This is a genomic window from Cobetia amphilecti (assembly GCF_032923285.1).
In the GTDB taxonomy this organism is placed as follows: Bacteria; Pseudomonadota; Gammaproteobacteria; order Pseudomonadales; family Halomonadaceae; genus Cobetia; species Cobetia amphilecti.
On sequence record NZ_CP136695.1, the window covers coordinates 57,672 to 115,342 of the forward strand.

General features: G+C 61.9%; 47 protein-coding genes, 1 tRNA gene and 3 rRNA genes (2 of these 51 cut by a window edge). 11 read left to right on the top strand and 40 right to left on the bottom strand.

Translation table 11 applies throughout. The features are described from left to right. A protein-coding gene (locus tag R1T44_RS00270) for a Tim44 domain-containing protein (protein WP_043336569.1) crosses the window boundary here: on the top strand, window positions 1-302 show its 3' end. The gene continues 598 nt to the left of window position 1, outside the view; the window shows 302 of its 900 coding nt (coding positions 599-900); its start codon lies beyond the left edge, outside the window; the stop codon is at window positions 300-302. 780 nt (window positions 303-1,082) lie between these two features. Here R1T44_RS00270 and rrf read toward each other — a convergent pair. The 5 genes from rrf to ilvC form a co-directional block, all read right to left on the bottom strand. Then, window positions 1,083-1,198 (bottom strand): 5S ribosomal RNA (gene rrf, locus R1T44_RS00275). 137 nt (window positions 1,199-1,335) lie between these two features. After that, window positions 1,336-4,222 (bottom strand): 23S ribosomal RNA (locus R1T44_RS00280). Window positions 4,223-4,465: 243 nt separating this feature from the next. Next, a 16S ribosomal RNA gene (locus tag R1T44_RS00285) occupies window positions 4,466-6,006 on the bottom strand. Together the 16S, 23S and 5S rRNA genes form the textbook arrangement of a ribosomal RNA operon. Window positions 6,007-6,653: 647 nt before the next feature. Next, a complete protein-coding gene (gene pssA / locus R1T44_RS00290; protein WP_043337235.1) occupies window positions 6,654-7,505 on the bottom strand; it encodes a CDP-diacylglycerol--serine O-phosphatidyltransferase in 852 nt (283 codons plus the stop codon). A gap of 209 nt (window positions 7,506-7,714) precedes the next feature. Next, a complete protein-coding gene (gene ilvC / locus R1T44_RS00295; RefSeq protein ID WP_043337232.1) occupies window positions 7,715-8,731 on the bottom strand; it encodes a ketol-acid reductoisomerase in 1,017 nt (338 codons plus the stop codon). A 320-nt stretch (window positions 8,732-9,051) separates the two neighbouring features. Here ilvC and ilvY point away from each other — a divergent pair, with 320 nt between their 5' ends. Beyond that, window positions 9,052-9,981: an HTH-type transcriptional activator IlvY gene (gene ilvY, locus R1T44_RS00300; RefSeq protein ID WP_317292355.1), complete on the top strand. Its 930-nt coding sequence runs from the start codon at window positions 9,052-9,054 to the stop codon at window positions 9,979-9,981. 91 nt (window positions 9,982-10,072) lie between these two features. Here ilvY and ilvN read toward each other — a convergent pair whose 3' ends face one another. From ilvN to rluD, 5 genes are all read right to left on the bottom strand, one after another. Continuing rightward, a complete protein-coding gene (gene ilvN / locus R1T44_RS00305) occupies window positions 10,073-10,564 on the bottom strand; it encodes an acetolactate synthase small subunit (RefSeq protein ID WP_317292356.1) in 492 nt (163 codons plus the stop codon). Then, entirely contained in the window at window positions 10,564-12,288 is a 1,725-nt protein-coding gene (locus R1T44_RS00310) for an acetolactate synthase 3 large subunit (protein ID WP_043337225.1), read from the bottom strand. Before R1T44_RS00310 ends, ilvN begins: the two co-directional genes overlap by 1 nt. Before the next feature lie 578 nt (window positions 12,289-12,866). Beyond that, window positions 12,867-15,515 (bottom strand): ATP-dependent chaperone ClpB, encoded by a 2,649-nt coding sequence (gene clpB, locus R1T44_RS00315; RefSeq protein WP_317292357.1) that lies wholly within the window; start codon window positions 15,513-15,515, stop codon window positions 12,867-12,869. Between the two features lie 294 nt (window positions 15,516-15,809). Beyond that, complete coding sequence (gene pgeF, locus R1T44_RS00320) at window positions 15,810-16,586, bottom strand: peptidoglycan editing factor PgeF (RefSeq protein WP_043337183.1); 777 nt, start codon at window positions 16,584-16,586, stop codon at window positions 15,810-15,812. A gap of 39 nt (window positions 16,587-16,625) precedes the next feature. Beyond that, entirely contained in the window at window positions 16,626-17,579 is a 954-nt protein-coding gene (gene rluD, locus R1T44_RS00325) for a 23S rRNA pseudouridine(1911/1915/1917) synthase RluD (protein WP_054556942.1), read from the bottom strand. Between the two features lie 94 nt (window positions 17,580-17,673). Between rluD and R1T44_RS00330 the strand changes: the two genes are divergently transcribed. After that, window positions 17,674-18,477 carry an outer membrane protein assembly factor BamD gene (locus R1T44_RS00330; protein ID WP_054556941.1) on the top strand — a complete coding sequence of 268 codons (804 nt, stop codon included), beginning with the start codon at window positions 17,674-17,676 and terminating at the stop codon, window positions 18,475-18,477. 126 nt (window positions 18,478-18,603) lie between these two features. Here R1T44_RS00330 and R1T44_RS00335 read toward each other — a convergent pair whose 3' ends face one another. Then, window positions 18,604-20,238, bottom strand: a complete 1,635-nt coding sequence (locus tag R1T44_RS00335) for an NAD+ synthase (RefSeq protein WP_043337176.1) — start codon at window positions 20,236-20,238, stop codon at window positions 18,604-18,606. A 180-nt stretch (window positions 20,239-20,418) separates the two neighbouring features. On the opposite strand from R1T44_RS00335, the gene R1T44_RS00340 reads away from it, so the two are divergent. Further along, window positions 20,419-20,682, top strand: a complete 264-nt coding sequence (locus R1T44_RS00340; RefSeq protein ID WP_043337174.1) for a PP0621 family protein — start codon at window positions 20,419-20,421, stop codon at window positions 20,680-20,682. Between the two features lie 49 nt (window positions 20,683-20,731). On the opposite strand, the gene thiO is transcribed toward R1T44_RS00340, so the two are convergent. The 27 genes from thiO to rplU form a co-directional block, all read right to left on the bottom strand. After that, complete coding sequence (gene thiO / locus R1T44_RS00345; RefSeq protein WP_317292358.1) at window positions 20,732-21,877, bottom strand: glycine oxidase ThiO; 1,146 nt, start codon at window positions 21,875-21,877, stop codon at window positions 20,732-20,734. A 132-nt stretch (window positions 21,878-22,009) separates the two neighbouring features. Then, a complete protein-coding gene (locus R1T44_RS00350; protein ID WP_153636655.1) occupies window positions 22,010-22,465 on the bottom strand; it encodes a type IV pilin protein in 456 nt (151 codons plus the stop codon). A gap of 183 nt (window positions 22,466-22,648) precedes the next feature. Further along, window positions 22,649-24,823 (bottom strand): pilus assembly protein, encoded by a 2,175-nt coding sequence (locus R1T44_RS00355; RefSeq protein ID WP_317292359.1) that lies wholly within the window; start codon window positions 24,821-24,823, stop codon window positions 22,649-22,651. Further along, on the bottom strand, window positions 24,823-24,963 hold the full coding sequence (locus R1T44_RS00360; protein WP_317292360.1) for a hypothetical protein: 141 nt from the start codon (window positions 24,961-24,963) through the stop codon (window positions 24,823-24,825). The genes R1T44_RS00355 and R1T44_RS00360 overlap by 1 nt, the downstream gene beginning before the upstream one ends. 1,121 nt (window positions 24,964-26,084) lie before the next feature. Further along, window positions 26,085-26,624: a pilus assembly PilX family protein gene (locus R1T44_RS00365; RefSeq protein ID WP_225347385.1), complete on the bottom strand. Its 540-nt coding sequence runs from the start codon at window positions 26,622-26,624 to the stop codon at window positions 26,085-26,087. After that, a complete protein-coding gene (locus tag R1T44_RS00370; RefSeq protein ID WP_317292361.1) occupies window positions 26,621-27,622 on the bottom strand; it encodes a PilW family protein in 1,002 nt (333 codons plus the stop codon). The genes R1T44_RS00365 and R1T44_RS00370 overlap by 4 nt, the downstream gene beginning before the upstream one ends. Continuing rightward, a complete protein-coding gene (locus tag R1T44_RS00375; RefSeq protein ID WP_317292362.1) occupies window positions 27,622-28,104 on the bottom strand; it encodes a hypothetical protein in 483 nt (160 codons plus the stop codon). The genes R1T44_RS00370 and R1T44_RS00375 overlap by 1 nt, the downstream gene beginning before the upstream one ends. 7 nt (window positions 28,105-28,111) lie before the next feature. Continuing rightward, window positions 28,112-28,657: a GspH/FimT family pseudopilin gene (locus tag R1T44_RS00380; protein ID WP_317292363.1), complete on the bottom strand. Its 546-nt coding sequence runs from the start codon at window positions 28,655-28,657 to the stop codon at window positions 28,112-28,114. 244 nt (window positions 28,658-28,901) lie between these two features. Continuing rightward, window positions 28,902-29,330 (bottom strand): type IV pilin protein, encoded by a 429-nt coding sequence (locus tag R1T44_RS00385; protein WP_054556933.1) that lies wholly within the window; start codon window positions 29,328-29,330, stop codon window positions 28,902-28,904. A gap of 55 nt (window positions 29,331-29,385) precedes the next feature. Beyond that, complete coding sequence (locus tag R1T44_RS00390) at window positions 29,386-29,724, bottom strand: hypothetical protein (RefSeq protein ID WP_216060011.1); 339 nt, start codon at window positions 29,722-29,724, stop codon at window positions 29,386-29,388. A gap of 10 nt (window positions 29,725-29,734) precedes the next feature. Next, window positions 29,735-33,382 carry a pilus assembly protein gene (locus R1T44_RS00395; RefSeq protein ID WP_317292365.1) on the bottom strand — a complete coding sequence of 1,216 codons (3,648 nt, stop codon included), beginning with the start codon at window positions 33,380-33,382 and terminating at the stop codon, window positions 29,735-29,737. Window positions 33,383-33,395: 13 nt separating this feature from the next. Further along, window positions 33,396-33,974, bottom strand: coding sequence for a pilus assembly PilX family protein (locus tag R1T44_RS00400; RefSeq protein WP_131432819.1), 579 nt, complete (start codon window positions 33,972-33,974; stop codon window positions 33,396-33,398). Then, entirely contained in the window at window positions 33,974-34,963 is a 990-nt protein-coding gene (locus tag R1T44_RS00405; protein WP_317292366.1) for a prepilin-type N-terminal cleavage/methylation domain-containing protein, read from the bottom strand. The genes R1T44_RS00400 and R1T44_RS00405 overlap by 1 nt, the downstream gene beginning before the upstream one ends. Beyond that, a complete protein-coding gene (gene pilV, locus R1T44_RS00410; RefSeq protein WP_317292367.1) occupies window positions 34,960-35,526 on the bottom strand; it encodes a type IV pilus modification protein PilV in 567 nt (188 codons plus the stop codon). The genes R1T44_RS00405 and pilV overlap by 4 nt, the downstream gene beginning before the upstream one ends. Then, window positions 35,523-36,023, bottom strand: a complete 501-nt coding sequence (locus tag R1T44_RS00415) for a GspH/FimT family pseudopilin (protein ID WP_052384821.1) — start codon at window positions 36,021-36,023, stop codon at window positions 35,523-35,525. Before R1T44_RS00415 ends, pilV begins: the two co-directional genes overlap by 4 nt. A 74-nt stretch (window positions 36,024-36,097) precedes the next feature. Next, window positions 36,098-36,586 carry a type IV pilin protein gene (locus R1T44_RS00420; RefSeq protein ID WP_317292368.1) on the bottom strand — a complete coding sequence of 163 codons (489 nt, stop codon included), beginning with the start codon at window positions 36,584-36,586 and terminating at the stop codon, window positions 36,098-36,100. Window positions 36,587-36,807: 221 nt separating this feature from the next. After that, the gene (gene ispH, locus R1T44_RS00425; RefSeq protein WP_052384823.1) at window positions 36,808-37,776 is read right to left on the bottom strand and encodes a 4-hydroxy-3-methylbut-2-enyl diphosphate reductase; all 969 of its coding nucleotides are present in this window, start codon (window positions 37,774-37,776) and stop codon (window positions 36,808-36,810) included. Window positions 37,777-37,835: 59 nt separating this feature from the next. After that, window positions 37,836-38,279, bottom strand: coding sequence for an FKBP-type peptidyl-prolyl cis-trans isomerase (fkpB, locus tag R1T44_RS00430; RefSeq protein WP_317292369.1), 444 nt, complete (start codon window positions 38,277-38,279; stop codon window positions 37,836-37,838). A gap of 20 nt (window positions 38,280-38,299) precedes the next feature. Then, the gene (gene lspA, locus R1T44_RS00435; RefSeq protein ID WP_054556926.1) at window positions 38,300-38,827 is read right to left on the bottom strand and encodes a signal peptidase II; all 528 of its coding nucleotides are present in this window, start codon (window positions 38,825-38,827) and stop codon (window positions 38,300-38,302) included. Window positions 38,828-38,945: 118 nt separating this feature from the next. Continuing rightward, the gene (gene ileS, locus R1T44_RS00440; protein ID WP_317292370.1) at window positions 38,946-41,777 is read right to left on the bottom strand and encodes an isoleucine--tRNA ligase; all 2,832 of its coding nucleotides are present in this window, start codon (window positions 41,775-41,777) and stop codon (window positions 38,946-38,948) included. An 11-nt stretch (window positions 41,778-41,788) separates the two neighbouring features. After that, entirely contained in the window at window positions 41,789-42,922 is a 1,134-nt protein-coding gene (gene ribF, locus R1T44_RS00445) for a bifunctional riboflavin kinase/FAD synthetase (RefSeq protein ID WP_317292371.1), read from the bottom strand. Between the two features lie 134 nt (window positions 42,923-43,056). Next, complete coding sequence (gene murJ / locus R1T44_RS00450; RefSeq protein WP_240916802.1) at window positions 43,057-44,553, bottom strand: murein biosynthesis integral membrane protein MurJ; 1,497 nt, start codon at window positions 44,551-44,553, stop codon at window positions 43,057-43,059. Window positions 44,554-44,832: 279 nt separating this feature from the next. Beyond that, window positions 44,833-45,099 carry a 30S ribosomal protein S20 gene (gene rpsT, locus R1T44_RS00455; RefSeq protein ID WP_043335965.1) on the bottom strand — a complete coding sequence of 89 codons (267 nt, stop codon included), beginning with the start codon at window positions 45,097-45,099 and terminating at the stop codon, window positions 44,833-44,835. A gap of 289 nt (window positions 45,100-45,388) precedes the next feature. Next, window positions 45,389-46,570: a glutamate 5-kinase gene (proB, locus tag R1T44_RS00460; protein ID WP_107335842.1), complete on the bottom strand. Its 1,182-nt coding sequence runs from the start codon at window positions 46,568-46,570 to the stop codon at window positions 45,389-45,391. Between the two features lie 203 nt (window positions 46,571-46,773). Next, the gene (gene cgtA / locus R1T44_RS00465; protein ID WP_043335967.1) at window positions 46,774-47,970 is read right to left on the bottom strand and encodes an Obg family GTPase CgtA; all 1,197 of its coding nucleotides are present in this window, start codon (window positions 47,968-47,970) and stop codon (window positions 46,774-46,776) included. A 125-nt stretch (window positions 47,971-48,095) separates the two neighbouring features. Further along, on the bottom strand, window positions 48,096-48,353 hold the full coding sequence (gene rpmA, locus R1T44_RS00470; RefSeq protein ID WP_043335969.1) for a 50S ribosomal protein L27: 258 nt from the start codon (window positions 48,351-48,353) through the stop codon (window positions 48,096-48,098). 33 nt (window positions 48,354-48,386) lie between these two features. After that, entirely contained in the window at window positions 48,387-48,698 is a 312-nt protein-coding gene (gene rplU, locus R1T44_RS00475) for a 50S ribosomal protein L21 (protein ID WP_043335971.1), read from the bottom strand. Window positions 48,699-48,981: 283 nt separating this feature from the next. On the opposite strand from rplU, the gene ispB reads away from it, so the two are divergent. The 3 genes from ispB (at window position 48,982) to R1T44_RS00490 (ending at window position 50,645) form a co-directional block, all read left to right on the top strand. Further along, window positions 48,982-49,971 carry an octaprenyl diphosphate synthase gene (gene ispB, locus R1T44_RS00480; RefSeq protein WP_107335841.1) on the top strand — a complete coding sequence of 330 codons (990 nt, stop codon included), beginning with the start codon at window positions 48,982-48,984 and terminating at the stop codon, window positions 49,969-49,971. Window positions 49,972-50,213: 242 nt separating this feature from the next. Continuing rightward, a tRNA-Pro gene (locus R1T44_RS00485) sits at window positions 50,214-50,290 on the top strand. 124 nt (window positions 50,291-50,414) lie between these two features. Then, the gene (locus tag R1T44_RS00490; RefSeq protein ID WP_317292372.1) at window positions 50,415-50,645 is read left to right on the top strand and encodes a hypothetical protein; all 231 of its coding nucleotides are present in this window, start codon (window positions 50,415-50,417) and stop codon (window positions 50,643-50,645) included. A gap of 35 nt (window positions 50,646-50,680) precedes the next feature. Here the strand turns inward: R1T44_RS00490 and R1T44_RS00495 are convergent, their stop codons facing one another. Beyond that, window positions 50,681-50,941 (bottom strand): hypothetical protein, encoded by a 261-nt coding sequence (locus R1T44_RS00495; RefSeq protein ID WP_043335981.1) that lies wholly within the window; start codon window positions 50,939-50,941, stop codon window positions 50,681-50,683. Between the two features lie 218 nt (window positions 50,942-51,159). On the opposite strand from R1T44_RS00495, the gene R1T44_RS00500 reads away from it, so the two are divergent. The 3 genes from R1T44_RS00500 to R1T44_RS00510 all read left to right on the top strand — a co-directional run bounded on the left by R1T44_RS00500 (window position 51,160) and on the right by R1T44_RS00510 (window position 56,092). Further along, complete coding sequence (locus R1T44_RS00500; RefSeq protein WP_317292373.1) at window positions 51,160-52,017, top strand: TlpA disulfide reductase family protein; 858 nt, start codon at window positions 51,160-51,162, stop codon at window positions 52,015-52,017. Between the two features lie 138 nt (window positions 52,018-52,155). Beyond that, on the top strand, window positions 52,156-55,098 hold the full coding sequence (gene rapA / locus R1T44_RS00505; protein WP_317292374.1) for an RNA polymerase-associated protein RapA: 2,943 nt from the start codon (window positions 52,156-52,158) through the stop codon (window positions 55,096-55,098). Between the two features lie 232 nt (window positions 55,099-55,330). Beyond that, window positions 55,331-56,092, top strand: a complete 762-nt coding sequence (locus R1T44_RS00510; RefSeq protein ID WP_317292375.1) for an RluA family pseudouridine synthase — start codon at window positions 55,331-55,333, stop codon at window positions 56,090-56,092. A 20-nt stretch (window positions 56,093-56,112) separates the two neighbouring features. On the opposite strand, the gene R1T44_RS00515 is transcribed toward R1T44_RS00510, so the two are convergent. Continuing rightward, the gene (locus R1T44_RS00515; protein ID WP_317292376.1) at window positions 56,113-57,048 is read right to left on the bottom strand and encodes a TIGR01777 family oxidoreductase; all 936 of its coding nucleotides are present in this window, start codon (window positions 57,046-57,048) and stop codon (window positions 56,113-56,115) included. Between the two features lie 163 nt (window positions 57,049-57,211). Here R1T44_RS00515 and R1T44_RS00520 point away from each other — a divergent pair, with 163 nt between their 5' ends. Beyond that, window positions 57,212-57,671 carry the beginning of an NAD(P)/FAD-dependent oxidoreductase gene (locus tag R1T44_RS00520; RefSeq protein ID WP_317292377.1) on the top strand. It continues 740 nt past the right edge of the window, so 460 of the gene's 1,200 nt are visible here — the first part of the coding sequence; its start codon is at window positions 57,212-57,214; its stop codon lies off the right edge, out of view.

The window sequence follows — 57,671 nt, forward strand, 5'->3', positions numbered from 1 at the left end:
AGCGCGCCTGGGACAACAACGACCTGCCGCGCATTCAGGAGTACGTCACGCCAGAGCTCTACAATCTGCTGCGTGAAGAGCGCGCTCAGCAACCGGCCAACAACCGTACCGAAATCGTGCGTCTGTTTGCTGAACTGGGCAGCGTGCAGGAGATTGGCAAGCAGGCGGAAGCGACGGTCCTGTTCCATGGCGTGCTGGATGAAAATGGCGAGCAGAACGAGTTCAACGAGACCTGGCACCTGGTCCGTGAACTGCGTGATGGCGCCGACTGGCACATCCAGGGCATCGAGCAGAACAGCTAAGGCGCTCCTCTCACTGACGTGACCTTCACTCCGTGAGGGCCACATCAGATGCCAAAGCGGCCGGATGATCACTCATCCGGCCGCTTTTTTGTGTCTCGCTGCAGATGATCTACCAGGGCTTTGCAACAGCTCGCCGAAGACCACAAAGGCATCGCCCGAATGACAGGCATAAAAAAACCGGTCACTGGGGAAGTGACCGGCGGATAGGCTGCTCGACTGCAAGGCAGGAGCGCCAGATCGCAAAAAGTCTGCTGATGGGATAGCACAGACAAGTTTCTAAGCAAGGGAACGTCGAAACTCACATACTCAGAGTCGCCGATTGAGCTTTAGTTCAGACTGATCGTAAAAAACATGAGCAACCCTGAGGTGCAGAACCCGCGACGCCTGATCAGCTCCCACCATCAGCCGGCTGTACCCAAGGTTTCAGCAAGGCTTGCCTAGTCCTGGAAACTCCTCCTGCTCGACAAGCCCTTGTGGATAATTCAGGTGCCAGCTCCCAGATTCCGGTTGTCCACAGGCGGATCTCTGCGCGCTTCCCTTCCTCAGCAGGGCACCTTGCCCCCCTATGCACTGCCACAGACAGCACCGCCCCTGCAGCAAGGCGACAGGGGCGGTGCGGGACAAGTGCCTGACGAGCTTTTCATGACTGTCGTGGGGCGGCCATCCGCGACTCTTGCAGGGAGAAACTGTTCTAGCCGCATTCTTTCCTGAGCAGCACTTTTCCTGCGCACAAAGAGAACCGCCCCTGCAGCAAGGCTGCAGGGGCGGTTCGGGATAAGTGCCTGACGATGACCTACTCTCACATGGAGAAACTCCACACTACCATCGGCGCTAAGCGGTTTCACTTCCGAGTTCGGCATGGGATCGGGTGGTTCACGCTCGCTATGGTCGTCAGGCGAAACGGTGGCATCTTGCGATGCCTGAGTCTCGAGGCTTGTGGCCTCGTGACTCGCAATATGAATCATGCTGACCGATATGTCTCGATCCTGTCGCAATCCCGGCGGTTTGCCTGCGCAAACCCCTTGGGTGTTATATGGTCAAGCCTCACGGGCAATTAGTACTGGTTAGCTCAACACATTGCTGTGCTTCCACACCCAGCCTATCAACCTTGTAGTCTTCAAGGGCCCTTCAGGAGGCGCAAGGCCTCAGGGAAGTCTCATCTTGAAGGGGGCTTCCCGCTTAGATGCTTTCAGCGGTTATCCCGTCCGAACGTAGCTACCGGGCAATGCCATTGGCATGACAACCCGAACACCAGAGGTTCGTCCACTCCGGTCCTCTCGTACTAGGAGCAGCTCTTCTCAAACTTCCGACGCCCACGGCAGATAGGGACCGAACTGTCTCACGACGTTCTAAACCCAGCTCGCGTACCACTTTAAATGGCGAACAGCCATACCCTTGGGACCGACTTCAGCCCCAGGATGTGATGAGCCGACATCGAGGTGCCAAACACCGCCGTCGATGTGAACTCTTGGGCGGTATCAGCCTGTTATCCCCGGAGTACCTTTTATCCGTTGAGCGATGGCCCTTCCATACAGAACCACCGGATCACTAGAACCTACTTTCGTACCTGCTCGACGTGTCTGTCTCGCAGTCAAGCACCCTTATGCTCTTGCACTCAATGCACGATTTCCAACCGTGCTGAGGGTACCTTCGTGCTCCTCCGTTACTCTTTAGGAGGAGACCGCCCCAGTCAAACTACCCACCATACACTGTCCTCGATCCGGATAACGGACCTGAGTTAGAACGCCAATGATGTCAGGCTGGTATTTCAAGGTTGGCTCCACCGCATCTGGCGACGTGGTTTCAAAGCCTCCCAGCTATCCTACACAGACAACATCAGCATCCAGTGTAAAGCTATAGTAAAGGTTCACGGGGTCTTTCCGTCTAGCCGCGGGTACACAGCATCTTCACTGCGATTTCAATTTCACTGAGTCTCGGGTGGAGACAGCGTGGCCATCATTACGCCATTCGTGCAGGTCGGAACTTACCCGACAAGGAATTTCGCTACCTTAGGACCGTTATAGTTACGGCCGCCGTTTACCGGGGCTTCGATCAAGAGCTTCGCGTGAGCTAACCCCATCAATTAACCTTCCGGCACCGGGCAGGCGTCACACCCTATACGTCCGCTTGCGCGTTTGCAGAGTGCTGTGTTTTTAATAAACAGTTGCAGCCACCTGGTATCTTCGACCGGTAAGAGCTTACGGAGCAAGTCCTTCACTCGAACCGGTGCACCTTCTCCCGAAGTTACGGTGCCATTTTGCCTAGTTCCTTCACCCGAGTTCTCTCAAGCGCCTTGGTATTCTCTACCTGACCACCTGTGTCGGTTTGGGGTACGGTCGCATGTGATCTGAAGCTTAGAGGCTTTTCCTGGAAGCGTGGCATCGATGACTTCCTGACCGTGGTCAGTTCGTCTCGCATCTCGACCTCAGAGGAACCGGATTTGCCTGATTCCTCGGCCTACATGCTTTCACCAGGACAACCAACGCCTGGCTCACCTAGCCTTCTTCGTCCCCCCATCGCAACCACATCCGGTACGGGAATATTAACCCGTTTCCCATCGACTACGCGTTTCCGCCTCGCCTTAGGGGCCGACTCACTCTGCTCCGATTAACGTAGAACAGAAAACCTTGGTCTTCCGGCGGGGGAGTTTTTCACTCCCCTTATCGTTACTCATGTCAGCATTCGCACTCGTGATACCTCCAGCAGACTTCTCAATCCACCTTCATTGGCTTACACGACGCTCCTCTACCGCTCATCCATAAGGATGAACCCGTAGCTTCGGTACCTGATTTAGCCCCGTTATATCTTCCGCGCAGGCCGACTCGACTAGTGAGCTATTACGCTTTCTTTAAAGGATGGCTGCTTCTAAGCCAACCTCCTAGCTGTCTGAGCCTTCCCACATCGTTTCCCACTTAATCAGGATTTTGGGACCTTAGCTGACGGTCTGGGTTGTTTCCCTTTTCACAACGGACGTTAGCACCCGCTGTGTGTCTCCCACGCTGCACTCACTGGTATTCGGAGTTTGCCTCGGGTTGGTAAGTCGGGATGACCCCCTAGCCGAAACAGTGCTCTACCCCCAGCGGTGATACGTGAGGCGCTACCTAAATAGCTTTCGAGGAGAACCAGCTATCTCCGGGCTTGATTAGCCTTTCACTCCGATCCACAGCTCATCCCAGCATTTTTCAACATACTTGGGTTCGGGCCTCCAATTGATGTTACTCAATCTTCACCCTGGCCATGGATAGATCGCCCGGTTTCGGGTCTATACCCTGCGACTGGTCGCCCAGTTAAGACTCGGTTTCCCTACGCCTCCCCTATACGGTTAAGCTCGCCACAGAATATAAGTCGCTGACCCATTATACAAAAGGTACGCGGTCACACCACGAAGGTGCTCCCACTGCTTGTACGCATACGGTTTCAGGATCTATTTCACTCCCCTCGCCGGGGTTCTTTTCGCCTTTCCCTCACGGTACTGGTTCACTATCGGTCAGCCAGGAGTATTTAGCCTTGGAGGATGGTCCCCCCATGTTCAGTCAAGGTTTCTCGTGCCCCGACCTACTCGATTTCACGTGACTCAGACTTCGACTACGGGACTATCACCCTGTATCGTCAAGCTTCCCAGCTTGTTCGTCTGTCAGTTGTCACGCTTAAGGGCTGGTCCCCGTTCGCTCGCCGCTACTTGGGGAATCTCGGTTGATTTCTTTTCCTCCGGGTACTTAGATGTTTCAGTTCCCCGGGTTTGCCTCTATAGGTTATGTATTGGCCTATAGATACTCACCTGATGGTGAGTGGGTTTCCCCATTCGGAAATCGTTGGGTCGCAGGGTATTTGCCACCTCGCCAACGCTTATCGCAGGCTATCACGTCCTTCATCGCCTCTGGCTGCCAAGGCATCCACCGTATGCGCTTAATCGCTTGACCATATAACCCCAAGGGGTCTGTCAAGGATTACGAATCTGTCGGACCTCTCCGACATATCGTTTTGATAGACATGCGCTTGGCGCACACATCTATCGTCAGCATGATTCACATTGTTAAAGAGCGGCTGTTCAGAGAACAGTGAGAAGCGCGCTCTGATGAGCACGCTTGCCACTGCCGGCTAAGCCAGCAATAAGATCAGGTAATTCGTTGTGAGCACTTGCCGCGAGCGATAGACAGTGTCGATAAGGAGGTGATCCAGCCCCAGGTTCCCCTAGGGCTACCTTGTTACGACTTCACCCCAGTCATGAACCACACCGTGGTGATCGCCCTCCCGAAGGTTAGGCTAACCACTTCTGGTGCAGTCCACTCCCATGGTGTGACGGGCGGTGTGTACAAGGCCCGGGAACGTATTCACCGTGGCATTCTGATCCACGATTACTAGCGATTCCGACTTCATGGAGTCGAGTTGCAGACTCCAATCCGGACTGAGGCAAGCTTTATGGGATTGGCTCCACTTCGCAGTATTGCAACCCTTTGTACTTGCCATTGTAGCACGTGTGTAGCCCTACCCGTAAGGGCCATGATGACTTGACGTCGTCCCCACCTTCCTCCGGTTTGTCACCGGCAGTCTCCTTAGAGTTCCCGACATTACTCGCTGGCAAATAAGGATAGGGGTTGCGCTCGTTACGGGACTTAACCCAACATTTCACAACACGAGCTGACGACAGCCATGCAGCACCTGTCTCAGAGTTCCCGAAGGCACCAATCCATCTCTGGAAAGTCCTCTGGATGTCAAGGGTAGGTAAGGTTCTTCGCGTTGCATCGAATTAAACCACATGCTCCACCGCTTGTGCGGGCCCCCGTCAATTCATTTGAGTTTTAACCTTGCGGCCGTACTCCCCAGGCGGTCAACTTATTGCGTTAGCTGCGCCACTAAGTCCTCAAGGGACCCAACGGCTAGTTGACATCGTTTACGGCGTGGACTACCAGGGTATCTAATCCTGTTTGCTACCCACGCTTTCGCACCTCAGTGTCAGTGTCAGTCCAGAAGGCCGCCTTCGCCACTGGTATTCCTCCCGATCTCTACGCATTTCACCGCTACACCGGGAATTCTACCTTCCTCTCCTGCACTCTAGCCAAGCAGTTCCAGATGCCGTTCCCAGGTTGAGCCCGGGGCTTTCACACCTGGCTGACTTAGCCACCTACGCGCGCTTTACGCCCAGTAATTCCGATTAACGCTTGCACCCTCCGTATTACCGCGGCTGCTGGCACGGAGTTAGCCGGTGCTTCTTCTGCGAGTGATGTCTTTCCTCGGGAGTATTAGTCCCAAGGCGTTCTTCCTCGCTGAAAGTGCTTTACAACCCGAAGGCCTTCTTCACACACGCGGCATGGCTGGATCAGGCTTTCGCCCATTGTCCAATATTCCCCACTGCTGCCTCCCGTAGGAGTCTGGGCCGTGTCTCAGTCCCAGTGTGGCTGATCATCCTCTCAGACCAGCTACGGATCGTCGCCTTGGTGAGCCATTACCTCACCAACAAGCTAATCCGACATGGGCTCATCCGATAGCGCAAGGTCCGAAGATCCCCTGCTTTCTCCCGTAGGACGTATGCGGTATTAGCCTGAGTTTCCCCAGGTTGTCCCCCACTATCGGGCAGATTCCCATGCATTACTCACCCGTCCGCCGCTCGACGCCTCCTAGCAAGCTAGGATCGTTTCCGCTCGACTTGCATGTGTTAAGCCTGCCGCCAGCGTTCAATCTGAGCCATGATCAAACTCTTCAGTTGAAAGCTTGATAGTCTGTTAAGCAGACCAAACTTGGTTCAGAGTCAAACTTCTCGTGAGAGGCTTGCTCCGATATTTGGTGACCTTGTCACCACTCATCGGCAAGCGCTCACACGAATTACCTGATCAAATTTTTAAAGAGCGTCGCCGTTAAGCGAGGAGGCATATTCTACCCGGAACGCTTGAGAAGTCAAGCACTTGATGATGAGTCAGTCGACTGCCTCTAAGCATCATCAAGCGGTGAGGAGCATTGCTCGATCACCTGTTCCGTAAGGAGTGCGGCGTATTCTAGCGAATCGCCCGGGATTGTCAATCGATGACTTCGAAGCGGACTTCAAAAACCTCAAGCAAAACAATCACCTGCAAACCTCTTTCACCGCTGGTAACGCCATGCGTCCCCGGCAGCGGATGCGTACTTTACGCACGAACCGCCGTGAGGGCAAGGGCTTTTTCAAGAGATTGTCATTCTCGGGACATACGGGTGACATCTCTGCTCTGCCTTTCTCTTCTCTCCTCATTCTGCCTCTCTGTTCTTCTTGTCCTCGTCGCGCCGTTGCTTGCTGACATCTTCCCCTGGCCAGAAACACATTCGGCCCCGCCAGGTATGGCGGGGCCGAATATCGATCATCACACTGCTGGCAGCTGACGCTTACTTGTTGCCGCGCAGCTTGCGCCCCAGCGCCATGATCGGGCCACTGGCGACATAGCAACCGAACAGGCCCAGCAGCATCACGGACGGCTCCAGCGAGATGACCACGAAGGCCAGCACGATGGCGAGCAGCGCCACGAAGGGCACCGGCCCCTTGAGGTCGATTTCCTTGAAGCTGTAATAGCGGATGTTCGACACCATCAGGATACCGGCAGCCGCGACCACGAAGACCATCAGCGACTTGAAGGCGAAGGTCTCGGCGTCGAAGTTGTGCATGGTCCATACGCAGCCGGCCACGAGTGCCGCCGCTGCCGGGCTCGGCAGACCGATGAACCACTTCTTGTCGGTGGAGCCGATCTGGACATTGAAGCGCGCCAGACGCAGCGCAGCGCCTGCCACGTAGACGAAGGCGGCGATCCAGCCGATCTTGCCGACATCCTGCAGAATCCAGCTGAAGGTGACCAGCGCCGGCGCCACGCCGAAGGACAGCATGTCCGCGAGGCTGTCGTACTCGGCACCGAAGGCGCTCTGGGTGTTGGTCAGGCGCGCCACACGACCGTCCAGGCCGTCGAGCACCATCGAGACGAAGATGGCGATGGAGGCGTTGGCAAACTCCCCGTTCAGCGCACACACCACAGCGAAGAAGCCGGAGAACAGCGCGGAGGTGGTGAACAGGTTGGGCAGCAGATAGATACCACGCCGACGAACGGGCTTGCCGTCCTCGATGGCTTCTTCCACGACTTCGCTGTCGTCGGTGAACTCCTCCACTACCTTGTCCAGCACTGAACTGCTGCGGCGTGTCTGTGCTTCGGGGGCTTCTTCTGCGCCGGGATGTCGATTTTCGTCTGTCATGGGATTCCTTGCATCATGCCTCGTCGTGGCAGGGTAACCACATTCTACACCTGCCAGTGAGCGCGAATAGTGGTGACACCCTAGCGGCCTCACCGTCGACTGTCACTTCCCTCTCCCATTCGATAGCGCTTATAGAGCAACAACGCAAGCGGGGCGCCCTCCTGATGGAGAGCGCCCCGCTCATTTCACGCCGGATCCAATAGCCAGGATCAGTTACGTGACTTGTCGACCAGCTGGTTGGCAGTGATCCACGGCATCATGCCGCGCAGCTTCTCACCAGTCTGCTCGATCGGATGCTCGGCGTTCTGGCGACGACGGGCCGTCATGGACGGGTAGTTGGTGTTGCCTTCCTGGATGAACATCTTGGCGTATTCACCGCTCTGGATGCGCTTGAGTGCATTGCGCATGGCGACACGGGACTGCTCGTTGATGACTTCGGTGCCGGTCACGTACTCGCCATACTCCGCATTGTTGGAGATGGAGTAGTTCATGTTGGCGATGCCACCTTCGTACATCAGGTCGACGATCAGCTTGAGCTCGTGCAGACACTCGAAGTAGGCCATTTCCGGTGCGTAGCCCGCTTCGGTCAGGGTCTCGAAGCCCATCTTGACCAGCTCGACCGCGCCACCACACAGGACAGCCTGCTCACCGAACAGATCGGTTTCGGTCTCGTCCTTGAAGGTGGTCTCGATGATGCCGGTACGGCCGCCGCCGACGCCTGCCGCGTAGGACAGTGCGATGTCCTTGGCCTGGCCAGTCGCATCCTGGTGGATGGCGATCAGGTCCGGGATACCGCCGCCCTTCACGAACTCGGAACGCACGGTGTGACCCGGTGCCTTCGGCGCGATCATGATGACGTCGAGGTCAGCACGCGGCACGACCTGGTTGTAGTGGACGTTGAAGCCGTGAGCGAAGGCCAGGGTCGCGCCCTGCTTCAGGTTCGGTTCCACCTGGTTCTCGTAGATGGCCTTCTGGTTCTCGTCCGGCGCCAGGATCATGACCAGGTCGGCAGCCTTGACCGCTTCCTCGACTTCAGCAACCTTCAGGCCAGCCGCTTCGGCCTTGGCCCAGCTGGAGGAAGAGCGACGCAGGGCTACGGTGACGTCGACGCCGGATTCCTTCAGGTTGTTCGCGTGGGCGTGGCCCTGGGAACCGTAACCGAGGATGACCACTTTCTTTCCCTGGATGAGGGAGAGGTCACAATCCTTGTCGTAATAGAGTTTCATCGTCATTGCTCCTGGCGGCTCACCCCGTCAGCGGGATGGCGTGAGATCTTGAAAGAGTGTCTGTTGTTCTTGCGACCCTTCCCGCGAGGGAAAGGCGTATGACAGTGTCCAGCGCCGACGGCCATCTGTCTCGGCCGCTCTGCGTCCTGGGGAGGTCGTGCGCCTTGGATCAAGGTCTGCCGTCCTCCTCCTGCGCGGCGATGAGTCCACCTTACCTGCACCTCGACATTGCGTAAAATGCTATATTTGCACCATCATATGCCATATTACGCAACGCGGGGCATTTCCCCCATCAGCACTCACCGACAGCGGACTCCGGCATGGACAATCGTCAACTCAAGCAATTCCTGACCCTCGCCGAAACGCTGCATTTCGGGCGCGCCAGCACTGCCTGCCACCTGAGCGCCTCTGCCCTGTCACGCGCCATCCGGGCCATGGAGGAGGAGCTGGGCGTCAGCCTGTTCGAACGCGACAACCGCAGCGTCGCGCTGACACCGGCGGGTGAACGCTTCCGTCGTCATGCTCGCGAACTCCTGAGTCAGTGGGATGACATTCGCCAGTCACTGCTGGAAGACAGCGATGAACTGCGCGGCGAGCTCTCCCTGTATTGCTCGGTGACCGCCAGCTACAGCTTTCTCTACGAGATTCTGGCCACCTTCCGTGTCCGCCATCCGCATGTAGAGCTCAAGCTGCATACCGGTGACCCCGCCGTGGCATTGGAGCGCGTCCTGATGGGCCACGAGGACCTGGCGATCGCCGCGCGCCCCGACGTGCTGCCTTCCCGACTCGCCTTCACCGACTTCGCCGAGTCGCCGCTGCGCTTCATTGCCCCGCGTCGTGATGGCCCCGGCCAGCAACTGGAAGGCATCGGCGAGGCGGACGATTCGGCGGCGGGCGACGACCACATCGACTGGACGCGCGTGCCGATGATCCTGTCGGAGACCGGCCTGGCGCGCGAGCGCTTCGATGCCTGGTGCCATACACGCGGCATCAAGCCTCGCCTGTATGCCCAGGTCGCCGGCAACGAGGCCATCGTCAGCATGGTCGGACTGGGCTTCGGGATCGGCGTGGTGCCACAGATCGTGCTCGACAATTCGCCGCTGGCCGACCAGGTGCGCATCCTTGATGTCGATCCGCCGCTGACCCCCTACAAGGTCGGCCTGTGCGTACAGGAAAAACGCCTGCGTCACCCGCTGGTGCGCGCGTTGTGGGAGCAACTACCCGGCTCGCCGCAGCGCCCCGCTGACTGATACCTGGTAGCGAGCCAACGAAAATGGCACAGCAACGAAAACGGCGCCCCGAGGGGCGCCGTTCTTGTCTTGCGATTCCACCACCACCGTCTTACAGGCTCAATACCTTCTCACCGCGGGCAATGCCGGAGACACCGGTACGTGCCACTTCCAGCACGCCCACCGGCTGCATCGCCGCCAGGAAGGCATCCAGCTTGCCACCGTCGCCGGTGATCTGGATGGTGTAGAGGCTCGGCGTGATGTCGACGATCTGGGCACGGAAGATGTCCGCCGTGCGCTTGATCTCGTCACGCTGGGCGCCCAGCGCCTTGACCTTGACCATCATCAGCTCGCGCTCGATGTGGCTGCCCTCGGTGAGATCCACCAACTTGACCACATCCACCAGCTTGTTGAGGTGTTTGGTGATCTGCTCGATGACGCGATCTTCACCGACCGTGGTGACGGTCAGACGGGACAGGGTCGCGTCTTCGGTCGGGGCCACGTTGAGGGTCTCGATGTTGAAGTTGCGCTGTGAAAACAGGCCGACGACCCGTGACAGCGCGCCCGGTTCGTTTTCCATCAGAATGGAGATGATATGGCGCATCAGGTCCGCTCCGTCTTCGTAAGCAGCATGTCACGCATGGAGCCGAGAGGCACCTGCATCGGGTAGACGTGTTCACGCGGGTCGACATAGATGTCGAGGAACACCAGCTCGTCCTTGTTGCGGAAGGCTTCTTCCAGCGCAGGCTCGAGCTCCTCCACCGTGTGCACCTTGATGGCACGGAAGCCATAGGCACCCGCCAGCTGCACGAAGTCAGGCAGCGACTCCATATAGGAATGCGAGTGACGGGACTTGTAGTTCAGGTCCTGCCACTGACGCACCATGCCCAGCGACTGGTTGTTGAGGTTGATGATCTTGACCCCGATCCCGTACTGCTTACAGGTCGAGAACTCCTGCATCATCATCTGGAAGCTGCCTTCACCGGTGAACAGCACCACATCGTCTTCCGGGTAGGACATCTTGATGCCCATGGCCGCCGGGAAACCGAAGCCCATGGTGCCCAGGCCGCCGGAGGTGATCCAGCGGTTGGGGCGCTGGAACTTGTAGTACTGGGCGGCGAACATCTGGTGCTGACCGACATCGGTGGCAACGAAGGCTTCACCACGCGTCGCACGGTGCACGGCTTCCACCACCTGCTGCGGCTTGAGCGGCTCACCCGGGGCGGACGGCTCATACAGCTTGCCTTCACGCTCGGCACGCCAACCATCGATCTGGGACCACCAGGCCTCCAGTGCATCGGGGTTGGCCAGTTCACGGCCCTGCACCAGGCTGATCATCTCGTTGATCACGGCATCGGCTGGACCGACGATCGGCACATCGGCGCGCACGGTCTTGGAAACCGAGCTCGGGTCGATGTCGACGTGGATGATCTTGGCCGTCGGGCAGAACTTCGAGGTGTTGTTGGTCACGCGGTCATCGAAGCGCGCACCGATGCAGATGATCAGATCGGTGTGGTGCATGGCATTGTTCGACTCGTAGGAGCCGTGCATGCCGGGCCAGCCCAGACATTGCCGATCGCCCTGCGGGTAGGCACCGATGCCCATCAGCGAGGTGGTGATCGGGAAGTTGAGGCGGCGCACCAGGTCAGTCAGCGCTTCGCTGGCACGCCCGGACACCACACCACCGCCGGTGAAGAACAGCGGGCGACGTGCCTTGAGCATCAGCTCGACGGCTTTCTTGATCTGGCCACTGTGGCCACGGGTGACCGGGCTATAGGAGCGCATGCGTACCTTCTTGGGGTAGCTGTACTCATAGCGTTCGGTCGGGGCGGTCATGTCCTTCGGGATATCGATGACGACCGGCCCCGGGCGACCACTGGAGGCCAGATAGAAGGCCTTCTTGATCACCTCGGGAATCTCGCTCGGGTGCTTGATCGAGAAGCTGTGCTTCACGATCGGGCGGGTCACACCGACGATGTCGGTTTCCTGGAAGGCGTCTTCACCGATCAGGTGGCTGGCGACCTGACCACACAGCACGACCATGGGGATCGAGTCCATGTAGGCCGTGGCGATACCGGTGACGGCATTGGTCGCGCCCGGGCCTGAGGTGACCAGCACCACACCCGGCTTGCCGGAGGCGCGCGCGTAACCATCGGCGGCGTGGGTCGCGGCCTGCTCGTGACGGACCAGAATGTGCTGGACCTTGTCCTGGCGGAACAGGGCGTCATAGATATGCAGCGCCGCTCCACCGGGATAGCCGTAAATATATTCCACGCCCTCGTCATGCAGGGCGCGGGCGATCATGTCAGCGCCGGAAAGCAATTCCACTTGGTTATTCTCCCCTGGAGGTCTCGAGTGCGTCCGGCGGCAATGCGCAAGCCGGATCGAGTGCGACCTGAATGTCGCTACCGCAGAAATTGCGGCACCTGATGCCAAACCCTGGCGTCTGCGGCCCGGTTAGGGCCTGCACTCTTGTCGCATCGGTTGGATGCGGTCGGGGCTGATGGCCGGTCGGTACGGTTGGCGTACCCGGACCGGCGTATCCTTTGACAGGCGGACAGCGACTCAGCGTCTGTCCTTCACGCGGCGCTTCGAGGGTCGCCCGAATGGCCGCGCCCGCAATCAGGAATGGTCAAGAGTCCAACAGCCGCAAGGGGCTGTCAACTCAACCTTACGCCAGTGTGCGCCGCCTGCGCCAAATGCCACACCGATAACAACGAATCCGGCCATAAGCATGCGTAAAACCTCACCAATGGCGATAAATTCGCAATTTTCTGCCTCGTGAATTTCAGCCTGCCTCACGCCGGGTTGTCTTTTTGCGCCCGGGCGGCAGACACGAAAACGCCCCACCGCAAGCGGAAGGGCGTGCTTCCGTCACGGTGGGGCGTCACTCACGGGCGCACGAATCAGCGCGTGAAGGTCAGCTCCCCGCCCTCTTCGCCGACACGGATGACGTCACCGGGCACGAAGTCGCCGCCCAGCAGGGCCTGGGCCAGCGGGTTCTCGATGCGGCTCTGGATGGCGCGTTTGAGTGGGCGAGCGCCATAGACCGGATCGAAGCCGGCCTTGGCCAGCAAGGCCATCGCCGGGTCGGTGATCTCGAAGCCGAGATCACGCTCGGCCAGACGCGCCTTGAGACGCTCAAGCTGAATGCCCGCGATGGAGGCGATCTGCGCCTGTCCCAGCGCGTGGAACACGACCACTTCATCGATGCGGTTGATCAGCTCCGGACGGAAGTGATTGCCGACGACTTCCATCACCGCCGTCTTCATGTCGTCGTACTGGAAGGCCGCCTTGCGCTCGGCACGCTCGTCGGCGCTTTCCGTACTGCCCTCGTCTTCCGCCAGCTCGCCATTGAGGCCGCTCATGCGCTGGATCATTTCCGAGCCCAGGTTGGAGGTCATCACGATCACGGTATTGCGGAAGTCGACGGTGCGCCCCTGACCATCGGTCAGGCGGCCATCTTCCAGCACCTGCAGCAGGATGTTGAAGACATCCGGATGCGCCTTCTCGACCTCGTCGAGCAGCAGCACGGAGTACGGCTTGCGGCGCACGGCCTCGGTCAGATAGCCGCCCTCTTCATAGCCGACATAGCCGGGAGGCGCGCCGATCAAGCGAGCCACGGAGTGCTTCTCCATGAACTCGGACATGTCGATGCGCACCATCGCCTCTTCGGTGTCGAACAGGAAGTTGGCCAGTGACTTGCAGAGCTCCGTCTTGCCGACACCGGTCGGGCCGAGGAACAGGAAGGAGCCGTTGGGACGATTCGGATCGGACAGCCCAGCGCGTGAGCGACGCACCGCATTGGACACCGCGATCACCGCCTCGTCCTGGCCGATCACCTTCTCGTGCAGCGCCTCTTCCATGCGCAGCAGCTTGTCACGCTCGCCTTCGAGCATCTTGGCGACCGGAATGCCGGTCCAGCGCGAGACGACCTCGGCAATCTCCTCCTCGGTGACATTGGAGCGCAGCAGCACGTGGGCGGAGGTATCCGCCTCGCCGTCGCCGGCTTCGCTGATCTGCTTCTCGAGCCCCGGGATCACGCCGTACTGCAGTTCCGACATGCGGCTGAGGTCACCGGCGCGGCGCGCCTGCTCCAGATCGATACGCGCCTGTTCCAGCTCGGCCTTGAACTGGGCCGCGCCCTGGATGCTGGACTTCTCGGCCTTCCAGACCTCATCGAGGTCGGCGTATTCCCGCTCCAGCTCCGAGATCTGGTCCTCAAGCGCCCCGAGACGCTTGAGCGCCGCCTCGTCGGTTTCCTTCTTGAGCGCTTCACGCTCCATCTTGAGCTGGATCAGGCGGCGGTCGAGACGGTCCATCTCCTCCGGCTTGGAATCCAGTTCCATGCGGATACGTGACGCGGCCTCATCGATCAGGTCGATCGCCTTGTCCGGCAGCTGACGGTCCGTGATGTAGCGCGAGGACAGCCGTGCGGCGGCAATGATGGCGCTGTCGGTGATGTCGACCCCGTGGTGCACCTCGTAGCGCTCCTTCAGGCCACGCAGGATGGCGATGGTGTCTTCCTCGCCGGGCTGGTCGACCTGTACCTTCTGGAAGCGGCGCTCAAGTGCGGCGTCCTTCTCGATGTACTGACGATACTCGTCAAGCGTAGTGGCACCGACACAGTGCAGCTCGCCACGCGCCAACGCCGGCTTGAGCATGTTGCCGGCATCCATCGCGCCTTCGGCCTTGCCCGCGCCGACCATGGTGTGCAGCTCGTCGATGAACAGGATGACCTGGCCTTCTTCCTGCGCCAGCTCCTTCAGCACCGACTTGAGGCGCTCCTCGAATTCGCCGCGGAACTTGGCCCCCGCCAGCAGCGAGCCCATGTCGAGAGACAGCACGCGCTTGTTCTTGAGGCCTTCCGGCACCTCGCCATTGACGATACGACTGGCCAGCCCCTCGACGATGGCGGTCTTGCCGACGCCGGGCTCACCGATCAGCACCGGGTTGTTCTTGGTGCGACGCTGCAGCACCTGGATCGTGCGGCGAATTTCCTCGTCACGCCCGATCACCGGGTCGAGCTTGCCATCCCGCGCACGCTCGGTGAGATCCAGGGTGTACTTGTTGAGCGCCTCGCGATTGTTCTCGGCATCGGCATCGCCCACGGCTTCGCCACCGCGCAGTGCATCGATGGCGGAGGTCAGGGCGGGCTTCTTGATGCCCGAGGAGGTGAACAGCTTGCCCAGATCACCACCCAGCTCCAGCGCGGCCAGCAGCGCGAGCTCGGAGGCGATGTATTGATCGCCGCGCTTCTGCGCTTCACGATCGGCCAGATTCAGAAGCTTGCCGAGGGCCTGCGAGGGCGCGACATTACCGTCGAACTGGGACACGGTGGGCAGGTCATCCAGCTGGCGCTTGAGGCCGCTCATCAGGCTGGAGGCATCGCCGCCCGCCTTGTTGACCAGTGCCTTGAGGCCGCCATCGCGGTCTTCCAGCAGTGCCAGCAGCAGATGCTGCGGGTGAATTTCATTGTGGCCTCGCCCGACGGCGAGCGACTGGGCATCCGCCAGAGCGTTCTGCAGCTTGCTGGTGAGTTTGTCGATGCGCATGGTGCCTTCTCCTGAGAGTCATGGCGGTACTCCTTTTCTCAGGAGCTTCGCCTGTAACATTTCGTATCTGACTCTCAAGATGGGGGCTGGCGCACGGCTTTCAAGGCAGGATTCGCCGCGCTGCAGCATGTTGTGGCATTTGCCTGATCCAGGTCAGATTCCCGCCACCACGACGACGTTCCGCCGCTCTCGCCGGTCATCACCTTTGCCACACACAGAAACGCCCCGCCAACCTGAGATATCAGGTCAACGGGGCGCTTGTAGATGCTGCATGTCAATGCGCTGATCAGCGCCTCAGCGCAGCCAGATCACCGTGGCGAGGCGTCCGGTCACGCCATCATCCCGCCGGTGGGAATAGAAGCGGGATTCAGAGGCGGTACAGAAGTGGCCGCCACTGACATGACCGACCCCGGCACGCTCGAGACGCAGGCGTGCCAGCTTGTAGAGATCACCCATGTAGTGACCGAGCCGGTAGGGGCTGGCCTCGAAGGCGTCATCGGCCTCAGGCAAGTCCGCGATGAAGGCGTCACGCACCTCGGGGCCGACCTCGAACTGCGCATTGGAGATCGCCGGGCCCAGCCAGGCCATCAGCTCGCCGGGGTCATCACCGAGACGCTCGATGGTGGCTTCCAGCACGCCTTCGACCAGCCCGCGCCAACCCGCATGCGCCACGCCGACGCGCGTGCCCTGCCGATCACAGAACAGCACCGGCAGGCAGTCCGCCGTCATCACCACACAGGCCTGCCCGGTACCGGTACTGATGCAGGCATCCGCCCGTGGCGGGGCATCCGGCCGGTCTTCGGCGTGGCAGACATCGAAGGCATCCACCACCTGAGTGCCGTGCACCTGATCCAGCCACGCCAGCGGACGACCGTCATCGACCTCCGCGGCGAGCAGCTCACGCACCTGCGCCACCATCGCCGGGTCATCGCCGACATGCAGCGCCGGATTGAAGCCGGCATACGGCCCCTGGCTGGGGCCGCTCTCACGCGTGGTCACGAAGGCCTGCACCGGGCTCGGCGCGGGCCAGTCCGGCAGTATCAGGGTCGGGCGTAGACTCTCGTCGTGCATAACCTCTCCTTGTGCGGCGTGTCGCGCGAGCCTGCCGCCTCAGCGAGCGATGTCTTCCTTGAGATAGTCGATCAGCACCAGCATGTCGCCCGGCATCTCGGCGCGGAATTCGACTTCCTTGCCCGTGATCGGGTGGATGAAGGCGAGACGACGGGCATGCAGTGCCTGACGCGGGAACTGACGCAGCAGCTCCTTGAGCGGGTCACTGGCCCCCGGCGGCAGCTTCAGACGCCCGCCGTAGACCGGGTCTCCGACCAGCGGATAGCGCTGGTGCGCCATGTGCACGCGAATCTGGTGGGTACGCCCGGTTTCCAGCTTGCAGCGGATATGGGTGTGACCCCGGAAACGCTCCACCACGCGGAAGTGGGTAACCGCCGGCTTGCCACTGTGAGTGACGGCCTGACGCTTGCGGTCCTTGGGGTGACGCCCGATGGGCGCATCCACGGTGGCACCGGAGGTCAGCACGCCCGTGACGACGGCATCGTACTCGCGCGACACGGTACGGGCCTGCAGCTGCTCGACCAGGTCCGCCTGGGCGGTCAATGACTTGGCCACCACCATCAGTCCGCTGGTGTCCTTGTCGAGACGGTGCACGATGCCGGCACGCGGCATCATGGAATTGCCCGGACAATGATGCAGGATGGCGTTGAGCAACGTGCCATCGTGGTTGCCCGCGCCCGGGTGCACGACCATGCCGTGCTCCTTGTTGATGACCAGCACGTCGTCGTCTTCATAGACGATCTCGAGCTCGATATCTTCCGGCTCGTGGCTGACTTCCTCTTCAAGCTCGGCGGTCAGGGCCAGACGTTCACCGCCATAGACCTTCTCGCGGGGTTTGACGGCGGCACCGTCGAGGGTCAGCGCACCGGTCTTGATCCAGTGCTTGAGACGCTCGCGGGAATAGTCGGAGAAGATCTCGGCGCAGGCCTGATCAAGGCGCATGCCAATCATCGCCTCCGGGATCCGCTCTTCGCGGTTGATGGTGTCTGCCATATTGCTCTCTGAGGCCGTTTCGCACGAAAGGGCCTTTGCTTTATAGTGAGTGCGGATCGGCGGATTCTAGCATGCCCGCCATGGATTGCCCGAGATGAGGAAACCGATGCGCGCCCTTCCCTTGACTGCCCTCGCCCTGGCCAGCACCTTGCTGGCTGGCTGTGCGTCCAACGAGCCGGCACCGGATCTTCAGGAGCAGGACCTGTATCGTCAGGCCCAGGTTTCCCTGGATACCAGCCGCTTCAACTCCGCTGTGCAACAACTTGAAGCCCTGGATACTCGCTTCCCGTTCGGCAGCTACGCCGAACAGTCGCAGCTGGAGCTGATCTACGCCTATTACCAGGTCGACAACTGGGAGGCGGCACGCGCCGCGGCCAGCCGTTTCATTCGCCTGCACCCCGATCACCCGCAGGTCGATTATGCCTACTACATGCGTGGACTGGCAGCGTACAGCGCGGGTCGTTTCAGCCTGGAATCCCTCGATCTGATCGATATTTCCAAGCGTGACCTGGGCGCGACACGCGATGCCTACGTCGACTTCGGTGAGCTGGTACGTCGCTTCCCCAACAGCACCTACGCGGCAGATTCCCGTCAGCGCATCATCTATCTGCGCAACGTACTGGCGCGCGGCGAGCTGCAGACAGCCGATTTCTACCTGCGCAAGCAGGCCTATCTGGCTGCCGTGAAGCGTGGCGAGTGGGTCATTGAGCACTACCCTAACACTCCTGCCACCCGCGATGCGCTGGCCGTGATGGTCGAGGGCTATCTGGGCCTCGGTCTGCGTGACCGTGCAAGCGAGACGCTCAAGGTGCTGATCCAGAATGATCCGGACAACGAACGTCTGGATGGTCGTACCTTCGAGCCGCGTTACGTGAAGGCTGACGACCTGACGGTCTGACGACCGGCAGGCGTCACCATCGAAAAGCCCGTGATCATCGATCACGGGCTTTTTCGTGCTGCCAGCATGGCCAGAATCGTTAGATTCAGGCGTTTTCAGCGTCTTGCGCAAAGAATCCGCAATCCGTCATTCGCCGGCCACCCAGCCATTGACGATCGGGTAGCGGCGGTCCCGCCCGAAGCCGCGCGGCGTGACGCGCACGCCTACCGGTGCCTGACGACGCTTGTACTCGGTACGATCGACCAGACGCACCACGCGATAGACATCCTCTTCCTCGAAGCCTGAGCGGATGATCGCCTCGGCGCTCATGTCACCCTCGATATAGTGGGTGAGAATCGCATCCAGGGTGTCGTAGTCCGGCAGCGAATCGCTGTCGAGCTGGTCTTCGGCGAGCTCGGCGGACGGCGGGCGCGTGATGACGCGCTCCGGAATCGCCGGGCCCATGGTGTTGCGCCAGTTGGCGAGACGGAACACCCAGCTCTTGTAGACATCCTTGAGCGCGTTGTAGCCGCCGACCATGTCGCCGTAGAGCGTGGCGTAACCCACCGCCATCTCGCTCTTGTTGCCGGTGGTCAGCACCATCAGGCCCTTCTTGTTGGAGATGGCCATCAGCAGCACGCCACGGCACCGCGACTGCAGATTCTCCTCGGTGGTGTCGCGCTCGCTGCCGGCGAAGCTCTCCGCCAGGGTCTCGGTGAAGGCCTCGACCATCGGCGCGATGGGCATCACCTCGTAATTCACGCCCAGCAGCCTGGCTTGCTCGGCGGCGTCTTCCTTGGAGATGTCCGCGGTGTAGTGATACGGCATCATCACGGCGTGCACGCGGTCCGCGCCCAGCGCATCGACGGCGATGGCCAGCGACAGGCCGGAATCGATGCCCCCGGAAAGCCCCAGCACCACACCCTTGAAGCCGCTCTTGTTGACGTAGTCACGAAGCCCCGTGACCAGCGCACAGTAGAGCGACTCCTCCGGCGACAGCAACTCGGCGATCTCGCCACTCTGCGGCACCCAGTTGCCACCCTCTGCCTTGAGGAACTGCACCGGCATCAGGCCGACATCCCACCACGGCGCCTGCACGCAGGTCTTGCCGTCGGCATCGATGGCGGCAGAGCCCCCGTCGAAGACCAGCTCATCCTGACCGCCGATCTGATTGACGTAGACCAGCGGGCAATTGACCTCGGCTGCCCGCTCGGCGAACAGCTGATTGCGCTCGGCCGGCTTCTCCAGGTGATAGGGCGAGGCATTGAGGCTGACGAGAATCTCGGCACCGGCATCGCGTGCCTGACGGATCGGCGCGCCGTCCCACAGGTCTTCACAGATGACGATGCCCAGGCGGGCACCACGGCACTCGACCACACACGGCTCGCTGCCCGGCGTGAAATAGCGCTGCTCATCGAAGACCTGATAGTTGGGCAAGGCCTGCTTGGCATACTCGGCGATCCACTCACCATCCTTGAGCACGCCGGCCAGGTTGTAGCGCTTGCCGTCACGCATGCCGGGGTAGCCGACGATGACCATCACGCCCGGCGCGACCTTCTTCGCCATCTGGGCGCGCGCCTCCTCGAGGCGGGATTCCATGGACTCGCGCAGCAGCAGGTCTTCCGGCGGGTAGCCGGTCAGACACAACTCGGGCAGCACTACGACATCGGCCTTGTGCTCAAGACTCGCTTCACGCACCGATTCGATGGCACGCGCAGTGTTGCCGGGAATATCACCGACCAGCGGGTCGAGCTGGGCCATCACCAGAGTCAGATCTTGCATGCGGTAAGGATCTCTCGATTGGCGGTTCGATAAGGGGCCAGTACACTGTGGCCAGACATCTGGCTCAGATCACGGAGCCGTGCACCGGCCCACCTGTCATCATGTTGGCCGCCATTGTCCCGCAAGGTCGCGCCGCTGGCAAAAGCCACGCGCGCCGCCTCATCTGGGAGTCATATAGGAATGAGCCTGTTGATCATCCGTCTGCTGGTTTTCGTCGCCCTGTTCTGGGCCGGCCTGCGCCTTTACCGCATGTATCGCCAATGGAAGCTGAGCCAGGACGACTACGGCAACGACAGCCCCGCCGAACGCGAGGCGCAGAACATGGTGCGCTGCGCCTACTGCGACCTGCATCTGCCGGAAAATGACGCCATCCGCCATGAGGCGCTGCACTTCTGCTGCCAGGAACACCAGCAGCACTTCCTCGACGAAGGACCGCGCAAATGACTCGCCACCGAGGCGAAGCGCTCGATGGCGAAAGACAACACGAAAATACTCAGGCCCAGCGGGTCTCGCCGGCATCTGACGACGCATCCAGCGCAGCGATCTCGGCCAGCAGAGTCTCGGGCTGGTAAGGCGCGGGGTCGATGATTGGCGTGCGCCCGAGCAGTTGATCCGCCAGCAGGCGGGTCGAGGCCGGCGCCAGTACCAGCCCATTGCGGTAATGGCCGGCATTGACGTGCAGGTGGCGGCGTTCAGGCACGGCACCGATGAAGGGCGTGCCGGTCGGCGAACCGGGGCGCAGTCCCGCCCAGTGGTGCTCGACCTCACACTCCGCCAGCGCGGGGATGATCTCGCAGGCGCTCTTGAGCAGTGACTCGCGCGCCTCGGCGGTGGTCGCCTTGTCGAAGCCGACCTCCTCCAGCGTCGAGCCAGCCACGATGCGACCATCGCCCCGCGGTATCACGTAGCGACCATTCTTGAGCACCACGCGCTCCACCAGCCCCTTGGGTGCCTTGAACAGCACCATCTGGCCGCGTACCGGCCGTACCGGTAGCGCAAGTCCTGCCTCACTCAGAATCTCTCGACTCCAGGCACCACCGCAGACCACGACCTGCCCGGCAGACAGCACCGAATTGGTGGTCTGTACGCCGATGGCGGTGTCGTCCTGCAGCAGAATGCCCTGCACCGCGACATTCTCCAGCAGGCGCACGCGCGGGTGAGCGTCGAGCGCGGCACGCAGTGACTTGCCCAGACGCGGATTGCGGATGCTGCCCAGCGTCGGCATCCACAGCGCCGACTCGCAGCCGGGCGCGACCGCCGGAGCCTTGTCATAGACGAAGTCGGCGTCCACGCGCGTCAACGGCTTGGCATATTCCCGGGACCAGGCCAGTGCCTGCTCGGCATCCTCGACATTCAGGTACAGTAGGCCCTGCTGGCGATATTCGGGGTCGATGCCGGTGGTCTCGATCAGGCGCTCGGCCAGCGCGGGGTAGAAGCCTTCCGACCAGGCAGACAGGCGCGAGATCGGCGCGCTATAACGCCACGGATACAACGGCGAGACGATACCGCCGCCCGCCCATGACGCCTCACGCCCACACTGGCCTCGCTCGACCAGCGTGACCTCGGCACCGCCATCCGCCAGCTCCAGCGCGGTCAACATGCCGATCACGCCACCGCCTACCACCACAAAGTCATTCACGCCTGTTCGCTCCTGCCATCAGCCCGGGAAAGGGGTCAAGAATACGCCGCCCGCAAGGCGGTGCAAGCGAGCCGCGTGCAATCCAGCATTGCGCAGAGCCTCCAGCATTGAGCAGAGCCGAGCGCTTCACGGCTACCAGCAATCGCCATCGCCGGTCGTATCGCGGACACCGGTATTGGTGAGGGTCAGCGCGGGGCAGTCGGCATCGGCGCTTTGAGGCGCCACCGCGGTCGCGATGAGCGTGAAACGGGTGGTCGTGGCGCCATCCTCCAGGCTCAGGGTGTAATAGCCTTCCGGCGACTCGGTGGCACGCCCCAGTCCTTCCTCATCACAATCACTGTCGCCGGCGATGCTGGTCGCGTAGCCGCCGCAACGCGCCATGTAGCGCTCCTGAGCCTGAGCCAATGACATCAATGCCGCCTGCCCATCGGCACGACGCGAGCGAATTACCTGGTCCTGATAGCTCGGGTAGGCGATCGCCGCGAGAATGCCGACGATGACGATCACGATCATGATCTCCGTCAGCGTGAAGCCTGAGGCGTAGCGGCGCCGAGACAGACGCGAACGGGAAGAGAGAAGACTGGCCATGGAGTGCTTCCTTGGAGAACGTGAATGAAGGGCTTGAGTGAAAGACTCGGGCGCAAGACTCGTCTAAAAGGCACCGAGCAAGCCTGCCTGAAGGAAATAAACCTTGCTGAAAGGCAAGGCGCCGCCACCCGGGGAAGGCGTGGCGGCGCAGCGTGTCATCCTTGCCTCATGTCCGAGGCAGGCTCAGCGCAGCTGATACCAGGAGACACGGCCGGTGTCCGTTGAGCTGGACACGTTGAGATCATAGGAGGAGACACCGCCCTCCTCGCTGCCCAGCGAACTGGTGCCCACGTAGACCGTATCGCCCACACTGACACTGGACGTCGGTGTACCGCTCAACTTGACGCTGACGATGACATTGCCGACGGCGACGGTGTCATCAACGAGGGTACCGACCAGGTCATCAGCACTGAAGGCCTCATCCTGATTGAAATCGAAGATGGTCACGTAGCTGCCTTCGCTATCGTCATAGGTCGGCAGGCCTGTCTCGGTGTCCAGCGCGACCAGCCAGCCACCGCCGGTACTTTCACAGAAGTTGGTTCCGGTACTGGACGTACTGGTGGAGAAGACCACCAGGTTGGAGAGCAGATTGGCCGGCTCGACCAGCTCTTCCTGCTCGGAGGCGTCCAGATCCAGATACCAGCCGAAGCGATCCGTGTCTTGATCCTCGAGCTGGCTGGGATAGTAGGCAAAACTGTCGCCGCCAAGGGTCCGGCCTGTCAGCTCGCCGTTGGTGTAGCTTCCGCTGACGAAGTTGCGTGCCTCAAGGTCACTGCGTGTCAGACTGGTATGACTGCCGCCGGTATCCAGCACGGTGTAGAGGCTCTGCGTGACCCAGGCTTCATCTTCAGCGTCGGCATACATGTCCTGGCCGGTCCCGAAGGACACCAGCAGATTGGGCGAGGTCATGGTGTGCGTCTCGCCGGAGTAGCGACTGAGTGTCGGCTTGACGGTGATCGGCTGCAGCGCGTCCGTCTGGCACTCCCCGCCGGTCAGGCTGGTAGCACAGGCCGTGAACAGGCGCGTGACACTCCACTTGCTGCTGTCGTCGTCACTGAGGTCAAACTTCCACAGTCGCCCTTGCAGGTCTCCGCCATAGGCGAAATCGACGGTGCCATTGCTGTCGAGGTCCGCGACCTGCAGGTTTGCCAATCCGCCGGTCACTCCGCTGGGGGACAGCTTGGCGATCACGCCACCGGCATTGACTCCATCAAGCTCCAGCGCGAACAACGTCGGCGCAGCGTTCTCATCGGCCGTTTCCAGTCCGTTGCCGACCAGCACCGCGCTGTCGCCGTTGTTGAGAGTGACGATATGCGCGCTGCCGTAGACATGCCCCATGTCATCATCGTCACTGGCACCGAATTCCCAGCGCACCACATCATCTTCGTCGAAGTCTTCGCCTGCCACGGCCTTGGTGACATTGAGCGCGAACAGGCCGCGCCCACCACCGGCGAGACCGGATACCAGCCACTCCTCACCATTCAGGCTGGCCAGACGCAGCTCACCGTCGACATAGTAGCGATGCTGATAGCCCGGGTCCGTCAGATACCCCAGCCCTGCGTCGTCCTCTTCGCTGTAGAGCAGTTCCGGAATATAGGCGAACTGCTCGTTGCCAGTCTTGAGGTCGAAGGCATGCAGCATGCCGTCGTTGGCCCCGACGAAGACACTGCCCTCTGTCGTCGAGTCGTCACGTGTCACGACGACAGGCGACGAGCCGATGATGTCGCCCAGCTGGACGCCAGTGCGATTGCGCAGACCATCGCCTTCGTATTCATCGCTGCCCCGCAACCATTCGATCGCCGCCTCCACATGGTCATCGGTGGAGTTGCCACCGACCTCCATGCGCGCGAGATCATTGCGCTGGCTGGAGCTCAGACGGCCCGCGTTGTCGGTCGTGAACTCGACTCCGTTGCCGCCGGACATGGTGAAGACCGTACGCGACTCAACACCATCCTTCTCTTCCAATGCCTCACTCAACTGGGTGGCAGCACTCCAGACCTGGTCGTCATCCTCGACGTCCTTGCCCTCCTGTACCGACGAGGCCACCACATCCCCCGTCCAGGTCGAGGCGGAATAGCGGCTCTCGATCAGTCGGCTATCCGTCTCGACACTGGCCGTCGTCAGGTTGGTGGAGAGGCCGCTGACACTGTTGCCTACCGCGACGATCTCGGAGGCGATCGCCGCCAGGGCCGAGACGAGGTCCGTTGGACTGGAGGCATTGAAGTAGGAGCCCCCGCCATCGATGGCCGCCTGCTCCAGGTCATCGATGGTGCTGGAACTGCTCTCGGTGACACGCTTTTTGCTGCTCCACTCATCACTGTCGGAGTCCACACCAAAGGCGACGGTATACGTCGTCATCACCTGCTTTTCATAGGTGCCACTGCCAAGGTTTTTGCGTAAATCAATATTGGCATAATAATAAGCGACATCCGCCAAGGTGGCATCGCCACCAGATCGGCCATTGCTTTGACGCCAGGTACGACCATCACCATTGGCATCACGAATATCTTTTTCAATCGCAGTGGAGTATGAAGAGTCCTCGGAATTCCAGAAACCATCGGTTATGAGGACAGTGAAATTCTGCTGACACATACCGCCTTCATCTGCAGAAATTATGGGGGAATCCCCGAGCCCCCTATAATCACCCTGGTAATATTTACCGGCACGATGAAGAGCCTCACGCAGTGGAGTTCCACGATAGGAATTATAATTGTATTCAGTATTCGGTATGATTTTGGAGCCAACGATAGCATCCTTCACTTCATCCAGATGATCATTACCACTGTCAGAGCTTGTTATTATTGAGACTATTGTTCCGATAGAATTGATGACCTCGCTTATCAATGTATCATATATATCATCAACTTCAGCTTGCTTGGCAGTAACAGAGTCTGGATTGATAGTCAAAAAGCCAGTGCGAAAATTAGTGCCTGCCAACAACTCCAAGGCAGCAGCCTTACCGACACCCAAACGATCACGATAGTAGGTAAACCAATTGGCGTAATTGATTTTTTCTTGTTCCGAAAGACTGTCACCTGAGAGTCTTACCTCAGTATCCGAATTACAGTTACTTCCAGTGTAGTAACGATAGTTCAAATCTGGATCGGTGAGATCAACCAGGTTACTGGTAACATCTCCTAAGTTGAAATCAACCCAGGTAGCAGTAGGATCCATATTGTCATAGCGTTCATCCCCATCCCCCTTTTTCCAAGGAAGATAAGTCTGATGAGGGTTATATGCTTGAGTATTTTGTGTGTAGCAGAAATACTTTCTATCCAAGTCAAGAGGCTTGAAAACAGTATCACATTTCTTTTGTTTTCCCCACCACCTCTGTACCCACTCACACTCTTTCTGTTCGGCATAGACCAGGTCATATTTCTGAACAGAATCCCCACCCTCAAAAGTGTCTTCAAAAGACATCGAGCCCGAATCATCCAGCACCAGCAGGACGTTGGGAGTGACGCCGACACTCTGGGTGGTGGGCAACTGAAGTAGTGTGTCGCTGTCTGCCAGCACGGGCAAGGAGACCAGCAGTCCACCTGACAGCAAGACCGGCAGGTGAATACGACGCAAGCCGCTGCAGCGGGGTGAGTGCTTCGATTTCATCGATAGATTCCCTTCAATCGGCCATCATGATTTCGCTTTGCACCACTGCCAGTGCACGCTTCTTGCTATCAGGGTCACCTGCGCTCTCAAGACTCCAACCGGCGGCCGTGATGCGGAAGGCATTCAACAACTGACTGCTGCTCAGGTTATCGTCATTCAGAACGCCTTCCGTCGTCTCTCCGAGATACTCGATGACATAGTTGCCGTTGTCAGCCGCATCACCACTCAAGACACCTTCCCCCTCCCAGGCGTCTGCCTGCAGAGGATCGAAGTCCAGGTCCTCCCCCGCCGTGACGTCATAGAAGCCGTCCCCACCGAAATCATCCAGGGTCAGCTCCCCCTCGAGCAGACGACTCTCCGCCTGTTGCTGAAGGCTCTCGGCCTCCGCGTAGGCGTTGTCGTAGAACTGGGTATTCATCAACATGCGGGTCTGCAACTGGGTATCTTCATTGCCTGTCACCGCCATCACGCCCACCACGATCAGCATGATCAGCACGACCAGCAATGCCATGCCTTGCTGGCGTGGCGGCCTGGAAGAACTTGCCTGGTTCATAGACCGATATTCCTCGGGCTCAGGGTGATATCGAAGGTGCGTTGCAACTCACCGTCCCCCTCTCCCTCGACGTTGATCGTCGGGGGCGTCTTGAGGATCAGGCTGATGTGGATCCGTCTGACGCTGCTCCAGTCGTTCGCGGCTTCCACTTCCGCCACGCTGCGCTCCACGGCAAAGCGACTCGCGCTACCGCTGCCGGAGGCCGTATCGAAGGTCAGGTCCAGCGCTTCGACATATCGCGCCACTTCTTCGCCACAGCCTGCCGCCGGATCGCCATCGACATCCTCGCCGTTCAGGCAGAGCCTAACGGGGGAGTCGTCATCGGCCTGTGACAGCAACAGGTACCAACGCTGCAGCGGATAGACATATGCCTGGGTCTGTATGGTGCCGCCATAGCCGTGCTCGACGGCGCTCGACAGATCGAGCGAGTTGTTGCCATCGCCCGAGAGGCGTGCGATATCGCCGCTCTCACAGTCGCTGATCAGCACGACGCTATCCGTCTCCAGCGTGCCGGAGGTGTAGTCCTCCAGGGTCAGCGAGGTATCGCCCTGGGCGACGCTCGCCCCGAGCTGCCAACCGCGCTGCGCTCCCAGCGCCGGTACCTGCAAGGCCAGACGGTCGTAGGTGATCCCCGCCACCGTGTCGGACTCGGCCGTCAGAGGAGAATCGGACAGCGCATGGCTGCCGGTACCATCACTGACACTGCTCACCGACGCACAGCCGGAAAAGCCGGCATTGCGCACCAATGGCTGCAGGCGACGCGTGACATGGCGCGCAGACTCCTGCAGGTAGGACACGGCAGACGTGGTGTTGAGGGTAGAGCGCGAGGCCAGAAAGTATTCCAGTGCCATGGCGGAAATGAACAGTCCCAGCACCAGCGCCAGCATCAATTCGACCAGGCCGACGCCCTGCTGGGCACGCCGTGAGGGAATCGAGCGCGGCGCCCGAGGCGAGCGCGACGCGAAGGCTCGCAGCGGGAGGGAGGCTTTCGACGACATCAGGGTACCACTCGTATCTGTAGGGTCTCGCTCAATGCCTGAGCATCGGCGTCCATGCTGTCTTCGTTCTGCCCGAGCTGCGCGGCACCGCTCCAGCCGAGGGTCAGGGTGAGAAGGTCACTGCCGCTGCTGGCGATGGACCCGACCGGCGCATTCAGACTGCTGTCCTCAAGCCTGTCCGCCCACACCGCCACATCACGGGCCGCCAGCTCGGCAACACTGCAGGGACAACCGCCCGGATCTCCTGCCCCCGCAGTGGAAAGCTCATCGTAGTCATCCACGCCATCGGGATTGGCCTGAATGCGCTCTGCCATGCTGACCAGGAGAATACGGGCTTCGGTACGCGCGTAACTCTCGTTGTTGGCCTGCAGACTTTCCATCTGCATGAGCCCGAACCCCAGCAATGTCAGCCCCATCAACAGCAGAGCGATCAACGCCTCCAGCAGGCTGGTACCTTGCTGGCTACCGCTTGCGCGGGGCATGCCAAGCTCAGCAACTCTGGTCATCGCTGCCATAAGTCTCCGTCACTACTCGTCCGATGGGAGTCAACTCAAGCTGGCGATGGCCCTGCCCGCCCGACTGATCGCAGACCAACAACCAGGTGGAATCAGAGGTCGCGCCCTGATCATCGAAAGTCACGCCGGCAACACCCGCCTGCACGGTGATGGCGGCATCAAACACACGCAACAGGTCATCGCCCAGCGACGCCCGTGCCTCGGCCTGACTGCCCTGCACCACCGCCCAGCCATTGCTCCAGCTGGTGGAATTCATGCAGGCGTCACCCTGCGCATTCAGGGGGCAGAGCGTGATGTCGTTGCCGCTGGCCACTGCCTCGCTACGCGCATAGTTGATGGAAGTCACGAGCGTCTCGGCCGTGCCGGTGACGGCGTTGCGCGCGACCACCCCCTGCCAGGCGGGAACGGCAATCGTGATCGTGATCACGAGAATGGCCAGCGTGATCATCAGCTCAATCAACGTGAAGCCTTGCTGGCGGCCCTGCTGACATCCATGCCGAAGTGCAGGAAAAAGCTGCATCGTCTTACCCCTGAAAGCCACGCAGGCCAAAGCACCCTGCAGGGCGTGAAATTGGGCAATTTAACGCCTATGAACCACAGATGGAATCATTATGTTACACAAGATTACCCATCATTCCGAAAACTCCCCATAATCACCGTTATTCCATATTTCTCGACTGGGCCTCGCCTACCAAACAAAAAAAGCCCCGATCATCGTAGATCGAGGCTTCAGGCGCTTGCCATGCAATGTCGGCTGTCAGTGCCTACCAACAATCACTGCTATCGGTGTCTTCCGAGTCCTCAAGAACTGCCGCTCCCTTCACTCCCAGCTCCGTGAGCGTAAAGGTGGCGCAGTCCTCATCATTGGCCTGACTGCCGGTAGCAGTGGCAGTCAGGGTATAGCTGTCTGCATCCCCTGCGACGGCCAGGTTGTAGAAGCCTTCCTCGCTGACGGCATCTGCCTGGCCCAGCCCGATACCACCGCCACCGCCTCCAAGCGCATCTCCACAGCTGGTCGCCGCTGTCACGCTGGCCGTCGCATATTCACCGCAGGTTGCCATGATGCGCTCCTGGGTCTGGGCCAGCGCCAGCAAGGCGGTGGTGGCGTCGGTGCGACGTGAACGCTCCACCTGATCCTGATAGCTGGGATAGGCGATCGCCGCCAGAATGCCGATGATGGCCACGGCAATCATGAGCTCCAGCAGACCGAAGCCGCCTTGTGCCCGAGCCCCCCTGTTCGCCTGATCATCAGCGCCCCCGACGCAGCAGCGTGATGTCGATGACCTGCTTCGGCTCACCACGTGGGTCGAAGCGCACCTCGACCTCCTGCCCCGGCGTAAGGTGGAAGGCCTTCAGCTCGCGCCCATTGCGATTGAGTATCCGGCTATCCGGCTGAAGCACGAACCCCATGTCGTCGACGAGCAGCTGATCTCCCTCTCGCTCGTCGATGACGCCGGTGACGCTCTGCTCCATGACCAGCGGAATCGGAGTATCTTCCGCCAGGGCCTGGGAGCTCCAGCTCGTGAAGAGCAAGCCCGCCGCCAGCATCAGTCCACTACCAGTCAGCTTGAGTCGTGATGTCTTCATGGTCTCTCTCCTAGCGCAGCTGATACCAGGCACTACGGCCTTCCAGCCCATCGATCCCGAAGTCCATGGCCATTTCGACCACCTGATTGGTGCCACCCTGACCGACATACTGGGTATCACCCAGGAATTTCGGTGAGGTGGGCTCGCCTTCTGTCTTGATCGAGAGTATGACCTGATTGTTGACGTTGTCGCTCGCGTTGACCTCGCCATCATCGTTGTAATCAAAGACCTGCTGCACATTGTTGTAACTGCGTACCGGCTGCAGGCCGTTGCGCAAGCTGAGCGCATTCAGCCAACCACTGGCACCGCCAGTACAGGGGCCATTGGAGCCCGGGATGGTGGTATTGAAGACAATCAGATCACCACGGACAGCCGGGATGGTCACCAGACGCTCACCGGAGTCCGGTAGCTCCAGGTACCAGCCATACTGCATACCATTGTTGTTCTGATTGGAATAATCGACGCCTACCCCCGTGACCGTCCGCGCGTCACTCACGCCGCTGATATTGGAGAAGCTCTGCTTTTCCAGCTGGCCATGATGACGGCGAGTCGAGGACCCGGTATGCAGCACGCTGTAGAAGGATTGCGTCGAGGTATCGACCGCATCCTGCAGCGTCAGCAATTGCCCGGTGCCCCAGTACACATTCAGGTACGGCGTATCGACGGTGCTGTTGAAGACACCACTGCGTGCCACGGCTACCCGCGATGTGATGGGCTGTCGGGAAGCTGCCGGACAGGTCGATGACGTGCTGTTCAAGGCAACGGCACATGACTGGAACAGACGCGACATTTCGCTGCTGCCGATGGTGCTCAGCGAGAACTCGCGCATGTCGAACACCCAGACATTGCCATGCAGATCGCCGGCATAGACCCAGTCGGTGATGCCATCGGCATCGACGTCGGCCAGCTCAGGACTCGACATGCCATTGCAGTCACTGCTGCCAGAGGTGCACGTCCCACCGGCATTGCTACCCTGTTGAGAATCCAGCAGCGCATAGTTGTCGGGGTCTTCCAGGTCCACGATGAACAACTTGGCACGCCCATCGCTGTCGGCGTTGTAGCCATTGCCGAAGATGGCATACCACTTGCCGTCATCCAGACGCGCTACCTGAATATCGCTGAAGGTATAGCCGAGGTCCTCGTGCGTGAATTCCCACTGCACGATCTCGGCCGGCGAGGTGCCGTCGGATTCACCCAATGATTCGAAGCCTTCAGGATCGGTGATATCCAGCATGTAGACCGCCTTGCCACCAGCGCCCAGCCCACCCAGCAGGACCGAGTGCCAACCGGGCGCATCCTCATCCCCCAACTGGACATGCACGTCACGCGCGACCGGAGTGGCATCGACATAGTACTGGTGCACATAGTTCTGATCAGCGAGCTGGCGAATACCGCGCCCGCTCTCGATGCTGAAGGCGGCATACGGCATGTAGGCGAACTTCTCTTCACCGGTCTCCATGTCGATGGCGTGCAGCATGCCGTCGTTGGCACCGATGTAGATCATGTTCTGGCGGTCCTCATACAGCGTCTTGAAGGAGCGGTACGAAGACACTTCCATGTCATTGCGATAGCTGGCCGAAGGAGGCCCGACGATCGCCGGCGAGGCATGCACGATATCCCCGAGATAGTTGTCGTCACGCTCGCGGAACAAGGTGCCTTCGTAGGCATCGTCACCCTTGAGGTAGCCGATCAGATTCTCGAGATCCGACGTTCTGACGCCAAGATCAGCGCCATCCAGCTTCAGGAAGGTACCGGTAGTATCCAGGACGCGTCCCGTCAGCTGAGTCACGCCACTGGTGACGCCTCCGACCACTGAGCCGACTCCGCCAAGAATGCCATCATCATCATCATCATCATCATCATCATCGTCATCGTCATCGTCGTCGTCGTCGTCGTCGTCGTCGTCGTCGTCATCATCCCGGACGGTTCTCCGCAGCGTTGCCAACAGCGTTTCTGACAGCAGGGTCTCATCGAGGAAGCCCACGAGGTCCAGTACCTGTTCGGCCTCCAGTGATCCGGCCTCCTCGATATTGAAGAAGAACGCCTTCTCATCCACTTCGGAGATCCCCGGGTTGTAGGTGATCACCTTGCGGCTGGAGCTACGGCTATCATCGTCACGCAACCACTCCGCGACGGACCAGTCCGAGGTGGCGCTCAAGGCGCCATTGGTGCCGATCTTGCGTGCAACGACATCGCCCGACCAATCGGCGGGGTCATAGATGGTCTGAATCACATAAGCGCCGCTGGTCTGCCCACCACTGCTGATGTCCAGGCTACCGGTGCTGGCCGCGCGCCCTGCGATGGACTGCGCGATATTGTTCAGCGCATCAATCAATGCCTGCGGATTGGCGGCGCTGAGATATTCACCACGTCCGTTCCAGGCCGCATGACGCAGATCATCGATGGTGGTATTGGCATTGGCGGAAGGCTGCGGCCAGGTGAAGGCAGACTCGAGATCAGCAGGGTTCTCGGACAGCGAGCCATCCACACCGAAAGCGACGGTGTAGGTCACCATGTGCTGAGCAGAGTTTTCGTCCACTCCCGGTATGGTAGGCACGCTGTCGATCAAGTCAGTCCGCAGGTCCTCGCGATAATATTTCATCGCGACATCGCCAAGCGTATTGGAATAGCTGTCACGGTGACTGGCACTGATGAAGTCGCCGCTGCCACCGTCGACGTTGCCGACACTGGGGCTGGAGCCATTCCAGTAGCCATCGGTCATCATGATGGAATAGTTCTGCTGGCACATGCCGCCCTCATCCGCACTCAGGATGGGAGCCGAGCGACCAGTGCTGGAGTAATACTCACCGGCATTCTTGAGCGCGGTACGCAGAGGGGTGCCACCGGAGGGATAGGCGGTAAACAGCTCCTCCAGCAGGTCTTCACGCTCATCGACATCCGTCATGTCCGCAACGTTGCGATTGTTGCGGCCCTGGATGGTGCGCAGCCCCACCCGGGACTCGTTGGCGTTGATCACACCGGCCATGGCGGATTTGGCAACCAGCATACGGTCGCGATAGTAGGTAAACCAGTTGGCGAAGTTGACTTGCTGAGCCGCGGACAGGTCTTCCACTTCAACGACATGATCTTCGTCTAGATACAAGCGCCCCGAATTGTTGCTATAGACGCCGCATTCACCATAGTCATAGTCCCCGTCGCCATTGTCGTCCCAGCGAACGTAGTAGACATCATCCTTCATCCTGGCCGAGCTGGTGGGCTCGTAAGGATCCTCACGGACATTCGACAGGCTCATGTTTTGATAGGCGATTCCCAGTCGGTCTGCCCCCGCCCACGGGGTGTAGGTCAGCGCTGGGTTGTAGGCCATGACATTGAAGCCCATGCAGGCCCCGACCGCCCCGCCAAGGTCCGAAGAGTAAACGATACGATCATCGGCATCGTGGTTGTTCTCTATCCCGGTCCTGCTATTGGAATACACCCCGGTGTAACCCATCAGCGAGGAAGCCGGCTGATACCCCCAGTGTTCCACCCCCTTGTTGAGAGTATCCTCCCAGGCCATGCTGCCCGAATCATCCAGAATGAACAGGATATTGGGCTGAACCCCGGTCGCTTCCGTGACCGGGGCGCGGGCGATTTCCCCGGGGGCCGCCAGACAGGGCAAGGCGACAAGGCACAAGGCACCACTCAGCAGATAACGCATATTCATGCTCCTCTCAGAAGTAAGGGCCCAGTTCCATCTCGCTTTGCACTACTGTCCAGGAGGCACCATTGCCGCCCCCCGTGCCCATCGCGTTGATACGGAAGGCATCCAGGCGCGTGCCCACCGCATTCACTTCGTTGCTGGCATTCAGCGGCGGCTCGCCGACCTTGCCCAGATACTCGATCACATAGGCTCCGATGACCGCACCGGTATCACTGTCCAGCGTCTGGATACCGCTGGCTTGCCAATCCGCTTCCGAGAGCGGGTTGATCGGCGGTGCATCCTCGGGCAGTGCCAGCATCAGGCCGGCCGAGTCATCGAAGCTGTCCAGGCTCCAGGTGCCATCCTCCAGGCTTTCCTGCAGCGCACGCTCACCGATGCTCAGGCTGGTTTCCGCGTTGTAATAGGACTGCTCGAAGTTGCGGCTGTTGACGGCCATGCGTGTCTGCAGCTGACTGTCCTCGACCCCGGTCACGGCCAGCAGGCCGATCACGACCAGCATGATCAACACGATCAGCAAGGCGATGCCTTGCTGACGTGCCGGCCCCCGGGTGACCGCGCAGACTCTGGACGTTGAAGACGATGTATTCATCAGCTGCCCCTCAGTTGCAGATTGCGCGGTGTGAACGTGAGATTGAAGGTTCGCGTCAAACGCCCATCGTTATCCCCGCCCGGCACCACTCCCGGCAGGCTCTCGAGCGTGAGTGCGATCTCGATACGGCGCACCTCATCCCAACGGCCTTCGCTGCGCACCGTGGCGGCCGGCACCTTGACGCGGTCGACACTGCCATTGCCGGTGGTATCCAGACTGAAGCTGACATCGAAGCCCTGTACGCCGGAGGCCAGTTCTTCGCGTGCGAAAGCGGCATCGATACGGTCGATATACAGTGAACGCACCGAAGAATCGTCAGCCTGGTCATCCAGCCGCAGCTCCCAGGCCTGCACCGGGTAGAGATAGGCGTTCGAGGACTGAGAGCTGCCGTAGGAACGTGACAGGGTGTCATTGGTTTCCACATTGCCCTGGGTGGTGCCCGACACCCTGAAGACATCGGTGCTGCTGCAATCACTGACCAGCGCATACTCGTTGGTCACGAAGGCATCTTCGCTGCCGTTGCGCACGGACAGCGGGCCGCCCAGCGACGTCATGCTGCTGGTCAGCGTGGTTTCATCGCCGTCCTTGCTGGCAGCGACGAACGTCAGATTGAAATAGCTGAGGCCCCGCTGGGTACGCTGCTGACCACCGAAAGGCGCCGTGAGGTCATGGGAGGCATCCACCGAGCTGGCATTGGTGATATCGCGGCTATTGGCACAGCCTGCGTAGCCCACATTGCGCATCAGTGGCTGGAGCCGGAAGGACACGTAACGGGCCGATTCCTGCAGATAGGAAAGCGCCTCCTGGGTGCTCACGGTGCTGCGTGAGGTCGAGAACATCTGCACGGCCATCGCCGTGATCAACAGCCCCAGCACCAGGCTGATCATCAGCTCGACAAGCCCCACACCCGCCTGGCGTTTCATGCCATGAGGGCGGGTGGCGGCGGGGGCGAAGCGTCGGCGGACCGATGCAGGGGAACAGCGATTCATGGCTCTACCTCGAAACGATAGGTCTGCTGGTCAACTCCCCCGCTGATGGGGTCACTCCACTGCACCTGGACACTGACATCGTGAACGCCGATACCGGCGCCGCCGACAACACGCTCGTCGACGTCCACGCTGCCGACGCCGCTGGTCAGCGTGGATCCGATGATGGCGTCACGCCAATCAATGATGTCCTGGTCCGCCAGCTCTGCGGGCACGCAGTCCGAGCTGCATCCATCCGCGGGTGCATTGGTGGTATCGGCATCATCATATTGATCGATGGCCTCAAGGTTGGCGCGGATACGCTCAGCCATGTCCAGCGACAGCAGTTGTGCCACGGTATTGCTGTAACTGACCCGCTGATGTTGAAGCGTCTGAACTTGCAACAACCCCAGCCCCAGCAGGGAACCCCCCAGCAGCATGACCGCGACCAGCGCCTCGATCAGGCCGACGCCGCGCTGTGAATGCCGAGCGGAACGCCGCCGCTGCAGGCGAGACAGCAATGTCTTCCTCAGCGCTCGCGGCTGCAGGGCTTGCTTGAGGGATGTGGTCATCAACGATGCTGTCATGAGCAGTCCCCTCCTGATTCAAGGCGTACACGGCCTGAAGGCGCCACTACCACAGAGGTAGCATCGGATGCCGCACAGAACACCAGCGTACTGTTGCCACTCGTCAGCGTGCCGCGATCGTTGTACGTGATCCTGGAAGCGCCCCCCGACTGGGCAACCGCATTGCTGTCCTGATGGATCCACAGGCGGTCGTCGAGGGTGAAGTTGGAAGCATTCCCGACATAGACGACCCAGCCATTCGCCCAGTCATCGTCACAGGTCGTGGGATTGGGGGTGGCAACGCTCGGCGCATAGGGACAGACACTCACATCCACACCGCGCGTGGTGGCGGTGCTGCGCGCCATGCCGAGCGCATGGGTCAGGGCACGCACATCGGACTCCACCTGAGAGCGCTGCACCAGGCCTTGCCAGGCCGGCACCGCCCAGGTCGCGATGATGGCAATGATCGCCACTGTCACGACCAGCTCGATCAGGGTGAAACCACGGGATTGGCGCATGAGAGATACTTCTCCTTGCCGCTGAGGGTCGACCGGCCATGCCGGACTCGAGTCTGTCTTCTGGGGGCCCACCATCACCAGCACCGACCTCCTCCTTCGGCACCGGTATTCATGTCCTGGTCCATCCACAGCACGCCGCAGTCATCATTGATTTGTGCCCCTTGAGGCGTCGCCTGCAGGACGAAGGCCGAGGCAGACAGACTGCGATACGTGATCAGGTAGCGAAGATTGCCACCGCCGTCCTCTATACGGCTGACGCCATCCGTCGGCTGGTCATCATCCCCCACGGGCGCCTCGGAAAAATTCTGGTAGTAGAAGCCATGCAGCTGTCTGGCCTGCTGCCCCAGTGCCTGCTGGGCATGCGAGCGCCAGCTGCGCTCCACATAACCGAGATAGGAGGGAATGGCGACCGCCGCCAGAATGCCGATGATCGCGACCACCATCATCATCTCGATCAGGGTGAAGCCCTGAGACCAACGCCTGCCAGCTGCCCCGCGCCCCGGTCTCGGCTTGCGGCGTGCACCTGCACTGCTGACACCGGTGACCGAGAACAGTCGTGGCATGGGGAATTCTCCAGAGTACGAACCATACCTCTATTATGTATCATTTTGGTAACTGCGCATTACATTTTTTTTCAATACGCACCATTTTGATCAACGATCGTGCTCAAGAATGCCGTTTCTTATACAAGAAACTGCTGAATTGAATGGCAAAATGCGAATGGCGCGCACAAAAAAGCCGCGACAGGGTCGCGGCTTCTTCACTGGCAGAAACTTACAAGGCGTTACAGCTCGCGGATCTGATCCGAGGCGATCAAGCGCTCCTTGAGCTCCTTGGGCATCGAGAAGACGATGTTTTCCTCCTGGCCCTCGAGCTCCTCGGGCGCCGAGGCTCCCAGCGCCATCAGACGATCGATCACGCCCTGCACCAGCACTTCGGGGGCACTGGCCCCGGCGGTGATACCGATGCTGCCGATACCCTCGAGCCAGCTGGCCTCGATCTGCTGCGCATCATCGATCAACCAGGCGGGGGTCTGCATGCGCTCGGCCAGTTCGCGCAGGCGATTGGAGTTGGAACTGTTGGGACTGCCGACCACCAGCACCACATCGCAGGCTTCCGCCAGCATGCGCACGGCGTCCTGGCGATTCTGGGTCGCGTAGCAGATGTCATCCTTGCGCGGGCCCTGAATCGCCGGGAAGCGTTCGCGCAGCGCGTCGATCACCCGCGCCGTGTCATCCATCGAGAGCGTGGTCTGGGTGACGAAGGCCAGCTGCTCCGGGTCCTTGACCTCCAGACGCGCCACATCGGACTCGTCTTCCACCAGATGGATGGTGCCACCCTTGGAAGTGTCATAGCGGCCCATGGTGCCCTCGACCTCCGGGTGGCCCTCATGACCGATCAGCACGCAATCCTGGCCCTTGCGCGCATAGCGCAGGACTTCCATGTGCACCTTGGTCACCAGCGGACAGGTGGCATCGAAGACCTTGAGGTTGCGACGCTCGGCCTCTTCCTGCACGGCACGCGAGACACCGTGCGCCGAGAAGATGACGATGACGTCATCCGGCACTTCGTGCAGTTCCTCGACGAAGATGGCGCCGCGCTCCTTGAGGGAGTCGACCACGAAACGGTTGTGCACCACCTCGTGACGCACGTAGATCGGCGGCCCGAACACGTCGAGCGCCCCGTTGACGATATCGATGGCGCGATCCACTCCGGCGCAGAAACCGCGCGGGTTGGCCAGCTTGATCTGCATGACAGGCTCCGCTTGATGGCGAGGTACGCTCACGGGGAGCGCACCTCTGGAAAGAAGACTCAGTGCGTGGTCGCGGGGGCGACTGACAGTACCTCGACCTCGAAGGTCAGGGTACGCCCGGCCAGCGGGTGATTGAAGTCGACCTTGACGTCACGCTCGTCGATCTCGCGGATGATGCCCGGCAGCTCCGAACCCGACGGCTCGGCGAAGGACATCACCATGCCGACCTCGATCTCTTCATCGAAGCTCTTGCGCGCCACGGTCTGGACGTTCTGCGGATTGTGATGACCGAAGGCATGCTCCGGCGTGATCGTGAAGCTGCCGGTCTCGCCCGCCGCCATGCCCATGATCGAACGCTCGAAGCCCGGCGGCAGATTGCCGTCACCCACCTGGAAGGTGGCCGGTGTCTTGTCGAAGGTGGAGTCCACCTCGGTGCCGTCTTCCAGACGCAGACGGAAATGGAGGCTGACCTCCATGTTATCGGCGATACGATGCTCGCTCATGCTGACCTCGCTTGTGGCGCTCATTCGGAGCGGCCACGGAAAGATTCAAGAATCAGTGCCACGGCTCCCAGGCTGATGGCGACGTCCGCCACGTTGAAGGCCGGGAAGAAGGCATTGCCCCAGTGGAAGGACAGGAAGTCCACCACGTAGCCATGCACGACACGATCATAGAGATTGCCAAGCGCGCCCCCCAGCACCAGCGCGATGCCCAGCGCGGTGAAGGTCTCGTGACGCTTGAGGCGCGCAAGCCAGATGCTCAGGCCGATGGCTGCCACCACCGCGATGCCCGCAAACAACCAGCGCTGCCAGCCATCATGGCCAGCCAGAAAACTGAACGCCGCGCCGGTGTTGTGGAGCAGCGTCAGATTGAAGATCGGCAGCACTTCGTTGGCCTGACCATAGACCAGCGAACTGCTGGCCAGCCACTTGGTGGCCAGGTCCAGCACCACGATCACCAGCGACAGCCACAGCCAGCGCAGCGGCGAGCGCATCGGCTCACTGCCGGCCGAGGGGGTATCCGTCGCGGGGCCTTGTGAAGAAGACGTCATGTTACCTTCCTGTCGTGAAATGAGTCTGCGACCGGCAAGACACGAACGCCGGGCCAGAGCCCGGCGTTCGATATCAGCGCTCAGCGGAGGCTGAACGATGCCGCGGTCGCATCAGCGATCAAGCGAAGTGACGCGTCTCGCCTTCGCCATCCGGCAGGTTGGTCACGCAGCGGCTGCACAGCGTCGGATGTTCCGCCAGGGTGCCGACTTCCGGACGGTGGTGCCAGCAACGCTCGCACTTGGCATTCTCGCTGACCTTGACCGCCACCTTGAGGCCGGACACTTCGGTCTCTTCCGCCTCACCGGCCGCCTCGAGAGGCGCCAGGGTCACGCCGCTGGTCAGCATCACGAAGCGCAGCTCGTCGCCGAGACTTGCCAGCAGCGTGTTGAGCTCGTCATTGACGTAGAGGGTGACTTCCGCCGCCAGGCCGTTCTTGACCAGACCGGCGTTGCGCGCGCCTTCCAGCGTCTTGTTGACCGCCTGCTTGACGTGCAGCACCTGCTCCCAGAACTCACGCCCCATGGCTGCATCATCCGCCAGAGTCGTCAGGCCGGTGTAGGCCGTCTCGAGGAAGATGGTGTCCTTGCGCGGGCCCGGGATGTTGGCGTAGATCTCTTCACCGGTGAAGGAGAGGATCGGCGCCATCCAGCGTGCCAGCGCCTCGATCACGTGATAAAGCGCCGTCTGGCAGCTACGACGCGCACGCGAGTTCGGCTGCGTGGTGTACTGGCGGTCCTTGATGACATCCAGATAGAAGCCGCCCAGCTCACGCGAGCAGAAGGTCAGCACCTGCTGATAGATGTCGAGGAAGCGGTATTCCTCGTAGGCCAGTTCGACACGTGCCTGCAGCTGGGCGGCACGATCGACCACCCACTGGTCCAGCGCCAGCATGTCGTCAAAGGCCAGCGCATCACGCTCGGGTTCGAAGCCGTTCAGATTGGACAGCAGGAAGCGCGAGGTGTTGCGGATACGACGATAGGCATCGGCGGTCCGCTTGAGGATCTCGTCCGAGACGGCCATCTCGCCGGAGTAGTCATTGGAGGACACCCACAGGCGCAGGATGTCGGCGCCGAGCTTGTCCATCACCTGCTGCGGCGCGACCACGTTGCCGACGGACTTGGACATCTTGCGACCCTGCGCATCCACGGTGAAACCGTGAGTCAGCAGCGCCTTGTAGGGCGCGTGACCGTCGATGGCACAGCCGGTCAGCAGTGACGAGTGGAACCAGCCACGGTGCTGGTCGGAGCCTTCCAGGTACAGGTCGGCACGCGGACCTTCCTCATGACCATGCGGGTGCGAGCCACGCAGCACATGCCAGTGGGTCGTCCCGGAGTCGAACCACACGTCCAGCGTGTCAGTGACCTTCTCGTAGTTCTCGGCCTCATCGCCCAGCAGCTCCTGGCTGTCGAGTGACCACCAGGCATCGATGCCGTGCTCGGCGACGCGATCGGCGACCGCTTCCATCAGCGCCACGCTGTCGGGGTGCAGCTCCCCCGTCGCGCGATGCAGGAACAGCGGGATCGGCACGCCCCAGTTGCGCTGACGCGAGATGCACCAGTCCGGACGGTTGGCGATCATGCTCTTCAGACGCGCCTGCCCCCACGCCGGGATGAAGGCGGTGTCCTCGATGGCGGACAGCGCCTTGTCACGCAAAGTCACGCCGTCGGTGCCGGCAATGTCCATGCCGACGAACCACTGGGCCGTCGCGCGATAGATGACCGGCGTCTTGTGGCGCCAGCAGTGCATGTAGCTGTGGCTGATCTTCTCGTGCGCCATCAGCGCGCCGAGCTCTTCCAGACGCGCGACGATGTTCGGGTTGGCCTTCCAGATGAACTGGCCACCGAATTCCGGCAGGTCCGGCACGTAGACGCCGTTGCCCTGCACCGGGCTTTCGATCTCGTCGAAGCTCATGCCGTAACGACGGCAGGTATGGAAGTCATCCTCGCCGTAGGCCGGCGCGGAGTGGACGATACCGGTACCGGCGCCAGTCTCGACGTAGTCGGCCAGATAGACCGGCGACAGACGATCGTAGATCGGGTGACGGAAGTTGATCAGCTCCAGCGCCGCGCCATTGACGGTCGCCAGCGTCTCGCCGCTCAGGCCGAAGCGCGCCAGGCTGTCCTCGACCAGTTCCTCGGCGAGCACCAGCAGGCGCTCGCCGGTGTCGACCAGCGAGTAGACGAAGTCCGGGTGAACGTTGAGCGCCTGGTTGGCCGGGATGGTCCACGGGGTGGTGGTCCAGATCACGATCGCCGCCGGCTTGCTTAGTGACTCGAGGCCGAAGGCCTTGGCCAGCGCCGCGCTATCGTCTGCCGCGAAGGCGACGTCGATGGCATCAGAGGTCTTGTCGGCGTACTCGACTTCCGCTTCCGCCAGTGCAGAGCCGCAGTCGAAGCACCAGTTGACCGGCTTCAGGCCCTTGAAGACATAACCGCCCTTGACCATCTCGGCCAGCGCACGGATCTCGCCGGCTTCATTGGCGAAGTCCATGGAGCGATACGGGTTGCCCCAGTCACCGACGATGCCGAGACGGATGAACTCGTGCTTCTGGCCTTCCACCTGCACGCCGGCGTATTCACGGCAGAGATGACGCGCCTTCTCGGACTCGAGGTGCTTGCCGTGGGTCGTCTCGACCTTGTGCTCGATGGGCAGACCATGACAGTCCCAACCCGGCACGTAAGGCGCGTCGAAGCCCGCCATCGTCTTGGACTTGACGATGATGTCCTTGAGAATCTTGTTGACGGCATGACCGATGTGAATATTGCCGTTGGCATAGGGAGGGCCGTCGTGGAGCACGAAGCTCGGACGGCCCTTGCCTGCTTCACGCAGACGCGCGTAGAGGTCAATCTCGTTCCAGCGTGCCAGTTGGTCCGGCTCACGCTTGGGGAGATTGCCGCGCATCGGGAAGTCGGTATCGGGCAGATTCAAAGTGTGCTTGTAGTCGCTCATAGCCTTTCGGGTCAGCCGTCGTGGGGGCGGGAAGCCTGGGCTTCCCGAGCTGTGGAATCAGACACCTCAGCAGTGCCGTGTAAGGGTGCCGTCGGCGCATCCGTCATCAGTGCGCTCAGCGGACGGCTGGCCAGCGGCAGGTCAGCCATCGAGGTCATGCAATCGAGCAACGCCTGCTCATCACCGGCAGGCGTCTCGCCCGCGGCCAGCGCGAAGAAGCGCTTCGCCAGGGCGATGTCGGCGTAGATGGCGGCCTTGAGGGCTTCCAGGCCATCGAAGCGCTGTTCACCGCGCAGGAAGGCGCAGAAGCTGACGCGCATCGACTGCCCATAGAGGTCTTCCGCGAAGTCCAGCAGATGGACCTCGAGCACCGGCCGCGGCGTGCCGACCGTCGGGCGCCAGCCGATGTTGGCCACCGCCGGACAGTCGCGGCCGTCGGCAAGGTGCGCCATCACCGCGTAGACGCCGGAGACCGCCAGCGGCGCATTCGGCAGCGGCAGGTTGGCGGTCGGCACGCCCAGCGTGCGGCCCAGCTGGCGGTCCGCGACCACGCGTCCCTGCCAGTGGTGGGCACGCCCCAGCAACCGGGCGGCCAGCGCCATGTCGCCTGCGGCCAGCACCTCACGCACGCGGGTGCTGGAAACACGCTCACCGGCGATCTCGAAGGTGCGGGTATGCTCCACCGCGAAGCCTTCGGCGGCGCCGATGCGTTCCAGCAGCGCGAAGTCTCCGGCGCGATCGCAGCCGAAGCGGAAGTCGTCACCGACCACCAGATGACGCACGCCGAGCCCATCGATCAGCACCTGCTCGATGAACTCACGTGCCGACAGCGAGCGCAGCGTCTCATTGAAGGGCAGACACAGTACGCGCTCGGCGCCATGGCTACCCAGCAGACGCACCTTGTCCGCCAGACGCGTCAGCCGCGGCGGCGCCTTGTCACCCGCGAAGAACTCACGCGGCTGCGGCTCGAACACCACCACCGTGGCGGGCAGGCCATAGGCCGCCGCGCGCTCGCGAAGTTGCTCCAGAATCGCCTGGTGGCCGAGATGCACGCCATCGAAATTGCCGATGGTGGCCACGCAGCCGCGACTGCCATCCTGCTTGCGCAGGCGGGCGAGATTGTGGAGTCCTCTGATCAAGTCCATGCGTGCATCACACAAGCCGCCGAAAGTGGTCGATTATAGCGAAGGGGCACGGCGCTGACAGCCACCGTTGCCCCGCCAGGGAGAAAACAGCTGGAACCGGGGGCACCAACCTACATGGCACCCCGGCAGCAGACTCAGCTCTGCATGCGGAAATGGCGCGGGCGGACACCGCACAGCCCCAACCACACCGCATAGGCCAGTACACCGCCGACGACCAGCGCTCCCATCATCGCACAGCGCTCCCACAGGCCCCAACCAAGCCAGGTGGTCCAGTCCGGTGACAGCCACATCAGGCCGCCGCCCATCAGGGCGCAACCGCCGATCAGGGTCAGCGAATAGCGTCCCCAGCCGGGCTGGAAGCGCAGCACGCCGTCACGATACAGGCCGCGTGCCAGCAGGCCCGCATTGAGGAAGGCCGACAGCGCCGTGGCCAGCGCGAGCCCGGCGTGCGCCAGCGGCACGATCAGCGCCAGGTTGAAGGCCATGTTGGCGACCATCGCGATGATACCGATCTTGACCGGCGTTTTCGTGTCCTGACGTGCATAGAAGCCCGGCGCCAGCACCTTGATCAACATGAAGGCCAGCAGACCGAAGCTGTAGGCACGCAGACTCTGGGCCGACATCACCACATCGTTGTCGGTCATCGCGCCGTAGTGGAACAGCGTGATCAGCAGCGGTTCGGCCAGCACGCCGAGCGCCAGCGCCGCCGGCACACCGATCAACAGCACCGAGCGCAGCGCCCAGTCGAGCATCTTCTGGAAGTGCTCCAGTGATTGCTCGGCGTGGCGCTTGGAGAGCGCCGGCAGGATCACCGTCCCGATGGCGATGCCGATGATGCCCAGCGGCAACTCGACCAGACGGTCGGAGTAATAGAGCCACGACACGCTGCCGGTGACCAGGAACGAGGCCAGCACGGTATCCAGCAGCAGATTGATCTGCGAGACCGAGACACCGAACAGCGCCGGGGTCATCAACCTGAGGATGCGGCGCACGCCTTCATGGGCGAAATTCGGCCATGGCTTGGGCATCAGGCCAAGCCGCAGCAGGAACGGCACCTGGAACAGCAGCTGCACGCCACCTGCGATCAGCACGCCCCAGGCCAGCGCCATGGCGGGTGTCTCGAAGCGCGGGGCCAGCAACAGTGCCGCACCGATCAGGCTCAGGTTGAGCAGTACCGGCGTGATGGCCGGCACCGCAAAGCGATTCCAGGTATTGAGCACGCTGCCCGCGAAGGCGGTCAGCGAGATCAGCAGCAGATACGGGAAGGTCAGGCGCAGCATGTCGCCGGTCAGCGCCAGCTTGCCGGCATCGTCACCGAACCCGGGCGCGAAGACCCACACCAGCCAGGGTGCGCACAGCATCGCAAGCGCGGTGATCAACGCGAGTATGACGCCAAGACTGCCGCTGACGGCGTCCAGCAACTCGCGGACCTCTTCCCGTGTCCGGCGAGTCGCATACTCCGACAGCACCGGAATGAAGGCCTGGTTGAAGGCACCCTCGGCAAACAGGCGGCGCATGAAGTTGGGGATCTTGAAGGCGACGAAGAAGGCGTCCGCCCCGCTGCCGGCACCCAGCAGGGATGCGATGGTCACATCGCGCGCCAGTCCCAGCACGCGCGACAGCATCGTCATCACGCTGACGATCAACCCGGAGCGCAACAGACCACCCCGCACCGGCAGGCTGTCGCCCGAGCGGGTCTCGCCCTGGGCACTCGCCTGTGAAGCGGACTGCGCGGCGGCCTCGGCCTTGCCATCTTCTCCCCTGACTTCCTTCTCGCCTGCGGGCGACTCATCCTGCGGCTTGCTCACCCTGACACCCCTCTCGCTTCCCTGACCTGACACCGATGTCATCCACTCGACAGACAGACACAAAAAAACCGGCCGAAGCCGGTTTTTTCACACTCACACGTCTTAGACAGCCAGTGCCTTGACGCGAGTGTTCAGACGGCTCTTCAGACGAGCGGCCTTCTTCTTGGACAGAATGTCCTTGTCGGCGTAACGGTCGAGGACCTTCTGCGCGACATTGAAAGCGGCCATGGAAGCAGCGTGATCGCCAGTCTTGACGGTCTTCAGCACGTTCTTGATGCTGGTACGCACGGCGGAACGCTGTGCGGAGTTGTGCTGACGACGAACTTCAGCCTGACGAGCGCGCTTACGTGCTTGCTTGGAATTTGCCACTTTGATGCTCCTTATGAGTCCACCCGTAGGCGCGTACTCATGAACTTGAATTTGGAAGACGTTGTCGCACCGCGACAGCGAGTCCGATCACCTCTCGCCTTTCGACACTGATGTGAAGACTTTCGAGAAATCAGCGACTTGACGTGGAAGCCCCGTCAAACCTTCGCCATCGGGGCGGACCAGCACCCGACAGGACGGCAGAGTCTAGCATGACCCGAGCGCATATCGCCAGTCTGAGCTTGCCTGCGCAGGAGTCGGGCACAGAGCTAGGAAGCAGGCCTCATGGGTGCTACAGCACGATGAGGTTGTCGCGGTGGATCAGTTCCGGCGCCTCGATATAGCCCAGCGTGGCTTCGATCTGGTGGCTGGGCAGGCCGAGAATCCGCCCGGCATCTTCGGCGCTGTAATTCACCAGTCCCTTGGCGATGCGCTGACCGGATTCATCGACGCACTGCACCAGGTCACCGCGCTTGAAGGCGCCCTCGATCTTCCTGACGCCCACCGGCAACAGGCTGGAGCCACGCGTGGTCAACACATTGACGGCGCCGGCATCCAGCGTCAGGGTGCCGCGCACCTGCAGCTGCCCCGCGATCCAGCGCTTGCGCGCCGCGATCGGCGCATGCTCCGGCAAGAGGAGCGTGCCGAAGCGCTCACCGGAAGCCAGCCGGGTGATCACCTCGGGCTGACGACCAGAGGCGATCACGGTCAATGCGCCACTGCGCGCCGCCAGACGCGCCGCACGCACCTTGGTCGCCATGCCGCCACGCCCGAGCACGCCACCGCCGCCGGCCACCTTGACCAGTATCGGGTCATCGGCCTGGGCTTCCTCGATCAGGCTGGCCGCCGGATCATGCCGCGGGTCGGCATCATAGAGGCCTTCCTGATCGGTGAGCAGCAACAGCGCATCGGCCTCGAGCAGGTTGGCGACCAGCGCGCCGAGAGTGTCGTTGTCGCCGAAGCGGATCTCGTCGGTGACCACGGTGTCGTTCTCGTTGATCACCGGCACCACCCGCAGGTCGACCAGGGTGCGCAGCGCCGAGCGTGCATTCAGGTAGCGCTTGCGGTTGGAGAGGTCATCGTGGGTCAGCAGAATCTGCGCCGTGGTCAGGCCATGACGATGGAAATGCTCTTCATAGCACTGGGTCAGGCCGTTCTGACCGACCGCCGCTGCCGCCTGCAGTTCATGCACGCCGCTGGGGCGAGCCGACCAGCCCAGCCGCGACATGCCGACCGCGATCGCCCCGGAGGACACCACGATCACCTCGACACCCCGCGCGTGCAGCGCCGCGATCTGATCGACCCAACGGCCGATACCGGCATCATCCAGCCCGCGGCCGTCATCGGTCAGCAGCGCACTGCCGATCTTGACCACCACGCGTCGTGCATTGGCCAAGGCCTCGCGCCCCGATTGACTGCCCAGTTCCGCCACTTCCGCCACCTTCTGCTCCGACACCGCGCTCTCTCCTGTCATGTAATCCCTCGCCCGGCAGGCTCTGCCTCCCTGCTTGCCATTGTCTGCTCCCGCCAGCCCGCTGTCATCACTCCTCGCCGGCCCCGACAACGAAAACGCCCCGCCGCGAGACCATGAGGTTCGGGGCGGGGCGTGAATCGCGAAGCGGGTCGCTCGTCACTCGGTGACTGCCGCGCAGGACAGCCACCGGACGAACTGAGACCTCAGGGCGCGTATTCGACTTCGACGTCGTAATCGTCGTCATTGAAGTCGTCATCGTCCTCTTCTTCGTCATCCTTCTTGCGCTTGCGACGTGTCAGGCGCTCTTCAGCGCGCTCCAGCGACTCGTTCTCCATGCGCGCCAGCAGGGCGGCATGCGCCTCGGCAGCTTCCGGATCTTCCGCCAGCTGCAGGCGTTGCTCGCCCAGCCAGCGGTGAGCGGCCTGCACCAGCTCCTGAGTGCCGATACCGCTGGCCGCGGAGACGACGAACAGCTCGCCCTCCCAGCCCAGGCGCTCGACGAGATCCTTGACCATCGCGTCGCGATCATCCTCGGGCAGCAGGTCGATCTTGTTGATCACCAGCCAGCGCGGCAGCTCCGTCAGTGCCGCGGAGAAGTTCTTGAGCTCCTTGAGGATCGCCTCGACCGCATAGGCCGGGTCGCTCTCATCAAAGGGCGCAATATCCACCACATGCAGCAACAGGCGCGTACGCGTGAGGTGCTTGAGGAAGCGCAGACCCAGGCCAGCGCCGTCAGCAGCACCTTCGATCAGACCGGGGATATCGGCCATCACGAAGTGCTGGTGGCTACCGATCTTCACGACACCGAGGTTCGGCACCAGGGTGGTGAACGGGTAGTTGGCGACCTTGGGCTTGGCGGCGGAGACGGCGCGGATCAGCGTCGACTTGCCGGCATTCGGCATGCCGAGCAGACCGACATCTGCCATCACCTTCATCTCGAAACGCAGGTTGCGACGCTCACCCCAGGTTCCCTTGGAGGTCTGGCGCGGCGCGCGGTTGGTCGAGGACTTGAAGTGGATGTTACCCAGGCCACGACGTCCGCCCTGCGCGACCAGCAACAGCTGACCGATTTCCGTCACGTCACCGATGATCTCGAGGGTTTCCTCGTCGATCACGGTGGTGCCGACCGGCACCTTGACGATCAGATCCTCGCCCGCCTTGCCTGCCATCTGGCGGCCTTGACCGGCATCGCCGCTCTCCGCCTGATAGTAGCGCTGGAACTTGAAGTCGATCAGGGTATTGAGGGAGTCATCCCCGATCAGGTACACACTGCCGCCGTGCCCGCCGTCGCCCCCATCGGGACCACCGCGCGGCACGTATTTTTCACGGCGAAAACTCAGGCAACCATTGCCGCCACGTCCGGCCTCTACAATGATCGACGCTTCATCAAGGAACTGCATGCTGCTCTCTCCTGACGACGACCCGGGCCGTCATGCGACAAAAAAGCCCCGCCTGAGCGGGGCTTCCTTGCAGACTGCCATGCGACACCGGGGCATCGAGCAGTCTGCGTAAGCTGTCAGACGTTTCAGGCAGAAACGATGCTGACGAACTTGCGGTTCTTCGGACCCTTGGTCTCGAACTTCACGTGGCCGTCGGCCAGCGCGAAGAGAGTGTGGTCCTTGCCGATGCCGACGCCAGTACCAGCGTGGAAACGGGTGCCGCGCTGACGCACGATGATGTTGCCGGCGATAGCCGCTTGGCCACCGAACAGCTTCACACCAAGGCGCTTGGATTCAGAATCGCGACCGTTGCGGGTAGAGCCCGCCGCCTTCTTATGTGCCATTGGATAATTCTCCTATGGTGGGTAGCACTGCAATTAAGCAGAGATACCAGTGATCTTGACTTCGGTGAACCACTGACGGTGGCCCGCACGACGCATGGAGTGCTTCCGGCGACGGAACTTGATGATGGTGACCTTGTCGCCACGGCCGTGAGACACGACCTCGGCAGAAACCTTGGCACCTTCAACCAGCGGAGCGCCGACCTTGATGTCGTCGCCTTCAGCGACCATCAGGACTTCGTCAAACTGGATAGCTTCGCCAGTCGCGACTTCAAGCTTCTCGAGCTTCAGGGTCTGGCCTTCCTGAACGCGGTACTGCTTGCCACCGCTCTTGATAACTGCGTACATGATTCTCTCCATCGGACTCATCAAGGGTGTGCTCTTGGGTGGCCTGCTGCGAGTGGCGCCCCTTCTGGAGCCATCTGACAGGGAGCGGGATGAGTCACGGCCGCGTATTATAGCGCCACGTGCCGCGACCGACAAGCAATGTCAAGGTTTACGCGACCAATCGGCCGCCAGCCAGCGTCCTTGCGCGGGTGCACGCCTTGACGGCCATAGGGGTGCCCCATAGCATTACCGCCAAACGGCACGCCACGGCGGCCTCACCTCTCGCTACGGGCACGACGATCTCATGCAAGCCGACGCATCGACCCTTCACGCGGCAGTGGCAGATGACTTCGCCGCCGTCGACCGCACCATCCTCGCGCAGCTCGAGTCGCGCGTGCCGCTGGTCCAGACCATCGGTCAGTACATCATCCAGAGTGGTGGCAAACGCCTGCGCCCGGTACTGGTGCTGCTGGCAGCCCGCGCGCTGGGCTATCAAGGCGAGAAACACGTCCATCTGGCCGCGCTGATCGAATTCATGCACACCTCGACCCTGCTGCACGATGATGTCGTGGATGAATCCAGCCTGCGGCGTGGCCGCTCCACCGCCAATGACACCTGGGGCAATGCGCCTTCGGTGCTGGTCGGTGACTTCCTCTATTCACGCTCCTTCCAGATGATGGTCGAAGTCGGCTCGATGGACGTGATGGCGATTCTCTCCGCCGCCACCTGCACCATCGCCGAGGGCGAAGTCCTGCAGCTGACCAACATCGGCAATGCCGACATTGATGAAGCCGCCTACTTCGAGACCATCCACGGCAAGACCGCCATGCTGTTCGAGGCGGCCGCACATGCCGGCGCGATTCTGGCCAGGGAAACCGACGACACCGTCACCCCGGCACAGGTCAGCGCGCTGCAGAACTATGGCCGCTACCTGGGCCTCGCCTTCCAGCTGATCGATGATCTGCTCGACTATCAGGGCGATGCCGAGACCATGGGCAAGAACGTCGGTGATGACCTGGCCGAAGGCAAGCCGACCCTGCCGTTGATTCGCGCCATGCAGGTCGGAAGCCCGGCCCAGGCCAGTCTGGTGCGCGGCGCCATCGAGAAAGGTGGGTTGGAGCAGCTCGACGAGGTACTGGAAGTGGTGCGCCTCACGGGTGGCCTCGACTATACCCGCAGCCGTGCCCAGGAGATGGCCGACAACGCCCTGAACGAGCTCAAGGCACTGCCGGAGAGCGAATTCCGCGACAGCCTCGAGCGCATCGCGCTGTTGAGCGTCGGCCGCCAGGCCTGATACCCGCATGGTGATGGCCTGCCTGGCAGGTCGTCAGCCAGTGGGTCAGTCAGTCCATCATGACAGCAGAAAAGCGCCGCCAACGTGGCGAGAAGCGCCGGCAGGATGAGATGAAGAGAAGCGCGCTTCTCGACAGCGGAACTGTCCCTTGAGACTCAGATAAAACTTTTTGACCTCAAGGGCTTGCAAAGCAAAGCTGCCTGCGTATAATTCACCTCCGTCGAGACAAGCTCACGACGCATCGGAGTATAGCTCAGCTTGGTAGAGCGCTGCCTTCGGGAGGCAGAGGTCGTAGGTTCGAATCCTGCTACTCCGACCAGATATATGAAAAAGCCGCTGATCACTGATCAGCGGCTTTTTTGATGCTGGAAGGTTTTTCCTGCCTCACAAGCCTGCTTCTGCTTGCTCGCGTCTGCGACGCGCTACATCCCTCAGGATGCCCCATGCACACACTGCGTCTTGCCTTGCTGTCCCTGCTGCTGACCTCACTGCTCTCCGCCTGCGCCAGCCCGCGCGCCCAATGGGAAAAGCCCGGCGCCAACAGCACACAAGCCCACAATACCTATGCGGGCTGCCAGTACGAGCTTGGCCTGACCGACAAGCCCGCCAACGAGAAGCAGACACTGCTGAAATACTGCATGGAGCGCGACGGCTACCGCCTGCAGAGTTACTGATTCATGGCGCGCACTGAACCATATCGAGCGGCGAGTCAGTCGGACATCCAGCTGTCACTCGCCTTGCGGGCCCGCTCGCGACCAGCACGTTCACGGTCGCGGCGGGCCTTTTGCTTGAGGTAGTAACTGCGCAGGGCAAGGCCGAGACCGAAGGCCAGCATCAGGGCGAACACCAGCCCCTGCCAGGGGCGGGCGGCATCGCCAAGCCAGGTCTCCAGCGCGACGATGGCGATCAGGCCGCTGGCCTGACTGGCAACGGCGATCGCACGGCTACGGTCATAATGATGTGACAGCATGGGGATATCCTTGCAGCGTCCTCGGCGGCAGAGCAATGCTCAGCGCGAGGCGTGGATGTCGAAGTCCGTCGATTATCGCATACTCGAGCCTCGCGACTGCAGCGCCTGCTGAGCGTTTGCCAAGCGCCTGCCGAGCGCCTGCCGAGCGCTTGCCACATACAGGCCGACAGGTATTGCTGCCCCGAACGCTCCCCCGGACACCGCCAGAGGATAACCGCATGGATGCCATCGCCCTGGGCCCTGCCCTGATTTCCGTCGAACGCCTCTATGCCTTCGTGGCAGCCCTGGTGATGCTGATCGAGTTCTCGCTGCTGATTCGTCTGCTGGCACGCATGCACGCCAGGGGCACGACCGCGCCCGCTCACGATTCTCCCCCGCTGAGCCCCTCGCGCTGGTTCAATCGCATGCTGGTCAGCTGGGTGATCGGTGCGCGCCTCACTCATGTCGCACTGCACTGGGCAAGTTATCAGCAGGCACCGCTGGATATCCTCAAGCTGTGGCAATCGGGCTACCACCTGCTCGGCGGCATGCTGGCCGCGACCCTGGCCAGCCTGTGGCTGTTGCGCCGGCATGGCGCGATTCGCCAGGTCATCGCGCTGGGCAGTCTGACCCTGGGGCTGACCGCCTTCCTCAGCCTCAAGCAACTCGACCCGCTGGGCAATGACTCCGCCATCGAGGCGATGCCTGCCATCACCCTCAATCATCTGGATCGCCGCCCCGTCGCGCTGAATGACATCCGGGACGAGCGCGTAATCGTCAATCTGTGGGCCACCTGGTGCCCGCCCTGCCGGCGCGAGATGCCACTGCTGGCAGAGGCCGATCAGACCCCCGGCGTCACCGTGGTACTCGCCAATCAGGGCGAGCAGGCACTGGCGGTGACCCGCTTTCTGCAAAGCGAACAGCTGACGCTCGAGTACGCGCTGCTCGACCCCGCCATGCAACTGATGGCGCTGGCCGAGGCGCAGGGACTGCCCGCGACCCTCGTCTTCGATGGCGACGGACAGCTGATCGAGCGTCATATCGGCGAGCTGAGCCGCGCCCAGCTGGACACCCTGCTACCGGCGTCACGGCCATAGAGCGACACGCCGCTGGCCTCGCTCGGTGCGACAAAGACGCTCGCCGCAAGAAAAGGCGCTTAAGCCACGGCGTCTGATCCGGTAAGATACCGCGCCCCTGTATTCCCGATTCCCGTCTTTGTCCTACCCCGAGGCTTCATGAGCGACTTCATTCCCGGTCAGCGCTGGATCAGTGACGGCGAGGCTGATCTCGGCCTTGGCACCATCCTCAATGTCGACTTCCGCACCGTCACCGTGCTCTTTGCCGCCAGCGAAGAAACCCGCACCTACAGTCTGCGCGAAGCGCCCCTTACCCGGGTGGCCTTCGGCAATGGCGACCGCATCCAGTCCGACGATGGCGAATGGCTGATCGTCGATGACTTCAAGGAAGTGCGCGGCCAGATCGTCTACATCTGTGAACGCGGCGGCGAGCATGCCGGCGAGCTCATCGAGCTTCCCGAAGCCCGCCTGAACGACAAGATGCAGTTCAATCAGGCGCGTGACCGCCTGCTGACCGGCCAGGTCGACCGCAATGACTGGTTCGACCTGCGCTACCGCACCCTGCGCCACTTCCATCGTGTCGAGCAGAGCCCGGCGCTGGGCCTGTCCGGCCCCAAGGTCGATCTGGTGCCGCACCAGCTGTACATCGCCGATGAAGTCTCGCGCCGTCACGCACCGCGCGTACTGCTGGCCGATGAAGTCGGCCTCGGCAAGACCATCGAAGCCGGCCTGATCCTGCACCGCCTGCTGCTCAGCGGCCGCGCCAGCCGTGCGCTGATCCTGGTACCGGCGAGCCTGACCCATCAGTGGCTGGTCGAGATGCTGCGCCGCTTCGCGCTGGATGTCTCGCTGCTCGACGAGGAGCAGTGCAAGGCCTACGGCACGCGCAACCCCTTCGAAGGCAACCAGATCATTCTGGCCAGCCAGGACTGGCTGTTCGCCAACCCGTCGCGTCAGGTCCAGGCTGCCGCCTGCGATTGGGACATGCTGATCGTCGATGAGGCCCACCACCTCGACTGGAGCGAAGACAAGGTCGGCCCGGGCTACGCCTGTGTCGAATCCCTCGCTCGCCAGACCGCCGGTGTGCTGCTGCTGACCGCCACGCCGGAGCAGATGGGGCTCGAGAGCCACTTCGCGCGCCTGCGCCTGCTCGACCCGGAGCGCTATCACGACATCGAGCGCTTCAAGGCCGAGGAACAGGGCTATGTCGCCGTCGCCAGCGCCATCGATGCCCTGGAAGCGCTGCCCGCCGATCAGTCCGGTCTCGACAGCCTCGCCAGCGTGCTGGATGACAGCGACAGCCGCGCCCTGCTCGACACCCTGATGGACAGCGATGCCGACGATACCCAGCGCGACAGCGCGCGTCGCCAGCTGCGCGACCAGCTGCTCGATCGCCACGGCACCGGCCGCGTGATGTTCCGCAACTCACGCACCCATGTCGCCGGCTTCCCCGAGCGTCGTCTGCACGTCCACGAGCTGGAGCTGCCCTCCTCCTACCGTCGCGTGGTGCGCAAGCTGGAGCGTGACGAGGACTATCTCGATGACCTGCTGATCGAGACCGGCATGAACCACCCCGAGGTGGTGCTGTTCCTCGACGAGATGTATCGCGCCCTGCCCGATGACCGCATGAACGCGGAACCCTGGTGGCAGATCGACCCGCGCGTCATGTGGCTGCTGGAAACCCTGACCGACCTCGGCAACGAGAAGGCGCTGGTGATCTGCCATACCGCCGATACCGCGCGTGAGCTGTCCGAAGGCCTGCGCGTGCTGGGCGGCGTGCATGCGCCGGTCTTCCATGAGGGCATGAGCCTGGTCGAGCGCGACCGTGCCGCCGCGGCCTTCGCCTCCGAAGAGGAAGGCGTGCAGCTGCTGGTGTGCTCGGAAATCGGCTCGGAAGGTCGCAACTTCCAGTTCTGTCACCACCTGGTGATGTTCGACCTGCCGGTACACCCGGACCAGCTCGAACAGCGCATCGGGCGTCTGGATCGCATCGGTCAGCAGTTCCCGATCGAGATCCACGTGCCGGTCTTCGAAGGCTCGCCGGGCGCCCAGCTGCTGCGCTGGTACCGTGACGGCATGGATGCCTTCAGCGCGCCGCACGGCATCGGCAGCGAGCTCTACGCCCAGTTCGGCGACGAGCTGGAAGAAGCCCTGCTCGACAGCGAAGAGATCGACAGCATCATCGAGCAGACCCGCGAGCGCTTCGACGCCCTGCAGGAAGAGCGTCAGTCCGGCCGCAACCGCCTGCTGGAACTCAATGCCTGCCGTCACGAGCGCGCCGAGGAAGTCATCGCCGCCATCGAGACGCTGGACAACGACAAGGCGCTGCCCGGCTATCTGGAGCGCGCCTTCGACATCTTCGGCATCGAGAGCCGGGACCTCGGCGACGGCATCACCTATCTGGCACCGGGCCCGCACATGCTCGACGGCCTGCCGGGGCTGGTGAAGGGCGAGGAAGGCTTCAGCGTCACCAGTGACCGCGCCACCGCGCTGTCACGCGAAGACGTGCAGCATCTGTCGTGGGAGCACCCGCTGGTACGCGAGATGCTGGTCCGCATCCTGGATGGCTCGATGGGCAACACCGCGCTGGCGCTGCTCAAGCACCCGGCGATTCCCGGTGGCCGCCTGATGACGGAAGTGGTGTTCCGCACCCAGTCCACCGCGCCGCGCGGCCTGCGTCTTGGCCGCTTCCTGCCGCCGACCGCCATCCGTGTCCTGCTGGATGAAACCGGCAGCAACCTGTCCGACAAGGTGTCCTTCGGCGGACTGGCCAAGAACCTCAAGCCGGTCAAGAAGGCGGTCGCGCGCGACCTGATCAAGCAGAGCCACGCCACGCTGCGCAAGCTGATGAGCGATGCCGAGCAGGAAGCCGAGCGCGAACTGCCGACCATCGTCGAGCAGGCCCAGCAGCAGATGCGCGAGCAGCTCAGTGCCGAACTGGCGCGCCTGGAAGCCCTGGCCAGCCACAACCCGGCCGTGCGCGAGGAAGAGCTCGAAGCGCTGCGTCAGGAGCGTGCCGCGCTGGATGGCGCCATCGAGACCACCCGTCTGCGTCTGGACAGCGTGCGCGTCATCGTCACCGTGGATGCCCACGAGCGTTGAGCTGACCGCAGGCGTCAGCGATGAACCTGAAACGCCCCACCTGCCATCGGCAGGTGGGGCGTTTTGCCGTGTGCGCCAGCGACAATGGTCCGCTGGACTTGCCAGATCGACCAGCGGCCGCGACAATTCCATCGCTTGCGTGTCACGATTCGCGGTCCGTCACTTGCGCCTCATCACTTCCGCTTCACCCTTTTCGTTTCATCCTATCGTTTCATTACTGCAGAGCACCCTCATGGCGAGATCATATCCAGAGAGCGACGAGGCAGCGTCAAGGCAGAGCTGGCAGGGAGAGCGCCTGGCCGAGGAAGGCGAGCGTGTCGCGAAGGTGGGGCTGTCGCTGCTGGCCGCGGGCGATGACTGGTGGGCCATCGACAAGCCGTCCGAGCTGCCCTCGGTGCCGGGGCGTGATCCCTCGCGCTTCGACAGTGTCCATTCGCGCCTGTGCCAGCTGAGCGACGACACCCGCGCCGTGCACCGTCTGGATGTGGCGACCTCCGGAGTGCTGCTGGTGGCGCGCAACGTCGAGGGCCAGCGGCGGCTGTCGCGGCTCTTCCAGTCGCGCACCATCGAGAAACGCTATCTGGCCGTGGTGGCAGGTCATCTCACGCCCGCCGAGGGCAGCATCGCCCTGCCGCTGCGCTGTGACTGGCCACGCCGCCCGCGTCAGATCGTCGACTTCACGCATGGCAAGCCGGCACTGACGCATTATCGGGTCGAGCAGCAGCTGACGCTCGAGGGCCAGCGCCCGGATGGTACGCCTCAGTCCCTCGCCGCCAGCCGTGTAGCGCTGACGCCGCATACCGGGCGCTCACACCAGCTACGCCTGCATATGTTGGCGCTCGGCCATCCGATCATCGGCGATGGCTTCTATGCGCGCGGGGCGGCTCTGAATGCCAGCCCGCGCCTGTTACTGCATGCGGCGCGCCTGGTGATTCCGCCAGCCAACGACAGCGATGCACCGCCACTGGTGCTGGAAGCGCCGCTGCCCTTCTAGCGTCGCCTTGCTGCCAAGGCTCACTTGTGTGACAGGATATCGGCGAAGGCCACGTCGAGGGTCGGATAGTCGAAGGTGAAGCCGGCAGCAAGCAGACGCGCCGGCACCATGCGGGCGCCTTCCAGCAGCAGGGTACTCATCTCCCCCAGCCCCAGCTCAAGCGCCTTGGCCGGCAGCGGCAGGATCGCCGGACGCCCCAGACCGCGCGCCAGAGCGTGGGTGAAGCCCATGTTGGTGACCGGATGCGGCGCGCTGGCATTGAAGGCACCGCTGAGACTGTCATCCGCCAGCAGGCGCTCGATGATGCGAATCATGTCGTGGCGGTGGATCCACGGCATGTAATGGCGCCCATCACCCAGCCGCCCCCCGAGCCCGAGCTTGAAGGGCGTCAGCAGCTTGGCCAGTGTGCCGCCATCGGCCTCCATCACCAGGCCAGTGCGGATGATGGCCAGTCGCACGCCGTATTCAGTGACGGGCATGGCGGCCGCTTCCCAGTCGCGACACAGGCGATGATTGAAATCGTCGTGGGGCGTCGCCTGCTCGTCGATCTCGACATCCTCCGGCTCGCCCGCCTTGGGCTGTGCGCCGTAATAGCCCATCGCCGAGCCGGACACCATCACCTGCGGCGCATGGCCTTCGGCGGCCAGCTGCTGACACAGCATCACCAGATGCTCGGTGGTCTCCAGCCGCGAACGCCGTAGCTCACGCTTGTGGTCCTCACTCCAACGCCGTCCGGCTATCGACTCCCCCGCCAGATTGACGATGCCCTCAGGCTGCCAATCCTTGAAGGCCAGTGACGAATCCGCCGCGACCACCGTCAGCCCCAGGTCGGCAAACTGGCGCTCAGCACGCTCCGGGCGGCGCGATACGACCGCCAGCGAGTGGCCCGCCGCGGCCAGTGACTGACACAGCGCCTGGCCGACGAACCCCGTTGCACCTGTTATCAATATTCGCATGTTGCCCTCCTCGGCGATGAAGCATCGAGTGTGCCGACTTCCGCCACAAATCTATACTTATATTGTACAATCATGCGCAAGAAGTTAACTTTAGCGTATCTGCTGTCGGGTCACATGACGACCCGTACCCCCTGAACACCGCCCGCGCAGGAGTCGCCTCCAGATGCCAGTATCGTCCATCGCCATCATCGGTGCCGGTATCGCCGGATTGTCAGCCGCCACCCGACTGGCCGCGCAGGGCCATGCGGTGACGATATTCGAGAAGGCACGCGGCCCCGGCGGACGCCTGGCCAGTCGCCGCACGAGCGAAGGCCCCATCGACATCGGCGCGCAATACTTCACGGCGCGTGATCCACGCTTCCAGTCCGCGCTCGAGCAGTGGCGGGCCGCAGGCGTCGTCGCAACTTGGGGTGAGAGGCTGTTGAGTCTCGGCAAGTCGCCCTCTGACGAGAGCCAATGGCAGCGGCTGCGCGATGATTCCACCCGCTACGTGGCCAGTCCGCGCATGAGCGCCCTGAGCCGCCACCTCAGTGAACAGCTGCCGGCCCACGCCAGTCTGCACAGCGAAACGCGTATCACGCGCCTGATCGCGGACGAGGGCACAGCGCCAGGCAAGCGCTGGC

Bases quoted from the DNA above. Each gene is read 5' to 3' on its own strand.
- pssA (WP_043337235.1), bottom strand. From the start codon at position 7,505: ATGACAGACGAAAATCGACATCCCGGCGCAGAAGAAGCCCCCGAAGCA.
- ilvC (WP_043337232.1), bottom strand. From the start codon at position 8,731: ATGAAACTCTATTACGACAAGGATTGTGACCTCTCCCTCATCCAGGGA.
- ilvY (WP_317292355.1), top strand. From the start codon at position 9,052: ATGGACAATCGTCAACTCAAGCAATTCCTGACCCTCGCCGAAACGCTG.
- ilvN (WP_317292356.1), bottom strand. From the start codon at position 10,564: ATGCGCCATATCATCTCCATTCTGATGGAAAACGAACCGGGCGCGCTG.
- clpB (WP_317292357.1), bottom strand. From the start codon at position 15,515: ATGCGCATCGACAAACTCACCAGCAAGCTGCAGAACGCTCTGGCGGAT.
- pgeF (WP_043337183.1), bottom strand. From the start codon at position 16,586: ATGCACGACGAGAGTCTACGCCCGACCCTGATACTGCCGGACTGGCCC.
- rluD (WP_054556942.1), bottom strand. From the start codon at position 17,579: ATGGCAGACACCATCAACCGCGAAGAGCGGATCCCGGAGGCGATGATT.
- R1T44_RS00330 (WP_054556941.1), top strand. From the start codon at position 17,674: ATGAGGAAACCGATGCGCGCCCTTCCCTTGACTGCCCTCGCCCTGGCC.
- R1T44_RS00335 (WP_043337176.1), bottom strand. From the start codon at position 20,238: ATGCAAGATCTGACTCTGGTGATGGCCCAGCTCGACCCGCTGGTCGGT.
- R1T44_RS00340 (WP_043337174.1), top strand. From the start codon at position 20,419: ATGAGCCTGTTGATCATCCGTCTGCTGGTTTTCGTCGCCCTGTTCTGG.
- R1T44_RS00350 (WP_153636655.1), bottom strand. From the start codon at position 22,465: ATGGCCAGTCTTCTCTCTTCCCGTTCGCGTCTGTCTCGGCGCCGCTAC.
- R1T44_RS00355 (WP_317292359.1), bottom strand. From the start codon at position 24,823: ATGACGACGTATACCGTCGCCTTTGGTGTGGACTCCGACAGTGATGAG.
- R1T44_RS00360 (WP_317292360.1), bottom strand. From the start codon at position 24,963: ATGCCAATGGTGATGGTCGTACCTGGCGTCAAAGCAATGGCCGATCTG.
- R1T44_RS00365 (WP_225347385.1), bottom strand. From the start codon at position 26,624: ATGAACCAGGCAAGTTCTTCCAGGCCGCCACGCCAGCAAGGCATGGCA.
- R1T44_RS00370 (WP_317292361.1), bottom strand. From the start codon at position 27,622: ATGTCGTCGAAAGCCTCCCTCCCGCTGCGAGCCTTCGCGTCGCGCTCG.
- R1T44_RS00375 (WP_317292362.1), bottom strand. From the start codon at position 28,104: ATGCCCCGCGCAAGCGGTAGCCAGCAAGGTACCAGCCTGCTGGAGGCG.
- R1T44_RS00380 (WP_317292363.1), bottom strand. From the start codon at position 28,657: ATGCAGCTTTTTCCTGCACTTCGGCATGGATGTCAGCAGGGCCGCCAG.
- R1T44_RS00385 (WP_054556933.1), bottom strand. From the start codon at position 29,330: ATGATTGCCGTGGCCATCATCGGCATTCTGGCGGCGATCGCCTATCCC.
- R1T44_RS00390 (WP_216060011.1), bottom strand. From the start codon at position 29,724: ATGAAGACATCACGACTCAAGCTGACTGGTAGTGGACTGATGCTGGCG.
- R1T44_RS00395 (WP_317292365.1), bottom strand. From the start codon at position 33,382: ATGCGTTATCTGCTGAGTGGTGCCTTGTGCCTTGTCGCCTTGCCCTGT.
- R1T44_RS00400 (WP_131432819.1), bottom strand. From the start codon at position 33,974: ATGAATACATCGTCTTCAACGTCCAGAGTCTGCGCGGTCACCCGGGGG.
- R1T44_RS00405 (WP_317292366.1), bottom strand. From the start codon at position 34,963: ATGAATCGCTGTTCCCCTGCATCGGTCCGCCGACGCTTCGCCCCCGCC.
- pilV (WP_317292367.1), bottom strand. From the start codon at position 35,526: ATGACAGCATCGTTGATGACCACATCCCTCAAGCAAGCCCTGCAGCCG.
- R1T44_RS00415 (WP_052384821.1), bottom strand. From the start codon at position 36,023: ATGCGCCAATCCCGTGGTTTCACCCTGATCGAGCTGGTCGTGACAGTG.
- R1T44_RS00420 (WP_317292368.1), bottom strand. From the start codon at position 36,586: ATGCCACGACTGTTCTCGGTCACCGGTGTCAGCAGTGCAGGTGCACGC.
- ispH (WP_052384823.1), bottom strand. From the start codon at position 37,776: ATGCAGATCAAGCTGGCCAACCCGCGCGGTTTCTGCGCCGGAGTGGAT.
- fkpB (WP_317292369.1), bottom strand. From the start codon at position 38,279: ATGAGCGAGCATCGTATCGCCGATAACATGGAGGTCAGCCTCCATTTC.
- lspA (WP_054556926.1), bottom strand. From the start codon at position 38,827: ATGACGTCTTCTTCACAAGGCCCCGCGACGGATACCCCCTCGGCCGGC.
- ileS (WP_317292370.1), bottom strand. From the start codon at position 41,777: ATGAGCGACTACAAGCACACTTTGAATCTGCCCGATACCGACTTCCCG.
- ribF (WP_317292371.1), bottom strand. From the start codon at position 42,922: ATGGACTTGATCAGAGGACTCCACAATCTCGCCCGCCTGCGCAAGCAG.
- murJ (WP_240916802.1), bottom strand. From the start codon at position 44,553: ATGACGATGCTGTCGCGCGTGCTGGGACTGGCGCGCGATGTGACCATC.
- proB (WP_107335842.1), bottom strand. From the start codon at position 46,570: ATGACAGGAGAGAGCGCGGTGTCGGAGCAGAAGGTGGCGGAAGTGGCG.
- cgtA (WP_043335967.1), bottom strand. From the start codon at position 47,970: ATGCAGTTCCTTGATGAAGCGTCGATCATTGTAGAGGCCGGACGTGGC.
- rpmA (WP_043335969.1), bottom strand. From the start codon at position 48,353: ATGGCACATAAGAAGGCGGCGGGCTCTACCCGCAACGGTCGCGATTCT.
- rplU (WP_043335971.1), bottom strand. From the start codon at position 48,698: ATGTACGCAGTTATCAAGAGCGGTGGCAAGCAGTACCGCGTTCAGGAA.
- ispB (WP_107335841.1), top strand. From the start codon at position 48,982: ATGCAAGCCGACGCATCGACCCTTCACGCGGCAGTGGCAGATGACTTC.
- R1T44_RS00490 (WP_317292372.1), top strand. From the start codon at position 50,415: ATGCACACACTGCGTCTTGCCTTGCTGTCCCTGCTGCTGACCTCACTG.
- R1T44_RS00495 (WP_043335981.1), bottom strand. From the start codon at position 50,941: ATGCTGTCACATCATTATGACCGTAGCCGTGCGATCGCCGTTGCCAGT.
- R1T44_RS00500 (WP_317292373.1), top strand. From the start codon at position 51,160: ATGGATGCCATCGCCCTGGGCCCTGCCCTGATTTCCGTCGAACGCCTC.
- rapA (WP_317292374.1), top strand. From the start codon at position 52,156: ATGAGCGACTTCATTCCCGGTCAGCGCTGGATCAGTGACGGCGAGGCT.
- R1T44_RS00510 (WP_317292375.1), top strand. From the start codon at position 55,331: ATGGCGAGATCATATCCAGAGAGCGACGAGGCAGCGTCAAGGCAGAGC.
- R1T44_RS00515 (WP_317292376.1), bottom strand. From the start codon at position 57,048: ATGCGAATATTGATAACAGGTGCAACGGGGTTCGTCGGCCAGGCGCTG.